This window comes from Geodermatophilus sp. SYSU D00696 (assembly GCF_054050235.1).
This window is the reverse complement of the sequence record NZ_JBJGYY010000002.1, coordinates 1-57,671: the sequence shown is the minus strand read 5'-3', so window position 1 is coordinate 57,671 and position 57,671 is coordinate 1. Positions and strand designations below refer to the sequence as shown.

Annotated in this window: 46 protein-coding genes and 2 tRNA genes (1 of these 48 running past the window's edge); 10 read left to right on the top strand and 38 right to left on the bottom strand. The window is 73.1% G+C overall.

Annotated features, from left to right (window positions below; translation table 11 throughout):
* Positions 1 to 1,314 carry the 3' portion of a VWA domain-containing protein gene (locus ACI79O_RS01900; protein WP_456891478.1) on the top strand. The gene continues 327 nt to the left of window position 1, outside the view, so 1,314 of the gene's 1,641 nt are visible here — the last part of the coding sequence; its start codon lies beyond the left edge, outside the window; it ends in the stop codon at positions 1,312 to 1,314.
* 28 nt (positions 1,315 to 1,342) lie between these two features.
* Here the strand turns inward: ACI79O_RS01900 and ACI79O_RS01895 are convergent, their stop codons facing one another.
* Positions 1,343 to 2,869, bottom strand: coding sequence for a flagellin N-terminal helical domain-containing protein (locus ACI79O_RS01895; protein ID WP_456913225.1), 1,527 nt, complete (start codon positions 2,867 to 2,869; stop codon positions 1,343 to 1,345).
* 301 nt (positions 2,870 to 3,170) lie between these two features.
* On the opposite strand from ACI79O_RS01895, the gene ACI79O_RS01890 reads away from it, so the two are divergent.
* The gene (locus tag ACI79O_RS01890; RefSeq protein ID WP_456913224.1) at positions 3,171 to 5,828 is read left to right on the top strand and encodes a S8 family serine peptidase; all 2,658 of its coding nucleotides are present in this window, start codon (positions 3,171 to 3,173) and stop codon (positions 5,826 to 5,828) included.
* A gap of 3 nt (positions 5,829 to 5,831) precedes the next feature.
* Here the strand turns inward: ACI79O_RS01890 and ACI79O_RS01885 are convergent, their stop codons facing one another.
* The 9 genes from ACI79O_RS01885 to ACI79O_RS01845 form a co-directional block, all read right to left on the bottom strand.
* On the bottom strand, positions 5,832 to 6,794 hold the full coding sequence (locus tag ACI79O_RS01885) for a glycosyltransferase family 9 protein (RefSeq protein ID WP_456913223.1): 963 nt from the start codon (positions 6,792 to 6,794) through the stop codon (positions 5,832 to 5,834).
* Between the two features lie 50 nt (positions 6,795 to 6,844).
* Positions 6,845 to 8,221, bottom strand: coding sequence for a D-glycero-beta-D-manno-heptose 1-phosphate adenylyltransferase (rfaE2, locus tag ACI79O_RS01880; RefSeq protein WP_456913222.1), 1,377 nt, complete (start codon positions 8,219 to 8,221; stop codon positions 6,845 to 6,847).
* Entirely contained in the window at positions 8,218 to 8,883 is a 666-nt protein-coding gene (locus tag ACI79O_RS01875; protein WP_456913221.1) for a D-sedoheptulose-7-phosphate isomerase, read from the bottom strand. The genes rfaE2 and ACI79O_RS01875 overlap by 4 nt, the downstream gene beginning before the upstream one ends.
* Positions 8,884 to 8,903: 20 nt before the next feature.
* A complete protein-coding gene (locus ACI79O_RS01870) occupies positions 8,904 to 10,148 on the bottom strand; it encodes a glycosyltransferase (RefSeq protein ID WP_456913220.1) in 1,245 nt (414 codons plus the stop codon).
* Entirely contained in the window at positions 10,145 to 11,125 is a 981-nt protein-coding gene (locus ACI79O_RS01865) for a glycosyltransferase (protein ID WP_456913219.1), read from the bottom strand. Before ACI79O_RS01865 ends, ACI79O_RS01870 begins: the two co-directional genes overlap by 4 nt.
* Positions 11,122 to 12,132, bottom strand: coding sequence for a glycosyltransferase family 9 protein (locus tag ACI79O_RS01860; protein ID WP_456913218.1), 1,011 nt, complete (start codon positions 12,130 to 12,132; stop codon positions 11,122 to 11,124). The genes ACI79O_RS01865 and ACI79O_RS01860 overlap by 4 nt, the downstream gene beginning before the upstream one ends.
* On the bottom strand, positions 12,129 to 13,619 hold the full coding sequence (locus tag ACI79O_RS01855; protein WP_456891461.1) for an HAD-IIIA family hydrolase: 1,491 nt from the start codon (positions 13,617 to 13,619) through the stop codon (positions 12,129 to 12,131). The genes ACI79O_RS01860 and ACI79O_RS01855 overlap by 4 nt, the downstream gene beginning before the upstream one ends.
* A 192-nt stretch (positions 13,620 to 13,811) precedes the next feature.
* Positions 13,812 to 14,309 carry a MarR family winged helix-turn-helix transcriptional regulator gene (locus ACI79O_RS01850; RefSeq protein ID WP_456891459.1) on the bottom strand — a complete coding sequence of 166 codons (498 nt, stop codon included), beginning with the start codon at positions 14,307 to 14,309 and terminating at the stop codon, positions 13,812 to 13,814.
* A 25-nt stretch (positions 14,310 to 14,334) separates the two neighbouring features.
* A complete protein-coding gene (locus ACI79O_RS01845) occupies positions 14,335 to 15,429 on the bottom strand; it encodes a hypothetical protein (protein ID WP_456913217.1) in 1,095 nt (364 codons plus the stop codon).
* A gap of 190 nt (positions 15,430 to 15,619) precedes the next feature.
* On the opposite strand from ACI79O_RS01845, the gene ACI79O_RS01840 reads away from it, so the two are divergent.
* Entirely contained in the window at positions 15,620 to 16,936 is a 1,317-nt protein-coding gene (locus ACI79O_RS01840; protein WP_456913216.1) for an alpha-hydroxy-acid oxidizing protein, read from the top strand.
* Positions 16,937 to 17,164: 228 nt separating this feature from the next.
* On the opposite strand, the gene ACI79O_RS01835 is transcribed toward ACI79O_RS01840, so the two are convergent.
* From ACI79O_RS01835 to ACI79O_RS01820, 4 genes are all read right to left on the bottom strand, one after another.
* On the bottom strand, positions 17,165 to 19,396 hold the full coding sequence (locus ACI79O_RS01835; protein WP_456913215.1) for an MMPL family transporter: 2,232 nt from the start codon (positions 19,394 to 19,396) through the stop codon (positions 17,165 to 17,167).
* Positions 19,397 to 19,720: 324 nt separating this feature from the next.
* Positions 19,721 to 19,793, bottom strand: a tRNA-Arg gene (locus tag ACI79O_RS01830).
* 21 nt (positions 19,794 to 19,814) lie between these two features.
* A tRNA-Ser gene (locus ACI79O_RS01825) sits at positions 19,815 to 19,903 on the bottom strand.
* Between the two features lie 95 nt (positions 19,904 to 19,998).
* Complete coding sequence (locus tag ACI79O_RS01820) at positions 19,999 to 21,201, bottom strand: MFS transporter (protein WP_456892314.1); 1,203 nt, start codon at positions 21,199 to 21,201, stop codon at positions 19,999 to 20,001.
* Positions 21,202 to 21,320: 119 nt separating this feature from the next.
* Between ACI79O_RS01820 and ACI79O_RS01815 the strand changes: the two genes are divergently transcribed.
* From ACI79O_RS01815 to ACI79O_RS01805, 3 genes are all read left to right on the top strand, one after another.
* Positions 21,321 to 21,854 carry a CGNR zinc finger domain-containing protein gene (locus ACI79O_RS01815; RefSeq protein ID WP_456892312.1) on the top strand — a complete coding sequence of 178 codons (534 nt, stop codon included), beginning with the start codon at positions 21,321 to 21,323 and terminating at the stop codon, positions 21,852 to 21,854.
* Between the two features lie 368 nt (positions 21,855 to 22,222).
* Positions 22,223 to 22,771: a DoxX family protein gene (locus tag ACI79O_RS01810; protein ID WP_456875260.1), complete on the top strand. Its 549-nt coding sequence runs from the start codon at positions 22,223 to 22,225 to the stop codon at positions 22,769 to 22,771.
* On the top strand, positions 22,768 to 23,820 hold the full coding sequence (locus ACI79O_RS01805) for a PHP domain-containing protein (RefSeq protein WP_456913341.1): 1,053 nt from the start codon (positions 22,768 to 22,770) through the stop codon (positions 23,818 to 23,820). Before ACI79O_RS01810 ends, ACI79O_RS01805 begins: the two co-directional genes overlap by 4 nt.
* On the opposite strand, the gene ACI79O_RS01800 is transcribed toward ACI79O_RS01805, so the two are convergent.
* The 6 genes from ACI79O_RS01800 to rfbB form a co-directional block, all read right to left on the bottom strand.
* Positions 23,817 to 24,863, bottom strand: a complete 1,047-nt coding sequence (locus ACI79O_RS01800) for an alpha-hydroxy acid oxidase (RefSeq protein ID WP_456913214.1) — start codon at positions 24,861 to 24,863, stop codon at positions 23,817 to 23,819. The two genes, ACI79O_RS01805 and ACI79O_RS01800, sit on opposite strands and share 4 nt — an antisense overlap.
* A gap of 9 nt (positions 24,864 to 24,872) precedes the next feature.
* Positions 24,873 to 25,727: a hypothetical protein gene (locus ACI79O_RS01795; protein WP_456913213.1), complete on the bottom strand. Its 855-nt coding sequence runs from the start codon at positions 25,725 to 25,727 to the stop codon at positions 24,873 to 24,875.
* Between the two features lie 389 nt (positions 25,728 to 26,116).
* Positions 26,117 to 26,311 carry a hypothetical protein gene (locus ACI79O_RS01790; RefSeq protein ID WP_456892306.1) on the bottom strand — a complete coding sequence of 65 codons (195 nt, stop codon included), beginning with the start codon at positions 26,309 to 26,311 and terminating at the stop codon, positions 26,117 to 26,119.
* Positions 26,312 to 26,469: 158 nt separating this feature from the next.
* Positions 26,470 to 27,789, bottom strand: coding sequence for a UDP-glucose dehydrogenase family protein (locus tag ACI79O_RS01785; RefSeq protein ID WP_456892304.1), 1,320 nt, complete (start codon positions 27,787 to 27,789; stop codon positions 26,470 to 26,472).
* 210 nt (positions 27,790 to 27,999) lie between these two features.
* Positions 28,000 to 28,845, bottom strand: coding sequence for an SDR family oxidoreductase (locus tag ACI79O_RS01780; protein WP_456892303.1), 846 nt, complete (start codon positions 28,843 to 28,845; stop codon positions 28,000 to 28,002).
* The gene (gene rfbB / locus ACI79O_RS01775; protein WP_456892302.1) at positions 28,842 to 29,837 is read right to left on the bottom strand and encodes a dTDP-glucose 4,6-dehydratase; all 996 of its coding nucleotides are present in this window, start codon (positions 29,835 to 29,837) and stop codon (positions 28,842 to 28,844) included. Before rfbB ends, ACI79O_RS01780 begins: the two co-directional genes overlap by 4 nt.
* A 349-nt stretch (positions 29,838 to 30,186) precedes the next feature.
* Between rfbB and ACI79O_RS01770 the strand changes: the two genes are divergently transcribed.
* On the top strand, positions 30,187 to 31,155 hold the full coding sequence (locus tag ACI79O_RS01770) for an LCP family protein (RefSeq protein WP_456892301.1): 969 nt from the start codon (positions 30,187 to 30,189) through the stop codon (positions 31,153 to 31,155).
* Between the two features lie 333 nt (positions 31,156 to 31,488).
* Here ACI79O_RS01770 and ACI79O_RS01765 read toward each other — a convergent pair whose 3' ends face one another.
* Complete coding sequence (locus ACI79O_RS01765) at positions 31,489 to 32,850, bottom strand: sugar transferase (protein ID WP_456892300.1); 1,362 nt, start codon at positions 32,848 to 32,850, stop codon at positions 31,489 to 31,491.
* Between the two features lie 502 nt (positions 32,851 to 33,352).
* On the opposite strand from ACI79O_RS01765, the gene ACI79O_RS01760 reads away from it, so the two are divergent.
* Positions 33,353 to 34,828 carry a sugar transferase gene (locus ACI79O_RS01760; protein ID WP_456892299.1) on the top strand — a complete coding sequence of 492 codons (1,476 nt, stop codon included), beginning with the start codon at positions 33,353 to 33,355 and terminating at the stop codon, positions 34,826 to 34,828.
* Positions 34,829 to 34,832: 4 nt separating this feature from the next.
* On the opposite strand, the gene ACI79O_RS01755 is transcribed toward ACI79O_RS01760, so the two are convergent.
* The 11 genes from ACI79O_RS01755 to ACI79O_RS01705 all read right to left on the bottom strand — a co-directional run bounded on the left by ACI79O_RS01755 (position 34,833) and on the right by ACI79O_RS01705 (position 46,944).
* A complete protein-coding gene (locus ACI79O_RS01755) occupies positions 34,833 to 35,570 on the bottom strand; it encodes an SGNH/GDSL hydrolase family protein (protein ID WP_456913212.1) in 738 nt (245 codons plus the stop codon).
* 209 nt (positions 35,571 to 35,779) lie between these two features.
* Positions 35,780 to 36,448, bottom strand: a complete 669-nt coding sequence (locus ACI79O_RS01750) for an arsenate reductase/protein-tyrosine-phosphatase family protein (RefSeq protein WP_456913211.1) — start codon at positions 36,446 to 36,448, stop codon at positions 35,780 to 35,782.
* A gap of 170 nt (positions 36,449 to 36,618) precedes the next feature.
* Positions 36,619 to 38,016, bottom strand: coding sequence for a polysaccharide biosynthesis tyrosine autokinase (locus ACI79O_RS01745; RefSeq protein ID WP_456913210.1), 1,398 nt, complete (start codon positions 38,014 to 38,016; stop codon positions 36,619 to 36,621).
* Between the two features lie 125 nt (positions 38,017 to 38,141).
* Positions 38,142 to 38,864, bottom strand: a complete 723-nt coding sequence (locus tag ACI79O_RS01740) for a class I SAM-dependent DNA methyltransferase (protein WP_456913209.1) — start codon at positions 38,862 to 38,864, stop codon at positions 38,142 to 38,144.
* A gap of 23 nt (positions 38,865 to 38,887) precedes the next feature.
* On the bottom strand, positions 38,888 to 39,928 hold the full coding sequence (locus ACI79O_RS01735; RefSeq protein WP_456913340.1) for a GNAT family N-acetyltransferase: 1,041 nt from the start codon (positions 39,926 to 39,928) through the stop codon (positions 38,888 to 38,890).
* Positions 39,928 to 40,863 (bottom strand): glycosyltransferase, encoded by a 936-nt coding sequence (locus tag ACI79O_RS01730; RefSeq protein ID WP_456913208.1) that lies wholly within the window; start codon positions 40,861 to 40,863, stop codon positions 39,928 to 39,930. Before ACI79O_RS01730 ends, ACI79O_RS01735 begins: the two co-directional genes overlap by 1 nt.
* Before the next feature lie 35 nt (positions 40,864 to 40,898).
* A complete protein-coding gene (locus ACI79O_RS01725; RefSeq protein ID WP_456913206.1) occupies positions 40,899 to 42,047 on the bottom strand; it encodes an aminotransferase class I/II-fold pyridoxal phosphate-dependent enzyme in 1,149 nt (382 codons plus the stop codon).
* Positions 42,048 to 42,184: 137 nt separating this feature from the next.
* The gene (locus ACI79O_RS01720) at positions 42,185 to 43,114 is read right to left on the bottom strand and encodes a GNAT family N-acetyltransferase (RefSeq protein ID WP_456913205.1); all 930 of its coding nucleotides are present in this window, start codon (positions 43,112 to 43,114) and stop codon (positions 42,185 to 42,187) included.
* A complete protein-coding gene (locus tag ACI79O_RS01715) occupies positions 43,111 to 44,427 on the bottom strand; it encodes an ABC transporter ATP-binding protein (RefSeq protein WP_456913204.1) in 1,317 nt (438 codons plus the stop codon). Before ACI79O_RS01715 ends, ACI79O_RS01720 begins: the two co-directional genes overlap by 4 nt.
* Positions 44,417 to 45,256, bottom strand: coding sequence for an ABC transporter permease (locus ACI79O_RS01710; RefSeq protein WP_456913202.1), 840 nt, complete (start codon positions 45,254 to 45,256; stop codon positions 44,417 to 44,419). The genes ACI79O_RS01715 and ACI79O_RS01710 overlap by 11 nt, the downstream gene beginning before the upstream one ends.
* 188 nt (positions 45,257 to 45,444) lie before the next feature.
* The gene (locus ACI79O_RS01705) at positions 45,445 to 46,944 is read right to left on the bottom strand and encodes a hypothetical protein (RefSeq protein WP_456913201.1); all 1,500 of its coding nucleotides are present in this window, start codon (positions 46,942 to 46,944) and stop codon (positions 45,445 to 45,447) included.
* 58 nt (positions 46,945 to 47,002) lie between these two features.
* On the opposite strand from ACI79O_RS01705, the gene ACI79O_RS01700 reads away from it, so the two are divergent.
* Both ACI79O_RS01700 and ACI79O_RS01695 read left to right on the top strand, forming a co-directional pair.
* A complete protein-coding gene (locus tag ACI79O_RS01700) occupies positions 47,003 to 48,526 on the top strand; it encodes a hypothetical protein (RefSeq protein ID WP_456913200.1) in 1,524 nt (507 codons plus the stop codon).
* The gene (locus tag ACI79O_RS01695; protein WP_456913199.1) at positions 48,523 to 49,440 is read left to right on the top strand and encodes a glycosyltransferase; all 918 of its coding nucleotides are present in this window, start codon (positions 48,523 to 48,525) and stop codon (positions 49,438 to 49,440) included. The genes ACI79O_RS01700 and ACI79O_RS01695 overlap by 4 nt, the downstream gene beginning before the upstream one ends.
* On the opposite strand, the gene ACI79O_RS01690 is transcribed toward ACI79O_RS01695, so the two are convergent.
* From ACI79O_RS01690 to ACI79O_RS01665, 6 genes are all read right to left on the bottom strand, one after another.
* Positions 49,368 to 50,387, bottom strand: coding sequence for a glycosyltransferase (locus ACI79O_RS01690; protein ID WP_456913198.1), 1,020 nt, complete (start codon positions 50,385 to 50,387; stop codon positions 49,368 to 49,370). The two genes, ACI79O_RS01695 and ACI79O_RS01690, sit on opposite strands and share 73 nt — an antisense overlap.
* Positions 50,388 to 50,521: 134 nt before the next feature.
* Positions 50,522 to 52,060, bottom strand: coding sequence for an oligosaccharide flippase family protein (locus ACI79O_RS01685; RefSeq protein WP_456913197.1), 1,539 nt, complete (start codon positions 52,058 to 52,060; stop codon positions 50,522 to 50,524).
* A 605-nt stretch (positions 52,061 to 52,665) separates the two neighbouring features.
* A complete protein-coding gene (locus tag ACI79O_RS01680; RefSeq protein WP_456913196.1) occupies positions 52,666 to 53,421 on the bottom strand; it encodes a WecB/TagA/CpsF family glycosyltransferase in 756 nt (251 codons plus the stop codon).
* Complete coding sequence (locus ACI79O_RS01675; RefSeq protein WP_456913195.1) at positions 53,414 to 54,415, bottom strand: glycosyltransferase family 4 protein; 1,002 nt, start codon at positions 54,413 to 54,415, stop codon at positions 53,414 to 53,416. The genes ACI79O_RS01680 and ACI79O_RS01675 overlap by 8 nt, the downstream gene beginning before the upstream one ends.
* Positions 54,408 to 55,343 (bottom strand): glycosyltransferase family 2 protein, encoded by a 936-nt coding sequence (locus ACI79O_RS01670; protein WP_456913194.1) that lies wholly within the window; start codon positions 55,341 to 55,343, stop codon positions 54,408 to 54,410. Before ACI79O_RS01670 ends, ACI79O_RS01675 begins: the two co-directional genes overlap by 8 nt.
* A 1,089-nt stretch (positions 55,344 to 56,432) precedes the next feature.
* Positions 56,433 to 57,092: a hypothetical protein gene (locus ACI79O_RS01665; RefSeq protein ID WP_456913192.1), complete on the bottom strand. Its 660-nt coding sequence runs from the start codon at positions 57,090 to 57,092 to the stop codon at positions 56,433 to 56,435.
* Positions 57,093 to 57,671 lie beyond the last annotated feature (579 nt).

Below are 57,671 nucleotides of genomic sequence, written 5' to 3'. Positions count from 1 at the left end.
TGGGTGCCCGACAGCTCGCTGTGGACCGTCCGCGCCGGGGACGCCGACCTCGACGCGTCCGGCTCGATGGCCACCTCCCCCGTGGTCCTGGGCACCAGCCGCGCCGCCGCCGACGAGCTCGGCTGGAGTGCGCAGGCCCCGGACTGGCGGGCGGCCCTCAGCGGCGCGCGGCCGGTCGCCGTGCCCGACCTGGCCGCCAGCGCCGAGGGCGTCGCCGCGCTCGCCGCCGTCCAGACCTCGCTGGGTGGCGGCGAGGAGGCCGACAACGCCGTGGTGCAGGCCGTCCTCGCCGCCCGCCGTGGCCCGGCCATCGCCCCGGCCGACGCGCTCGCCGCCGCGGCCGCCGACGACGTCGAGGCCCCCCTCGTGCCGGTCAGCGAGCAGGAGGTCATCACGGTCAACCGGGAGACGCCGGAGTCCGCGCTCGTCGCGGTCTACCCGGCCGAGGGCTCCCCGCAGCTGGACTACCCGGTGCTGCGCGTGGGTGCCCCGGCCGACGAGGAGCGTGCCGCCGTCGACGCCGTCGTGCGGACGCTGACCTCCGGGGCGGCGCGCACCGCCGTCCTGGACGCCGGGTTCCGCGACGCCGAGGGGACCCCGCCGAGCGAGCCCGGCCCGGGGGTGCAGGAAGAGGCGCCGGAGGTCCTCGAGGTCGACCCGGAGCGGGTGCAGACCCTGCTGACCGAGCTCAGCCGGCTCGCGGCGCCCTCGCGGCTGCTCACGGTCATCGACGTGTCCGCCTCGATGGAGGCCCCCGCCGGTGACGGCACCCGCGCCACCCTCGCCCGCGACGCCGCCCGGAGCGCGCTGACGCTCATCCCGGGGTCGTCGTCGATCGGGCTGTGGGTGTTCGCGCACCAGCTGGAGGGCGAGCAGGACTGGGTGGAGCTCGCGCCCATCCGCACGCTCAGCGACGAGGTCGACGGCACGACCCAGCGCGAGCTGCTCGACCGGGAGCTCGACACCATCCCCGACCGGCTCGACCCCGGTGGCACGGGCCTGTACGACACCACGCTGGACGCGTTCCGCGCGGCTCAGCAGCAGTACGACCCCGAGGCCGTCAGCAGCGTCGTGATCGTCACCGACGGCACCAACGAGGACTCGGCGGGCATCGACCTCGACACGCTGCTGCGGACCCTGGGCGAGGAGGCCGACCCGCAGCGCCCGGTCAAGGTCATCGGCATCGCGCTCGGCCCGGACGCCGACGTCGCCGCGCTCGAGCAGATCGCGCAGGCCACCGGCGGCGCGGCCTACAACGCCGTCGACCCCAACGACCTGCAGGACGTCCTCTTCGACGCGCTGCGCCAGCGCTGACCGGCCGCCGCCGCGCGGCCTCGGCCGGTCAGCGCAGCAGCTCGAGGACGACGTTCGCGGACCGGGTGGCCTGGGCCAGCACCGCCGTCCCTGCCTGCGCCACGAGCTGGCTGCGCACGAGGGCGGTCGCCTCCGCGGCCGTGTCGGCGTCGCGGATCCGTGACCCGGACGCGATCGCGTTCTCGATGGCGACGCCGAGCCGGTCGATCCGGTGCGAGAGGCGGTTGTCGACGGCGCCCAGTTCGGCGCGCAACGACGAGACCCGGCCGATGGCGCGGTCGAGCGCCCGAAGGGTCCCTGCGGTCCCGGCGTCGCCACGGTAGGACGGGGTGACCGCGGCCGCGTCCGCTGCGGTCGAGGCCGGGCCGGGGGTCTCCCCGGTGAACACCAGATCCGAGACCGTCGCGACGAACGGCGTGGACCCGGTGCCGAGAGCGGCCACCGCGGCCGCGTTGAGCCGGTCGACGCGGTCCTGCACCGTCACGGCGCCCGTGTAGTCGACCGACCCCAGGTCGAACGACCGCCCGCCGTAGCCCACGGTGCCGACGAGGGCGTCGAAGCCGTCCGCGTACGCGTCCGCCGAGACGTGGTCGCCGGCCAGGACCAGCCGCCCGGGAGCCGCGGTGCCACGGGCGGCGGGGTCGGCGGCGTCGACCGTGGCGGGGACCGGCCCGGTGTACCGCGGGGTCAGCCCGGCGGCGTCGGCCGGCAGCGAGGCCGGGCCCGGGGTGGCTCCGGTGAGGACCAGGCCCGCGGTGGTCGGGGTGAACGGGCCGGCGCCGAGAGTGGCCGTCACCGCGGCGTCCAGCCGGTCGAGGTGGTCCTGCGCGGTCACCGCTCCGGTGCGGTCGACCGACGCGAGGTCGAGCACCCGTCCGTCGTACTCCACGGTCCCGGTCAGTGCGGCGAGAGCGGCGGCCGAGGTGGAGTCCACGGCGAGGGTCAGCCGCCCGGGCGCGGGCGTGCTCGGTTCGACGGCGACGGCCGGCGTGAGCGTGTGCGGGAGACCGAGCCCGCCGGTCAGGTCGACCCGCGACAGCCCGAGGCCGGCCGTGTCCACCGCCCGGCCGGACACGGCGATGACGACGCGGAGGGTGTCGCCGGCGTCGGCGCCGACCTGCAGCAGCCGGTCGTAGGTGCCGTCCAGGAGCCGGATGCCGCCGAACGCAGTCGTGTCGGCGATGTCGTCGAGTTCTGTCCTGAGCTGCTCGAACTCGGTGCGGACGGCGTCCGCCGCCGACGCGTCGGCGGCACCGGCGTTCCCGGCCTGGACCGCCAGGTCGCGCATCCGCCGCAGGATGGCCTGGATCCCGTCGAGCGCGCCGTCCGCGGTGCGGACGACGCCGATGCCGTCCTGGGCGTTGCGGACCGCGACGGCCGTGCCGCGGGACCGGGCACGCAGGCCCTCGGCGACGGCCAGCCCCGTCGCGTCGTCGGCCGCTCCGGCGATCCGGACCCCTGAGGACAGCCGCCGCAGCGACGTCGTCACCGATCGGTCCGACCACTCCAGGGCGGCGTGGGCGTGGAGCGCCGCCACGTGGGTGGCGATCCTCATCCCCGCGCCTCCGTCGTGTCCGCGGTCCGGCTGCGCCCGTGCGCAGGGACCCCTCCCGTCACTTCGGCACCGCCCGAGCAGCCCTTGACCCGAGAACGGATCGTCCGGGAACGCCCCCCCCTCGGGGGGATCTCCCGGTCCCTCGGGTGCAGGCGACAGCCGCAGGCGCCGACGTCCGGCACGGGCCCGCGCCGGGCCGTCGAGCTTCCGAGGGGACGGGACACACATGCACACGGGGTCAGGACACGCCAGGGGCGTCAGGTCCGGGCCGGCCTCCCGGGGGAAGCGGGCGATCTGCGCGGTGCTCGGCATCGCGCTCGGTTTCGGCGGAGCGGCGGCGATCGACACCGCGCTGGCCGGCCCGGCGATCTCGGAGGCGAGCGACTTCGGTCCGGCCGGCGACGGGCGCACGCGCCTGCTCGTCGACGCCCCCGCGGGCATCGACGCCACGACGCTCGCGGCGCTGGAGGACCTGCCCGCGGTCGACACCGCGCAGCTGCTCTTCGACGGCTCGGCGTTGGTCGCCGGATTCGACATCACCCCCGACACCATCCGGGCGGCGCTGCCCGACGCGCAGGTCGAGGTCTCGGTGTCCGGCGAGATCGCCGCCGACCCGATCAGCGACCCGATGTGGGCGTCCTACGGCTGGAACCTGTCCAACACCGGCAGCAACTCCTACGGCCAGACCGGCGTCGCCGGCGCCGACGTCGCCGCGCCCACCGGCTGGCGGGCGGGCACGGGCCGCGGCGTGACGGTCGCGGTCATCGACACCGGCGTGATGACCGACCACCCGGACCTGGCCGGCGCCTTCTGGCGGAACACCGACGAGGTCTGCGGCAGCCCGGCGGACAACGACGGCAACGGCAAGCCCGGCGACTGCGCCGGGTGGAACTACTACGCCAACAGTGCGAACGTCGTCGATGCCGACAACGCGCACGGCACCAACGTCGCCGGGGTGCTCGGCGCCCGCGCCGGCAACGGTGAGGGTTCGGCCGGCGTCGCCCCCGACGTGACGATCATGCCGCTGGTCATCGGCCGCGGCTCGGGGGTCGACCTGCTGCTGGGCGCGGAGGCGATCCGCTACGCCGCCGACAACGGCGCCGACGTCGTCAACGCCTCCTGGGGCGGCCCGGGCGCCGCCCAGCAGCTGGCCGACGCCATCGACTACGCGGTGAGCAAGGGCGTGGTCGTGGTGGCCGCCGCTGGCAACGACGCCGCCAACCGCGACACCTCCATGTTCTACCCGGCCAGCCTCAACCGGCCAGGCATGGTCACCGTCGGCAGCAGCACCGCCGCGGACACCGCGAGCAGCTCCTCGGCGTACGGCGCCGGCACGGTCGACCTGTTCGCCCCGGGCAACCTGGTCCTCGCGCCGTGGAACGACGGCAGTTACAAGCTGGTCTCCGGCACCTCGATCGCCGCCCCGAACGTCGCCGGCGCCTTCGCCCTGTACCGGGCGCAGGACCGGTCGGCGGGCGCCACCGCGCTGGTCGACCGGCTGCTCGGTGACCTGCAGCCGCGGGCGGCGTTCACCGGCAGGTCGGTCACCGGCGGCCGGCTGTCGTTGACCGAGCTCGGCCAGACCGCCGCCGGGGTGTCCTACACCTTCACCGGGATGAGCGCGGACCCGGGCACGGTCACCCCGACCATCGTCACCAGCGGCAGCGCCCCCGCCGGGGCGTACGCCGTCCGGCTGCGCCTGGGCATGGAGCACGAGGGTCAGCTGTACGCGCTCACCCAGCAGCAGGTCACCGTCGGCGGGGTCACCGCGACCACCGACGACACCGGCGCGGTCACCGTCGACCTGGGCAGCCGCCCCGGCCCGTCGGCGACGGTCACCCCGAGCATGGAGCTGGCCCAGGGCCGGTACGTGCTCACCGCCCAGCTGGTCCTCGACGGAGCCGACGTCGGCACGGCGTACGCCGCGCCGCTGCTGGTCGGTGTGACGTACCAGGCGCCCGATACAGGCTCACAGCCCGGCAACCCGCCGCCGTCGCCCGGTGGCAGCACTCCCCCGGCTCCGGGCGGCTCCACACCGCCGTTCACCACCCAGCCCGGCACCAGCACGCCGGGCACGCCGGCACCCGGCGGCTCGACGCCGCCGTCGGCCACGCAGCCCGGCACCAGCACGCCGGGCGGCACCCCGGCACCGGGCGGCTCGACCCCGCCGGGCAGTACTCCCCCGGCTCCGGGAAGCCCGACCCCGCCGTCGGCCACGCAGCCGGGCACCAGCACGCCGGGCACCAGCACGCCGGGCACCAGCACGCCGGGCACGCCGGCACCCGGCGGCTCGACGCCGCCGTCGACCTCCCAGCCCGGCACCAGCACGCCGGGCGGCTCCCCGGCGCCCGGCGGTAGCCAGCCCGGCACCCCGGCGCCCGGCGGCAGCACGCCGCCGAGCTCGCCGGTGCCGGGTGGGTCGACCCCGGCGCCCGGCGGCAGCTCGCCGGAGCCGGGCGGGCAGCAGACCTACCCCGGCGTGGGCCCGTTCGGCCTGACCTCGATCAACCCGACCCGGGTGAGCACCGCCGGTGGCACGGGCGTGACCATCACCGGCCGGGCGGTCCCGGCCGGGGCGCGGGTCCGCGTCGGGTCCAGCGCCCAGGCCACGGTGACCGCGGTGTCGGTCACCAGCGTCACGTTCACCACGCCCGCTCGGGCGGCCGGCACCTACGACGTGTACGTGTTCGCCCCCGACGGCACCTCCTCGGTGCTCGCCGGCGGTCTCACCTACCTCGACGGCACGGGGGGCGTCTCGCCGACCCCGACGCCCGCCCCCGGCACGCCACAGCCCGGCACCCAGCAGCCGGGCGCCGGCGGTGGCACCCGACCGCCGGGCGACGGTTCGGTCACCGGGCCGCGGGGTGAGCGGCTGGTGTCCTCGGCGCTGTTCACCGCGCTGGGCCCCTCGATCTGGCGCCTCGACTGCTCCAGGGCCTGTTCGGGACTGGCCGTCTGACGGTCAGCGGGCGAGCGGCCCCGTCGTGCACGGCACGGCGGGGCCGCTCCCGTCGTGTCCGAGCAGGCCGTCCAGGGCCGCGGTCACCTCGTCGACGGTGATCCGCGCCAGCGCCGGGTCGAGCTCGGTTCCCCAGGGGTCGCCGGTGCCGTCCCCGTGCCAGAGCACGACGTGCTGCGGCCGCGGCGGCGGCCCCCACAGCGCCGGCGACACCGGCCCGAACAGCACGACCGACGGACGGCGGTACGCCGTCGCCAGGTGCGCCACCCCGGTGTCTCCGCTGACCACCACCCGGGCGGCGGCGACGGTGGCGGCGAGCTCGAGGGTCGAGGTGCGCCCGGCGAGCACGGCCTCGTCGGGCAGGCCCGCGCCGCGCACCACGACGGCGGCCAGGTCGCGCTCGGCCGGGCCGCCGGTGACCCGCACGTCGTGCCCGGCGTCGGCCAGCCACCGGGCGACGGCGGCGAACCGCTCGGCCGGCCAGCGGCGGCCGGGGAAGGCGGCGCCGGGGTGCACCAGCGCCGCCCCGGTCACCGGCGGGGGCACGGCGGGGACGGCGAGGCCGAGCGCGTCGGGGTCGGCGGGGACCCCCAGCCCCTCGGAGACCAGGCGACACCAGCGGGCGACCTCGTGCTCGTCGGCATACCAGGCCGGGCCGGGGTAGCCGGGGCTGGCGAAGGTCAGCAGCCGCGCCGGGCGCAGGCCGGCGACGACGACGTGCGACGCCGGGCCCTTGCCGTGCAGGTCGACGGCCAGCTCCGGCGGCGGCCCGGCCCAGTTCAGCGGCTCGAGCTCGCGCGCGGGCAGCACCTCGTCGACGGCGTCGACCAGCCCGGCCAGCGGTGCCAGCGCGGACGTCGTCGCCAGGACCAGCCGGTGGCCGGGCACCGCGGCGCGCACGGCCCGGATGGCCGGGACCCCGGTCAGCAGGTCCCCGAGCCCCAGCGGCCGCAGCACGACCGCCACCGGCCGCCCGTCCCGTGCACTTCCGCGGAAGTGTACGGGAGGAGGACCACTCACACCCGGGAGCGTTCGACCAGGGCGGTGGTCGAGTGGCCGTCGAGGTAGGGCAGGACGACGGCCTGCCCGCCCCACTGCCGGAGCACCGCTGCCTCGGGCAGATCCGCCCCGGCGTAGTCGCCGCCCTTGGCCCAGACGTCGGGCCGCAGCCGGTCGAGCACCTCGGCGGGGGTGTCCTCGTCGAAGACCACGACGGCGTCGACGAACTCCAGGGCCTCGAGCACCCGCGCCCGGTCGGCGGCGGTGACCAGCGGCCGGGACGGGCCCTTGAGCCGGCGCACCGAGTCGTCGGAGTTGATGCACACGACCAGGCAGTCGCCGAGACCGCGGGCGGCGCGCAGCGTCGCGACGTGCCCGGGGTGCAGCAGGTCGAAGCAACCGCCGGTGGCGACCACGGTGCCGCCGGTCGCGCGCACCCGGGCCAGCAGCGCCGAGACGCCGTCGTCCGCGGCGACGTTCGGTTCGCGGGTCGCCGGGGTGTCCCACGCCGACGCCCCGCCCGCGGCGACGAAGCGCCCGGCGAAGGCGACCGCCGCGGCCACCGCCTCCCCGGTCACCGCGCCGTCGGCCAGCGCCAGCGCGGCCGCGGCGGCGAAGGAGTCGCCGGCGCCGCAGGGGTCACCGCCGGTCACCGGCACGGCGGGCACGACCATGGGCGCGCCCTCGCCGTAGGACAGCAGCGCGCCGCGGGCACCGAGGGTGACCGCGACCGCGCCCACCCCCCAGTGCCGGATCAGCGCCTCGGCCCGCGCGCCGACCGCGGCCAGCCCGTCGCCGCCGGGCGTCGTGCCCGCGGCCGCGGCGACCCGCGCGGCCTCCGCGGCGTTGGGCGTGACCAGCCGCACGGAGGGCACCGGGTCGGCGCCGCGCGGGTGCGGGTCCCAGACCACCGGCCCGCGCGCCTCCGCCAGCGCGGCCCGGACGGCGGGGTCGGCCGTGGTGCCGCGGCCGTAGTCGGCGACGAGGACGGCGGCGGCGCCGCGGATGACCTCGACGGCCTCCGCGGGCAGCTCGCCGAGGATGGCCGCGGGCGCTCCGCTGTCCAGCCGCACCACCGAGTGGTCGCCCACCCGCACCCGCTGCTTGACGGCGGTGCCGCCGGCGGCCGGGACCGCGACCAGCCGCACCCGCCCGGCCAGCAGCGCCCGCAGCCGCGCCGCGCCCTCGTCGTCGTCGATCGGCGCGACCAGCACGACCTCGCGCCCGGTGGCCTGCGCCGCGACGACCGCGGCCAGCGCGGCACCGCCGGGGCGCTCACGGATCTCCACGTCCTCGACCACGGGGACCGGCGCGTCGGGGGTCAGCCGCGACGCGGTGCCGACCAGGTCGACGTCGAGCAGCGCGTCGCCGACGACCACCAGCGGCCGGGTCACCGCGCCACCCCGAGCCGGGACTGCGGCACCCGGGCGGGCTCGGCGAGCACCGCGGCGTCGAAGGCCGCGCACAGCAGGTGCAGCGCGACCAGGTGGCACTCCTGCACGGTCGCCGTCCACGGGGAGTCGATGCACACCGCCTCGTCGGAGGCGGCCGCGAGCGGGTTGGGCGCCGGGCCGGTGATCGACAGGACGGTGATGCCGCACTCCCGGGCCCGCCGGGCCGCGGCGACGGCGTTGGGCGAGCGGCCCGACGTCGACAGCAGCACCAGGACGTCGCCGGCGCGGCCGTGCGCCTCCACCTGGCGGGCGAACAGCTCGTCGGCCGGGTAGTCGTTGGCGATGGCGGTCAGCGACGAGGTCTCCGCCGTCAGGCAGATCGCCGAGAACGGCGGCCGGTCGGCGCGGTAGCGGCCCACCAGCTCGGCGGTGAGGTGCTGCGCCTGCGCGGCGCTGCCGCCGTTCCCCGCCGCCAGCAGCCGCCCGCGCGACTCGCCGCACAGCACGTCGGCCAGCAGCCGCCCCCACCGGTCGAGGGTGTCGACCGAGGCGTCGAGGCTGCGCATGGCCGCGTGCAGCGACGCGACGTGGTCGCGGCCGGTCAGGTGCGTGCACGAGTCGGGCGAGACGACCTCGCCGGCCGAGTGGGGAGCGACACTCACGGGGCGACCTCCAGGGGCGCTCATCGGACGGCCTCGACGGGACGCCGGGTGGACAGGACCTGCCGGTAGACGGCCTCGGTGTCGGCGGCCACGCGGGCCCACCGGTAGCGGGCGCGGGCCCGCCGGACCCCGGCCGACCCGTAGGCGGCGCGCCGGGCGTCGTCGGCCAGCAGCGCGGCGAGCACCTCGCCGAGGCGGGCCGGGTCGCGGGGCGGCACCAGGTCGCCGGTGACGCCGTCGGCGACGGAGTCCTGCAGCCCGCCGACGGCGGTGGCGACCACCGGCCGGCCGCAGGCCATCGCCTCGAGCGGGGTGATGCCGAACGGCTCGTACCAGGGCACCGCCAGGACGACGTCGGCCGAGCGGACCCACGCGGGCACGTCGGCGCGGGCCACCGACCCGGCGAAGCACAGCCGGTCGGCGACCCCCACCTCGGCGGCGACCGCGCGCAGCCGGCGGACCTCGGGGTCGGCGTCGACCGCGCCGGCCGGCGGCCCGCCCACGACCACCAGCTCGGCGCCGGGGACGGCGGCCAGCGCGCGGACGGCGTCCTCCTGGCCCTTGCGCTCCACCAGCCGGCCCAGCACCAGCAGCCGCGGCCGGCCCGAGCGGGGCGCGACCGGGCCGCGCGGGGTGAACTCCGTGGTGTCGACGCCGCAGGGCACGATCGACACGCGGTCGCGGGACAGGCCCAGGCGGCGCAGCTCGAAGACCTCGTCGCTGCAGGTGGCCACCACGTGGCCCACCGCCCGGCACAGGCTCCGCTCGAGCTCGACCCGCTGCGCCGGTGAGGTGTCGGCGTCGCCCTGGTGCCGGCGCTTGACCGAGCCCAGGGCGTGGAAGGTCTGCAGCACCGGCACCGGGGTGAGCAGGCTGCCGGCGGCCTCGACGCAGGCCAGCCCGCTCATCCAGAAGTGCGCGTGCACGACGTCCGGCGGCGCGACCGACCAGCGGGCGCGCAGCCCGGCGGCCAGCGCCGGCATGTGGCCGAGCAGGTCGTCCTTGGGCAGCACCGCGGCCGGCCCCGCGGTGAGGTGGCTGACCACGTAGCCGTCGGTGGTGGGCACCTCGTCGGGCAGGCCGGGGTCGTCGCGGCGGGTGTGCACGGTGACCTCGTGGCCGCGTGCGGCCAGGCCCGCGGCGAGCGCCGCGACGTGCACGTTCTGCCCGCCGGCGTCCACCCCGCCGATGGCGGCCAGCGGCGAGGCGTGCTCGCTGACCAGGTCGATGCGCAGCGGGCCGCCGGCGGTCCGGAGCGTCCTCATCGGGTGACCTCCTCGAGGAGCGCATCCCAATCACGGAGAAAGCGAGGGAGCCCGTACCGCTCCAGCGCGGCGGCGCGCGCCGCCTTGCCGGCCAGCCGGGCGGCGTCCTCGTCGTGCAGGTACGTGGCGACGGCGTCCCAGAGCACCTCGGGCCGGGTGGAGAGCACCCCGGCGCCGGCGGGGACCGCCTCGACGACCTCGGTGGTGGCCAGCGCGACCACCGGCATGCCCAGGTGCATCGCCTCGAGCAGCGACAGCCCCAGCGACGTCCACCGCACGGGGTGCACGTACACGCGGCGACGGGCCAGCTCGGCGTGCATCGCGGCCTGCGGCGGGTCGTCGTGCAGGGTCACCCGCGCGGGGTCGAGCCCGTGCCGCTCGTGCAGGCCGGCCAGGCCCATGCCGAACACGTCGACCGGCGCCACCGCGGCGAGCCCGGGCAGCAGGTCGGCGCCCACCGTGCGGCCCCGGCGCACCGGCTCGTTGGTGACGACGGCGGCCCGCGCCAGCTCGCCGGTCCAGCGCTCGCCCGGGTCGACGATGCCGTGCTCGATCACCGTCGTCGGGGCCCGGCCGTTGTCGTAGAAGAGCCGGTTGAAGTGGGTGACGTGCGCGATCGGGACGTCGTCGCGGTCGGCCAGCGGGTGCCGGGTGTGGGGCACCGGGCCGTCGCCGGGCTCGAGACCGGGCGCGTTGTGCTCGAGGAACACCGCGGGCAGGTCGCGCCCGGGCTCGCGGCCCAGCCACTCCCGGACCAATTCCAGGTCGCGCACCCGCTGCAGCACCACGACGTCGACGTGCTCGTCGCGCAGCTGCCGAGGGGTCACCTCGCGCGCCGAGGCCGGCCAGTCCCAGGTGCGGGCGCGGCCGAGCCCGTCGGGGCCCCGGTCCGGGACCACCGGCAGCAGGTACTCGTGCGGGCCCTGGACGAACGCCGTCGTCCACGAGCCGTGCACGTGCCAGAGCAGGACCTTCACGCGGCGATCACCTTCTCCACGGCGGCGACGACGTCGGCGGCGGTCACCGAGGTCAGGCAGGGGTGGCCCGGGACCGGGCAGACGCGGGCACGGGTGTCGCGGCAGGGGGCGTCCTGGTCGCCCAGCAGCACGGTGGGGACGCCGTAGGGCGCCCACCGGACCGCGGGGACGACAGGGCTGAACAGCGAGACGACCGGGGTGCCGACGGCGGCGGCCAGGTGCGCCGGCCCGGTGTTGCCCACGACGACGGCCGCGGCGCGGTCGAGGACGGCGGCCAGCTCGGCGAGGGTCAGCGCACCACCGAGGTCGACGCCGCGGGTGCCGGCGACGGCGGCGGTCAGCTCCCGCTCCCCCGGTCCGCCGGTGACCAGCACCCGGTGTCCCGCGTCGGCGAGCGCCTCGACCGCCTCGGCGCAGCGCTCCGCGGGCCAGGCGCGGGAGGGGACGGAGGCGCCGGGGTGGAGGACGACGTAGCCGGGGTCGTGGGGGTTCGGCGGGAGCGGGCGCCGGACGGCGAGGCGGCCGTCGTCGCCGGCCGGCAGCTCGAACCCGGCGGCGCGGGCGAGGGACAGGGCCCGCTCGGGTTCGGGCAGGTCGTCGTCCACCCGGTGGCGGACGTCGAGCAGGGAGCCCGGGTAGTCGACGCTGGTGGCGGAGATGCGGGGCACCCCGGCCGCGCGCAGCACCAGCGCCAGGGGCAGCGGCGACTGGTGGAACGACGTGCTGACCACCGCCTCGTCGGGGGCCAGCGCCCGCACCCGCGCGGCGAGCGCGGCGAGGTCGGCGGCGTCGACCGGCGGCGGGTCGCCGAGGATCCACGGGCAGGCCCAGGTCCAGACCTCGTCGACGTCGGGCAGCAGCGCGGCGGCCTCGGCCCCGGCCGGGCCGGCCAGGAAGACCACCCGCTCGGCGCCCGCGGCCACGGCGCGGACCAGCGGACCCTGCAGGAGGACGTCGCCGGCGTTGTCGAGCCGGGCGACGAGGACGGTGCCCCGGCGGCGGCTCACCACCGGCCGGCCAGGACGTCGTCGACGGCGGCGGTGAGCGTCGCTGCGCGGTGCGGCGCGGCGTCGACCTCCTGCCTCCGCGTGACCGGCGTGGGCACCAGGACGGCGCGGGCGCCCGCGGCCGCGGCGGCCTCGACGTCGGCGCCGATGTCGCCGACCACCACGGTGCGCGCGGGCTCGACGCCGAGCTCGGCGCAGGCGGCCTTCACCATGCCCGGCGCGGGCTTGCGGCAGCTGCAGCCGTCGTCGGGGCCGTGCGGGCAGACCTGCACGGTCCCGAACGGGCCGAGCAGCTCGTCGAGCCGGGCCATGCAGGCGTCGACCTGCTCGCGGGTGATGATCCCGCGGGCCACGCCGGACTGGTTGCTCACGACCCCGACCTGCACGCCGCGGGCCCGCAGCCGGTCGAGTGCCTCGCGGGCGCCGTCGACCGGGCGGACCCAGGCGGGGTCGCCGTTGTAGGGGAAGTCGTGCACGAGCGTGCCGTCGCGGTCGAAGAGCACGAGGTCGGGCAGGCCGCGCCAGGGCGTCACCCGGCGGTGCCGCACCACGCCACGCAGCCAGTGCCAGGTGGCCAGCGGCGGGATGACGGCGCTGGTGAGGGCCATGGTGCCGACCTCGGCCCGGTCGCGCGGGCCGGGGGCGATCCGCGCCCAGGCGAACTCCGCGGTGCCGCCCGCCCAGGCCAGCGCGGCGGCGAGCGCGGCGCGGGGCCGGCGGGCGGCGGCCAGGCCCACCGCGGCGAGCCCGGCCGCGGTGACGGCGAGGTGCTGCGGGCGGCGGCCCAGCGCGGCCTGCGCCCGCTCGCGCCAGCCGGGACCGTGCAGCCGGCGCATGAGGACGTCGTCGGCGTTGCCGGCCTGCACGCGGACGCTGACCCAGCGGTCGACCGGGCGGACCGGGTGGGTGATCGCGCGCTCGCCGCGGACCAACCGGGCGCCGGTGCCCATGACGCGCAGGGCCAGGTCGGAGTCCTCGCGGAAGGCGCGGGGGAAGCGCTCGTCGAACCCGCCGACGGCGGCCAGCGCGGCCCGGCGGTAGGCGAGGTCGGCGGTGATCCAGGCGCTGGTGGCCAGGCCCGCGGTGCCGCGCTCCCAGTCGGTGGGCCGCCGGTCGGCCGGCAGCGGCACCCGCACCCGGCCCTGGCTGCCGGCGACGTCGGCCGGCAGGCCCTCGAGGTCGGCGGTCAGCCGCTCGTACCAGTCGGGATCGGGGACGACGTCGTCGTCGAGGAAGGCGATCCACTCCGTGCGGGCGGTGCGCCAGCCGAGGTTACGGGCGCGGGCCGGGCCGCCGCCGCCGGTGCGCACCACCCGGACCGGCGGCAGACCGGGGCGCTCGACGGCCAGCGGGGGTCCGGCGGGCCGGTCGTCGACCACCACGAGTTCGGCCGGGCGGGGGCCGGGAGCGGCGGCCAGGGCGTCGAGCAGCACGTCGAGCGACGGCCGGCCGATGGTCGGCACGACGACGGTGCAGCTCACGGACATGATCGCGCCCTGCCCGGTCGTGCCCGTCCGCAAACACTACGGGCTTGAAGTTCCCCCGCCCGGCGCCCTCCGGCCCCGCCTGCGAGGCCCGCCCTCGTGACCCGAGTGGGCGGTCGTGGTCGGCGACACCGGCAGCCACGCCGCATCGGGCAGCACCCACTGCGCACTCGGCAGTGCGGGGTGGGGGACTCCTCAGCGGCGGATGCGGGTGGCCGCGGAGACCCGCGCCAGCGCGTCGGTGACCACGGCGGCGTCGTCACCCAGCAGGGTGAGCAGGCGAGCGACGAGCTCGTCGTGGGTGACCGCGGCGGCGCGCACCCGCTCCCGGCCGGCGTCGGTCAGCCGGGCGTGCAGCAGCCGGCGGTCCCCCGGGCGCCGCTCGCGCACGACCAGCCCCTGCTCGACCAGCCGGCCGACCGTGCTGGTGACGCCGGCCCGCGACAACCCGAGCGCCTCGGCGACCTCGCCCATCGTCACCCGCTCACCCGGTGCCTCGGCGATCCGCCGCAGCGCCTCGAACGCGGTGAGGGACAGGTCGTGCTGGCGGTGCAGCGCGGAGTCGACCCGGTGGGTGATCCGGTCGTGCACCTGGACGATCCGCAGCCAGGTCTCCGCGGCGCGCGGTGCGACCCCGGCCAGCTCTGCGGGGTGGGACGGGACGCCGGGAGCCAGCACGTCCTCGGAGCCCATCGCACCATCGTGACCGAAGTCGGCGTCAGGCGCTCCCGGTCGGGCCGGTCGGCCAGGAGGGTCCGGCCGGCCAGGACGGCGCGGACGGCTCACGACGGCGGCCGGCGCTCAGGACGAGACCGGTGGCGGTGACGACCAGCGCCAGCCCGGCGAGCACCAGGGGGACGGGCACCGGGTCCGGGTCGACCGGGCGGGCCGCGGCGGTCACGCGCAGCTCGACCACGGCGGTGACCTCGGAATCGGTGCCGACCAGCGCGAGCGTCGTCGTGCCGGCGGCGCCCGGGACGCGCACGGTGGCCTCCACCTCGCCGTCGGGACCGGCCGCGACCGAGGCCAGGACCCTGCCGCCGGCCACCTGCACGGTGACCACCTCGCCGGGCGTGAAGCCCGCCCCCATCAGGATGACCGCGTCGCCGGCGGTGACCTGCCCCGCGGAGGCCACCACCGCGCCGCCGGGCGAGACGCCGCCGTCGCCCGGGACACCGGGAGCGGGGTCCGGCGCGGGCGGGTCGGGCACCGGCAGCGGCGCCACCTCGGGGGCCGGGGCCACGTCCCCCTTCGGGACCGGGACCTGCTCGGGCGCGGAGTCCGGGGCGGGCGGCACCGCCGGGGCGCCCGCGACCGGCGGCACCTCACCGCCGCCGGGCGGGACGGCGATCGCCGCGCAGTCCTCCTCGGCGGGCCGGGTGAACACGAAGCCCTCGAGCTCGTCGACGTAGGTGGTGCCCGAGCCGTCCAGGGCGGTGAACTCCAGCCGGCTGTCGACCGTCTCACCCCAGGCCACCTCCGCCGTGCGCAGCACGGCGACCTGTCCCGGCTGCAGCTCGGCGGAGGCCTCGCCCTCGGGGGCGCGGGTGGTGGCCAGCGTGACGGCGTAGGCGACCGTCCCCGCGGTCACCTCGACCACGACGCCGCCGGGACGGCAGCTGGGCCCGTGCGTGACGCGGGAGTCGGGGCGGGCGGGGTCGTCGGCGGCCGCGGCGGGAGCGGCGAGCGCCACGGCACCGGCCAGCAGCGCGGTCAGCAGGCCCGTCGTGGCGGCCAGGCCGGAGAGCCCCGTCGCCAGGACGGGGCGGAACGCGCGCCCCGGCCTGGGCCTGGGCAGGGTCCCGACCGGCACGGTGTCCCCCTCGAGCGGTCGCGCACGCCGGCCCGGTGGATCCGGGACGGCGCCCTGCCATTGTGCGGCGCGTGACCACGTGGGGACGAACGGTCGACCGCGCGTCGCGACCTGGTGCGGCGTGTCGGCGCCCGGGCGTGTCGCTGAGGGGGGTCGGGAGCGGGTGAGCCGGGTCACTACGGTGATCGCCGTGGACTCCGCCGCCGGGACCGGCCGCCGCCGACAGAACGAGGTCTACCGCGCCGGGGTGTACGGGCGCTCCCCGCTCGTCCCGACCACCGCCCGGCCGCTGCAGCGCCGGGCCCGCGAGCGGCTGACCGCCCGGGCCTACGCCTACGTCGCAGGGGGCGCCGGCGAGGAGCACACCCAGCGGGCCAACCGCGCGGCCTTCGACCGGTGGGCCGTCGTCCCGCGGGTGCTGCGCGACGTGAGCGCGCGGGACACCTCCGTGGAGCTGTTCCGCCGGCGGATCCCCGCGCCGCTGCTGCTCGGCCCGGTCGGCGCCCTGGAGCTGGTGCACCGGGAGGCCGACCTGGCGGTGGCCCGCGCCGCGGCGTCGCTGGGCGTGCCGTTCGTCTTCTCCAACCAGGCGTCGGTGCCGATGGAGGCCTGCGCGACGGCGATGGGCGACGCGCCGCGCTGGTTCCAGCTGTACTGGTCGACCTCCGACGAGCTGGTCGAGAGCCTGGTCGCCCGCGCGGAGGCGGCCGGCTGCGAGGCGCTGGTCGTCACGCTCGACACCACGATGCTCGGCTGGCGGCCGCGCGACCTCGACCTCGGGCACCTGCCCTTCGCGCTGGGCAAGGGGATCGCGCAGTACACCTCCGACCCCGTCTTCCGGCGGCTGGTCGAGGCCCGGGTGGCCGAGGCCGGCGACGCCGCGCCCGCGCAGGCCGGTGCGGCCGCCGGGCGCGACCGCCAGCCGCGGCCGACGCTGGCGGCGGTCCTCGCGATGGTCGGCATGGCGCGCGCCTGGCCCGGCCCGCTGCGGGAGAACCTGCGCTCGCCGCTGCCGCGTGCCGCCGTCGAGACCTTCCAGGCCATCTACTCGCGCCCGTCGATCACCTGGGCCGACCTCGCCTGGCTCCGGTCCCGCACCCGGCTGCCGGTCCTGCTCAAGGGCGTGCTGCACCCCGACGACGCCCGCCGGGCGCTGGACGAGGGCGTCGACGGGATCGTGGTGAGCACCCACGGCGGGCGGCAGGTCGACCGGTCGGTCTCCGCGCTCGACGCGCTGCCCGACGTGGTCGCCGCGGTCGGCGACCGGGCGCCGGTCCTGCTCGACAGCGGCATCCGCAGCGGCGCCGACGTGCTGGTCGCCGTCGCCCTGGGGGCGCGCGCGGTGCTGCTGGGCCGGCCCTACGCGTGGGGGCTGGGCCTGGCCGGGGAGGCGGGCGTGCGGCAGGTCGTCTCCGACGTCCTCGGCGAGTTCGACCTTACCCTCGGCCTGACCGGGCACACCTCGGTCGCCGAGCTCTCGCCGGAGGCCCTCCGCCGGGTCGGCTAGGTCCGCAGGGCGCGTCGTCCCGAGCCACCCGGAGGCCCCGTCCCGACACGCCGGGCCGGGGTTGACTCCGACTGTGACGGCGCTCACAGTGGAGGTCGGGCGGGGGCCACCGGTAGACGATTGGCCCCCCACTGCTGGGGGGATCGACCCACGCGGCCAGACCGCCAGCACCGGCCCCCCGCCCCACGACGACGCCGGCCCCGGGACCTCCGGGGCCGGCGTCGTCGTTCAGTCGCGGGTGCCGGCCAGGGCGGGCTCCTCGCCGGCCGCCGGCCGCGGAACGGGCACCGCGGCCCCGGGCAGCGGCTCGTGCCGCAGGTCGGGCAGCCACCGCAGCCAGCGGGGCAGGTACCAGCTCGCCTCGCCCAGCAGCCGCATCGCCGCCGGCAGCAGCACCGCCCGGACCACGGTGGCGTCGAGCAGCACCGCCACCGCCAGCCCCAGCCCGATCTGCTTCATGCTGGTCAGCGACAGCGTCACGAAGGTCAGGAAGACGAACACCATGATCACCGCGGCGCTGGTGACCACGCCCGCCGACGAGGTGATGCCCTGCGCGACCGCCCTCCGCGTCGGCAGGCCACGGTCGTGACCCTCGCGGATCCGGCTGAGGATGAACACGTGGTAGTCCATCGACAGGCCGAAGAGGACCACGAAGAGGAACAGCGGGATCCAGTTGACGATCGCACCGGTCCGGTCGAGCCCGATCAGGCCGGCCCCCACGCCCTCCTGGAAGACCAGCACCATCGCGCCGTAGGCGGCGGCGACGCTGAGCAGGTCGAGCACGATCGCGGTGACCGCCACGGTGACCGAGCGGAACGACACCAGCAGCAGCACGAACGCCAGCACCAGCACGAACCCGAACACCCAGGGCGTGCGGTCGGCCATGAGCTCGTCGAAGGCCACCGAGTAGGCGGTGTCGCCGGTGACCACCGCGGTCACGCCGTCGAGCTCCCCCAGCGTGGCGGGGACGACGTCGTCGGCGAGGGTGGCCAGCGCGTCGCGTGAGGCCTGCTCCTCCCCGTCGCCGACCAGCGGCACGGAGACGACGGCCACCGTGGCGGCCTCGTTGGTCTCGACCCCGATCGGCTCGTTCACCTGCCCGGTGGCCAGGGCCCGCTCGCGCAGGTCGGCCAGGGCCGCCTGGACCTCGGGGGCGGTGACGTCGGGCGCCGCGACCACCACCTCCGCCGGCACCGGCCCGCCGGGGAACGCCTCGGTGATTCGGTCGAACGTCCGGATGACGGCGAGGTCCTGCGGGAGGTCCTCGACGCCCTCGCCGCGCAGGTCCATCGCCAGGGCCGGGACGGCGAGCGCGACCAGGGCGGCGCCGGCGGTCAGGGCGGCGACCAGCGGGCGGCGCAGCACGGCGCCGAGAACGGCCGGCCAGAACCGGCCCGGGCCGGCGTCGCGCCGGTGCAGGTACGGGATCCGCCCCCTCTCCACCCGGTCGCCGAGCCAGGCCATGGTGGCCGGCAGCACGGTGAGCGAGCCGAGCACCGAGATCGCGACGACGAGGATCGTGGCCGAGGCGACGCCGGTGAAGACGGAGAACCCGGTGAGGAACATCCCGGCCATCGCCACCACGACGGTGACACCCGAGACGAGCACCGAGCGGCCCGACGTGGCGGCGGCGACGTCGAGCGCGTCGACCGGACCGGCGCCCCTGGCCCGCTCCTCGCGTTCGCGCTTGAGGTAGAAGAGCGAGTAGTCGACGCCGACGGCCAGCCCGATGAGCAGCATGACGATCTGCGCGTTCTGGTCGACGTGCCAGACCTGGCTGGTGAGGCTGAGCAGCCCCAGCGCGGCGACGAACGCCGTGAGTGCGAAGACGAGCGGCACGAGCGCGGCCACCACGGCGCCGAAGGTCACCAGCAGCACGACGAGGGTGATCGGGATCGACAGCAGCTCGGCGCGCCGGAAGTCGGCGTCGAGGACCTCGCCCAGCGCGAGGTCGGCGCTGGTGTCGCCGAACTGCTCGACGCGCACGTCCTCGTGCCGGTCGGCGACGGCGGCCAGCGCGCCGGCGATCGCGGGCAGCTGCTCCGCGGCGTCCTCGCGGTCCCCGGCGACGTCGAAGGTCACCAGCGCCGAGCGGGCGTCGGCGGACACCAGCGGGGCGCCGTCGAGCGGGCTGACCACGCCGGTCACCTCGGGGGTCCGCCGGAGCGTCTCGACGACGTCGGTCAGCGCCGCGGTGGCGGCGGCCTCCCCGACCTCGGCGTCCCGCTGGACGAGGACCATCTCCGAGGCCGGTTCCTCCCAGCCGTTGTCGTCGAGGATCTGCTGCGCCCGGGCCGGCGCCCCGACGCGCTGCTCGGCCGCGGTCAGCTCCCCCTGCGGGACCAGCTGCCCCACCAGGAGGGCCAGGGCCACGAAGGCCAGCCAGCCGCCCACCGCGGCCCTGCGGTGCCGCGCGCTCCACCGCCCCACCCGGCCCGCCAGGTTGCCGGACACGTCCACGTCGGTCTCCCGCCTGCTCGTTCGACGGGCCCGACTCTGCTGGCCGGGGTCGGGCCGGCCGATCCCGCCAGCCGGGGGGGGGGGGGGGGGGGGGGGGGGGGGGGGGGGGGGGGGGGGGGGCGGGGGGGGGGGGGGGGGGGGGGGGGGGGGGGGGGGGGGGGGGGGGGGGGGGGGGCCGCCCCCCCCCCCCCCCCCCCCCCCCCCCCCCGGCGCCGCAGGGGTGCCGGCCGGTCCGGCAGTCGGATCGGGGAGCGTCGGGTCCGGACACACGACGGCCCCGCTCTCGCGAGGAGAGCGGGGCCGCAGTGCTGTCTCAACCAGACGTGCACCCGAAGGGATTCGAACCCCTAACCTTCTGATCCGTAGTCAGATGCTCTATCCGTTGAGCTACGGGTGCGGAGTGTTCAGTTGTCGTGCGCGGAGGCTCCGGGATTTGAACCCGGGATGGGGATTAACCCAAACCGCATTAGCAGTGCGGCGCCATAGACCGGACTAGGCGAAGCCTCCCGGGGTCCGAGTTCCCCCGGTACCACCGCCGAAGAGACTACCAGCGGCCTCGGCGGGGCTCCCAGCCCGGGGGTGGCCCGGGCCGGGAGCACCGGTCAGACCGCGACCCGCTGCCCCACCCGCGCCGGCGCGGGGCGGCCCGGCACCAGGGTCACCAGCACCGCCGTCGCGGCGCCGGCGACGGCCAGCAGCAGGCTGCCGGTCACCCCGGACGGACCGTCGATCAGCGCGCCGCCGAGCGCCGCACCCAGCGCCGACGCGCCGGTGGCCATCGTCGAGAGCCAGGTGAAGGCCTCGGTGGTGGCGTGCGCCGGCGCCAGCGCGCCGACCAGGGAGTTCTGCACGGTCATCGTGGGCGCGATCGCCGTCCCGCCGAGGAAGAGCAGCGCCCCGAGCACCCACGGGCTCGACGCGGCGGCCAGCGGCGCCAGGCCGATGGTGACGCCGAGCAGCAGCCACCGGTACTGGCGCGGCAGCGAGGCGCTGACGACGCGGGCGCCGAACCACAGGCCACCGGCCACCGACCCCAGCGACCACAGCGCCAGCAGCAGGCCGGACAGGCCCGGGGACCCGGCGGCGTCGGCGAAGGCGGGGATGGCCACCTCGAGCGCGCCGAAGCCGAGCATCAGCGCCGAGCCGCTGAGCAGCACCCGCGGCATGCCCGGCGTCAGCACGGTGGCGAAGGCGCTGGTGCGCTCCGCGGCCGGCACGGGCACCCAGCCGCGCATCGCCGCCGACGTCGCGATGGCCAGCGCACCGGTGACCGCCAGCGTCCCGGCGACGCCGAGCGCCCACGCGGGGCCGGCCAGCACGGCAAGGGTCGCGACGGCGGTCGGGCCGGCCACGAAGACCAGCTCGGTGGCGGTGGCGTCGAGGGCGAAGGCGGTGGTGCGGACCCGCGGGTCGACCCGCGACCACAGGGCGCGGACGGTGCCGGAGACCAGCGGCGTCCCGGCGCCGGCCGCGGCCGAGGCGGCGAGGACGGCCGGCGTCGGCGCGCCGCCGAGGACCGCGAGCACCAGCAGGGCCAGCAGGAGCGGGTAGGCGGCGCCCTGGGCCAGCAGGACCGGGCGCGGGGTGCGCCGGTCGGCCAGCCGGCCGAGGACGGGGGCCATGGCGGCCATCGCGAGACCGTAGGCAGCCGACGCGAGACCGGCGATCGCGTAGGAGCCCGTCTGCTGCTGCACCATGAGCAGCAGTGCCAGCGGGACCATCGCCGAGGGCAGCCGGCCGGCGAAGCCGGCGAGCAGCAGGACGGGGGCGGACGGCAGGCGCCAGACGGACAGGTACGAACGCACGACGGAACTCGTTTCGGCTTGCGGGGGATGAACGGAACAGTAGGGAGTCAAACGCCGTTGACTCCCTACGCAGTCCCGAGGCTAGCGAACCGGTCAGCGACCGGGCGGTAGGGAGTCATATGAACTACGACACCTACGGGTCGAATGCGGTCGAGCTGGCGATCGACCTCGCCAACGCCGACCGCGACGGCGACCCGGGCTGGGCCGGCACCTTCCTGCGCGCCCACGAGGAGTGGTTCACGCCCGCGACCGGCCTGGACCTCACCGCCGCGGAGACCCGCCGGGCGGCGGCCACCGCCGACCTCGTCCGCGCCGTCGCCGTCGCCGGGTCGCAGGAGACGGTCATCGCCCGCCTCAACGAGCTGCTCGCGCTGGCCCGGCCGCACCCGTACGCCACCGACCACGACGGCGAGCTGCACCTGCACTACGCCCGTCCCGACGCCCCCGCGCTCGAGCAGTTGACGACGACGGTGGCGATGGGCCTGTCGCAGGTGGTCGCCCAGCACGGCTGGCAGCGGCTGGGCGTGTGCTCGGCCGAGGGCTGCGACGACGTCTACGTCGACACCTCCCGCAACGCCAGCCGCCGGTACTGCTCCAACACCTGCGCCAGCCGCTCCTCGGTCGCCGCCTACCGGGCCCGGCGCAGGGTCTAGCGTCCGGCGGGGGACCCTGCTGGCGGCAGCGCGGGCGCTCTCCGTGCACCTGTGGTCGGGTCCGCAGCCGGTGACCTGCGACGGCGAGACGGGCACGGCGTCCGCGTCGTTCGCATCCGGCACGCGTGCGCCGCTGACCGTGTACTGCCACCGCACGTCCCGAGCCGCCGCTCCTGCGGTGCGGTCCGCGCTCCTGCGGTGTCGCAGCACCGCGGGAGTGCGGGCACGAGCGCAGGAGCCGCACCCCTCGGCAGGAGTCCACGCCGCGCGCGGAGGGACGGCGGTCACTAGGTTCCGTCCCGGGGTGTCCCTCCGCGCCGTGCGGGCAAGGGACACGCAGCCAGTCCCGTCGACGGAAGAGGTCCTCCATGTTGGTCCGCCGGATCGCCCGGCCCCTGCTCGCCGCGTCGTTCGTCTACGGCGGCATCGACACCCTGCGCAACCCGCAGACCCGCGTGCCAGGAGCGGCGCCGGTGGTCGACACGATCACGAAGACCGCCGACCAGCAGCTGCCGGTGCAGGTGCCGCGCGACGTCGAGCAGTGGGTACGGATCGACGCCGGCATCAAGGTGGGCGCCGGGTCCCTGCTCGCGCTGGGCAAGCTCCCCCGGCTCAGCGCGCTGGCGCTGGCCGGGAGCATCGTCCCCACCACGCTGGCCGGGCACCGTTTCTGGGAGCACGAGGACCCCGAGGAGCGCTTCGGTCAGCTGTCGAACCTGCTCAAGAACGCGGGCCTGCTCGGCGGACTGCTGATCGCCGCCGTCGACACCGAGGGCCGCCCGTCGGTCGGCTACCGCGCCCGCCGCGCGGCGAAGCGTGCCGCCGACAACACCGAGCGCACGTACGAGAAGGCTGCCCGGCGCGCCGCCAAGGCGCAGCGGAAGGCCGAGAAGAAGGCGAAGAAGGCCACCAGCTGAGCACTCCCCTCCCGCCCGCGGCCGCGCTCCGGAGGATCGCCTTCCTCCTGGAGCGCGCCCGCGAGCCCACGCACCGGGTCGCGGCGTTCCGCACCGCGGCCGCGGTCGTCGACGCGCTGCCGGAGGGCGAGCTCGACCGCCGGATCCGCACCCGGACACTGACCGACCTGCGGGGCATCGGCCCCAAGACCGGCGCCGCGATCGTGCAGGCGCACGCCGGCGAGGTCCCCGAGTACCTGGCCCGGCTCGAGGAGGCCCACGCCGAGCTCGTGCCGCTGGCCGACGACGTCGCCGAGTTCCGCAGCACCCTGCGCGGCGACCTGCACACCCACTCCGACTGGTCCGACGGCGGCAGCCCGATCCGCGAGATGGCCGAGGCGGCGATCGCCCTCGGCCACGAGTACATGGCGCTGACCGACCACTCGCCGCGGCTGACCGTCGCCAACGGGCTCACCGCCGAGCGGCTGGAGCGCCAGCTCGACGTCGTCGCCACGCTCAACGAGGAGCTGCACCCCTTCCGGATCCTCACCGGCATCGAGTGCGACATCCTCCTCGACGGCGGCCTCGACCAGACCGACGAGCTGCTCGGCCGCCTCGACGTCGTGGTCGCCAGCGTCCACTCCGACCTGCGCGCCGAGGCCGCGGCGATGACCGAGCGGATGCTCGCCGCCGTCGCCAACCCGCACACCGACGTCCTCGGCCACTGCACCGGCCGGCTGCTCATCCCGCGGGAGCAGCGGGAGGGACGGCGTCAGCGGCCGCGCCCGGAGAGCGCCTTCGACGCCGAGGCCGTGTTCGGCGCCTGCGTAGAGCACGGCACCGCCGTCGAGATCAACTCCCGGCCCGAGCGTCTCGACCCGCCGCTGCGGCTGCTCTCCCTCGCCGTCGAGCTGGGCTGCGAGTTCGCGATCGACACCGACGCCCACGCCCCCGGCCAGCTCGACTGGCAGGGCAACGGCTGCGAGCGCGCCGTCGAGACCGGCGTCGACGTCGACCGGGTGGTCAACACCTGGACCGCCGACGAGCTGCTCGAGTGGACGGCGTCCTAGCGGCGGACCACCACGACCGGGTCGAGGTCGGCCGGTGACGTCGCACCGGCCAGCGCCAGCACGTGCCGCAGGTCGGCGGTCAGCTCCTGCAGCAGCGCGGTGACGGCGGGGACTCCCCCGGCGGCCAGCGCCCACAGCACCGGCCTGCCCACGAGCACCGCGGTGGCGCCCAGCCCGAGCGCGACCAGCGCGTCGGTGCCGCTGCGGATGCCGCCGTCGACCAGCACGGGCACCCGGCCCCCGACCGCCGCGACGACGTCGGCGAGGGCGTGCGCGCTGGGCAGCGCCCGGTCGAGCTGGCGCCCGCCGTGCGCGGAGACGACCACGCCGGCGGCACCGGCCGCCACACAGCGCAGCGCCTCGTCGCCGCGCAGCACGCCCTTGACCACGACCGGCAGGCCGCCGACCTCGGCCAGCCGGGCGACGACGTCCGGCGTCATCGACGGGTCCTGCTCGGCCGACTCGCGCCCGACCGTGCCGGGGACCAGGTGCCGGGCGAGGTTGACGAGGTACTCGTCGTCGGGCACGCCGATCCGCACCCCGCCGACCCGCTGCTTGCGGCCGACGTAGGGGGTGTCGACGGTGAGCACGACGGCGCCGGCGCCGGCCGCGGCGGCCCGCCGGACCAGCGCCTCGGTGAGCCCGCGGTCGCGCATCAGGTAGGCCTGGAACCACCACGGCCCGGTCGCCGCCGCGGCGACGTCCTCGAGCGGGCGCGAGGCCCGGGTGGACACGACGGTCAGGCACCCGGCGTCGCCGGCGCCGCGCACGGTGGCGCACTCGCCGTCGGGGTGCGCGAGCGCGTGGAAGGCCATCGGGGCGACGACGAACGGCGAGGTGAGCCGGGCGCCGAGCACGGTGGTGGCCACGTCGACCCGCGAGACGTCGCGCAGCACGCGCGGGCGCAGCCGGAAGTCGCGCCAGGCGGCCTCGGCCTCCCCGGCGGTGACCTCGTCGCCGGAACCGGCCTCGTAGTACTCCCAGGCGTCGGGCCGCAGCGCGGCGCGCGCCTGCTCCCGGAGGTCGGCGAGCAGCGCGAGCACGCGCGGAGCCTAGGGCCGGCCGCCCTCCTGCACGGTGGGCGTGCGCACGGCCGGCGCCTCGAGCGACAGCGCGTCGTCCTGGCGGCGCAGCCACGCGGCGGGCAGCACCAGGCGCGGCGCGACACCCACGAGGACGGCGACGAGCACGGCGACGCCGGCCAGCGCCTCGCCGGACTCCTCCACGAAGGTCGCCATCGCCGTCCACTGGCCCCCGACGAGCCCGGGGACCGCCGACAGGCCGACCGCGGCGACCGCGTAGAGGCCGAGGGTGCTCAGCACCCGGCGCCGGTCACGGCGCTCGGCGCGGCTGAGGAAGGCGAGCACGGCCAGGACGGCGACCGCGCCCAGGGCGCTGATCGCGACCGCCCCGGCGGGCGAGGTCAGCGACGTCAGCTCGGCCATGACCGTCATGTGCACGGTGCTCCCAGCCTTGACCACCGCGATGCCGGCGGCCACCGCGCCGACGGCGAGCCACCAGGTGCGCCGGCCGGGGTTGCGCGCCGCGCCGGCGACGGCGGCGAGCGCGGCCGCGGCGAAGAGCGCGGCGACGTACACCCGCGGCAGGGACCAGGGGGCGTCCATCGACAGCGTCTGCGCGAGGGGACCGGTACTGCCGTCCAGGCGCAGGGCGTACCCGACCGTCTCGAGCGCGACGGCGAGGAAGGCGAGCGCGATCCCGACCGGCGGGAGCGGCACCCGGCGGCGCACGGGGCGGGCGGCGGACGCCCCGGGGGTCAGCGGCCGGGAGACGCCGGTGCCCCGCGACCGCTCGTCGGCCAGCCGGATGCCCCGGCCCAGGACGACGCCGAAGACGACGGCGACGACCACCCACGCGGCGACCCCGCCGACGATCCACGTCCACACGTGCCTGTCATCGGCAGGAACCGGCCCGGACGTGACCGTCCGGTCACACCACCGGGTCAGGCGGGGCGGACGGGACCACCCGGACGGGTGGGGCGACGAGCGGCGCCCGGGTCACCACCCCCGGCGAGGGATCGGACCGCTGCGCCCCCGGGACTCCGTCCGGTCCGCCCACGCTGGGGCCCTTCCTGTTGCGCCCGTCGTGGCGGGCCTCCTGGCCGAGGACGGCGCGGAGGGTGTCTGCGGAGGCGATCACCCGGCCCGGGTCGCCGGCGCTGGGCGTACCGACGGGCTCGGTCCACGCCCGCTCCGTCACCTCGGCGACGCTGGAGCAGCGCAGGTCGGCGTGGCGGAGACTGGCCGCGGCCGCGACCTACTCGGTCATCCGGGGGCTAGGCCCAACTCACCGCGCCCCTCGTCGAGGCCGGCACCGGGCCCGGCGTCGTCGGGGTGCGCCCGTCGTCCGGGGACGCGGTCTCGACCCGGTCCGCCATGCGGATGCTCCTGCCGAGCAACACGCCGAGCCCGACGGCGACGACCGCCCACACGAGCAGCCCACCCACGATCCACAGCCACACGCCGTCCACGGAGGCAGTCCATCGCACGGACGGGACCGCGCCGTCCCAGCGCCGGTGTGACTGGGACGTGCGGAGTCACCGGGACGACCGGGCCGGATGAGGCAGCCCGGCGCACCCCAGGGGTCTCGGACGGCACTCCGGTCGCCCTGCGGCGCGTCCGTGGTGCCTCAGCCGGCGCGGCGGCCCAGCGCGCGGTAGGTCCAGCCCGCGGCGGTCCAGGCCTCGCGGTCGAGGGCGTTGCGGCCGTCGAGAACCCGCTTCTGGCGCACCACCCGGCCGAAGTCGACGGGGTCGAGGTCGCGGTACTGCTTCCACTCGGTGAGCACCAGGACGGCGTCGGCCCGCTCGGCGGCCTCCTCCGGCGTCGCGGCGAAGTCCAGGTGCGGCCACTCGCGGCGGCTGTTGTCGACGGCAGCGGGGTCGGTCACGCACACCACGGCGCCCTGCAGCTGCAACTGCGCGGCGACGTTGAGGGCCGGGGAGTCGCGGATGTCGTCGGAGTCGGGCTTGAACGCCGCCCCCAGGACGGCCACCCGCTTGCCCAGCAGCGAGCCGTCGAGCACCTCGCGGGCCAGCTCGACCATCCGGATCCGACGGCGCATGTTGATGTTGTCGACCTCGCGCAGGAACGTCAGCGCCTGGTCGGCACCCAGCTCACCGGCGCGGGCCATGAACGCGCGGATGTCCTTGGGCAGGCAGCCGCCGCCGAAGCCGAGGCCGGCGTTGAGGAACCGCCGCCCGATCCGCTCGTCGTAGCCGATCGCGTCGGCCAGCTGCTTGACGTCGGCGCCGGTGGCCTCGCACAGCTCGGCCATGGCGTTGATGAAGGAGATCTTGGTGGCGAGGAAGGAGTTGGCGGCGGTCTTGACCATCTCGGCGGTGGCGTAGTCGGTGGTCACCTTGGGCGTCCCGCGCGCCACGATCGGCGCGTAGACCTCGTCGAGCAGCCGTTCGGCGAGGGCGCCGTCGCCGTCGGCGGGCAGCCCGTAGACCAGCCGGTCGGGGTGCAGCGTGTCCCGGACGGCGAACCCCTCCCGGAGGAACTCCGGGTTCCACGCCACCAGGGCGCCGGGCACCTTGCCGCCCACGAGCTCCGCCAGCTGCGCCGCCGTCCCCACCGGGACGGTCGACTTCCCGGCCACCAGCTCACCGGGCTCGAGGACCCCGAGCAGCGACTCCACGGCCGCCTCGACGTAGCGCAGGTCCGCGGCGTACTCGCCGTGCTTCTGCGGGGTCCCGACGCAGACGAAGTGCACCTGCGCACCGGCCGCAACGGCGACGTCGGTGCTGAAGGACAGGCGCCCTGAGGCCAGCGAGTGCTGCAGCAGCTCCTCGAAGCCGGGTTCGTAGAACGGGGACCGGCCGGCGCGCAGCGCGGCGACCTTGCGCTGGTCGACGTCGACCCCGACCACCTCGTGGCCCAACTCCACCATCGACGCCGCGTGGACGGCACCCAGGTACCCACACCCGATGACCGAGATGCGCACCGACGTCTCCCTCCCGCCGAGTCGACACTTAGGCACCGAAGTGCACCACGCCGGCGCGGTGGCCGCGCGCGGAGTCGCTGGCCGGGTGACCCCGTAGGGGCCAGCCGGACGACACCACCCCGGCAGGCGTGGACGCTCGAGCCGCTGGAGGCGTCCTGCCACGGACACGCCGTGCGTGGTGCCCGGCCGGAGTGCCGGGCGGAACACCTCTCAGCGGGGCAGCGAGGGCAGGTACGCGTCGAGGGCGGTTCGCCAGTCGCGCGGCCGGAAGCCGGTGGACTCGAGCCGGGCGAGGTCGAGGACGCTGTTGAGCGGCCGGGGCGCGGCACCGGGCTTGTCGGCGAGGTACTCGGCGGTGCCGACCCGGCGGACGTCGCGGGGATCACGCCCGCGGGCGGCGAAGACGATCTCGGCGACGTCGGCCCAGGAGGCCGGCGCTCCGGCGCAGGTGACGTTGTAGGTGCCGGAGGCCCCGGCCTCGAGGAGGTGGCTGACGGCGGCGGCCAGGTCCTCGGCGAAGGTGAGCCGGCCGACCTGGTCGTCGACGACGGCGGGGCTGACGCCCCGGTCGGCGAGGGCGGCCATGGTGCGCACGAAGTTGCGCCCCTCCCCCACGACCCACGTGGTGCGCACCAGCAGGTGCCGGTCGAGCGCGGTGACGAACCGGTCGCCGTCGGCCTTGCTCCGCCCGTAGACGCTCAACGGGCGGACGGGGGCGTCCTCGGGGATCGGCCCGCGCACCTCGCCGTCGAACACGTACTCGCTGGAGAAGTGCACGAGCGTGGCCCCGCGGTCGCGTGCGACCCGGGCGAGGGCGCCCACGCCGTCGACGTTGACCGCCCGCACCAGGGGCAGCTCGGCGGGGTCCTCCGCCGTGTCGACCTGCGTGTACGCGGCGGCGTTGAGCAACAGGTCGACCCCGGTCCAGTCGTGCGCGGCGACGGCGGCCGGGTCGGCGAGGTCCAGCGCCGTCCGGTCGAGCGCCCGGGCGTCGGGGAACCGGCGGGCCAGCGCGCGGCCGACCTGCCCCCGCGCACCGAGGACGACGGCGGTCACTGCCCGCGTGCGGCGTAGGCCGCCTCGACCCGGTCCTTCAGCGGCCGCCACCAGTCCTCGTTGTCCTGATACCAGGCGATGGTGGCGGCCAGCCCCTCGCGGAAGTCGGTGTAGCGGGGCCGCCAGCCCAGCTCCTCGCGCAGCTTGGTCGCGTCGATGGCGTAGCGCAGGTCGTGCCCGGCGCGGTCGGTGACCGAGTCGAACGCGTCGGCGGGCTGGCCCATCAGCTCGAGGATCGTGGCCAGCACCGTGCGGTTGTCCACCTCGCCGTCGGCACCGATGAGGTAGGTGTGGCCGGTCCGGCCGCGCTCGAGGACGTCGTGCACCGCGGTGTTGTGGTCCTCGACGTGGATCCAGTCGCGCACGTTCTGCCCGGCGCCGTAGAGCCGCGGGCGCCGGCCGTCCAGCACGTTGGTGATCTGCCGCGGGATGAACTTCTCGACGTGCTGGTACGGGCCGTAGTTGTTCGAGCAGTTGGAGATGGTCGCCCGCACGCCGTAGGAGCGCACCCACGCGCGCACCAGGAGGTCCGAGGCGGCCTTCGTCGATGAGTAGGGGCTCGACGGGTTGTACGGCGTCTCCGGGGTGAACCGGTGCGGGTCGTCGAGCTCGAGGTCGCCGTAGACCTCGTCGGTGGAGACGTGGTGGTACCGGACGTCGTGCCGGCGCACGGCCTCCAGCAGCGTGTAGGTGCCGACGACGTTGGTCTGCAGGAACGGCGCCGGGTCGGCCAGCGAGTTGTCGTTGTGGCTCTCCGCGGCGAAGTGGACGACGGCGTCGCTGCCGCGGACCAGGTCGGCGACGAGCGCGGCGTCGGTGACCGACCCGTGCACGAAGGTGATCGCGTCACGCACGCCGGCCAGCGAGGCCTCGTTACCCGCGTAGGTGAGCGCGTCGAGCACCGTGACCTCGTGCTCCGGGTGCTCCCGCACGGTCTGGTGCACGAAGTTGGCTCCGATGAACCCGGCACCGCCGGTCACGAGCAGGCGCACGCGCCCTCCCCCTGTTCCTCCTCGGGCTGCCACGCTGGGCGGCCAGTCCGTCCTCCGGGGCAGTATCCGCGCGGTCCGATCCGCGGTACCGCGTGGGTGATGCCTCAGGAGAGCATCCGCGAGGTCCGACACACTCCGCATCACCACCCCTGCCGTCTCACCCCGGCGAGGCAGGAGGTTGGGCAGGTCCGCGCCCTGCGCCTAGCCTCGTCGGCGACCGATCGTCACGGGGGTCCGGATGAGCGACGAGCCACGAGACAGGTCGACGTTGCTCGTCGACGAACCGGCTACCCCTGCGCGGCCACAGGGCCGGCGGCGCGGTCTGCGCCGGTTCCTCACCGTGCTCGGCGTGCTGCTGGTCGTCCTGGTGGCAGTGGTCGGCGGGGGCCTGTGGTACCTCACCGATCGCTACGCCGGGAACATCGACCGGGTCGGCGACGTGTTCGCCGGCCTCGAGGAGGACGCGCGACCTGCGCCGGCCACGCCCGCCGAGAGCGCCGCCGCCGAGCCGGTCACCTTCCTGCTCGTGGGCACCGACAGCCGCGGCTCCGCGGACGAGGGCATCGCCGAGGGCGGCCGCTCGGACGCGATCATGATCGCGCGGTTCTCGGGCGACCGGCGGCACGCCCAGCTGGTCTCCATCCCGCGCGACTCGTGGGTCGAGATCCCCGGCCACGGGATGGGCAAGATCAACGCGGCCTACGCCTACGGCGGCCCGTCGCTGCTGATCCAGACCGTCGAGCAGGTGACCGGCGTCCGCATCGACCACTACGTGGCCATCGACTTCGAGGGGATCATCCAGGTCACCGACGACCTGGGCGGGGTCGACGTCGTGGTGGCGGAGACCACCAGCAACGGCCCGTACACGTTCCCGGCCGGGGTCAACCACCTCGACGGCGACCAGGCCCGCTGGTACCTCGGTCAGCGCTACGGCCTGGAGGGTGGCGACTTCGACCGGGTGCGCCGCCAGCAGCAGTTCATCGAGGCCGTGTTCAGCCAGCTGTTCAGCTCCGGGACCCTGACCGATCCCGGCCGACTCGATGCCGCGCTGCTCGCGGTGACCCGTGCGGTCGCCGTCGACGACACCCTGGGCAACGCCGACCTGCTCTCACTGGCCTACTCGCTGCGCGACCTGCGCCCGGAGGACGTCGCCTCGTTCACCGCCCCGGTGCTGGGCACCGGCACCGAGGGCTCGGCCAGCGTCGTCTACCTCGACGAGGTCACCGGCGAGCGGATGTGGGGCTACCTGCGCAACGACTCGCTGTCGCAGAACGCCGACGAGTTCGCTCAGCAGGCCCTGCCCGACGTCCCCCGCTGACCAGCCGTGCCAACCGTGCCCTTGGCCCCAGCCGCTGGCACCACAACAGACCGGCCGCCCCGATGTCAGACTGGGGCCGTGAGCAGCCGCCGCGCCCCGGGACGTCGTCACAGGGGACGGCGGTCGTGGGCCTGGCACCTGCACCGCTTCCGGTGGGTGGCTGACGACCCCTTCAGCGGGTCGAGCCTGTACGCGTGCCGTTGCGGTCAGGTGCGCCCGGGGCTCTGAGCGCTCGGCCGGTGGCACTCCGGTGGCGACGAGCGGCGACGGTCGGCGGAGCGGGCGCCCCTTGAGATCGAGGGGCGTCCGCCGGACGGTCCACGACCGCTCCGGTCAGTAGGCACCGGAGCCACGCAGAACGGCTCCGACGGTCTTCCACAGGATCATCGCGTCGAAGGCCAGCGACCAGTTCTCGACGTAGCGCACGTCCATGCGCACCGAGTCGTCCCAGGAGAGGTCCGAGCGGCCGCTGACCTGCCAGAGGCCCGTGAGGCCCGGCTTGACGAGGAACCGGCGGTGCATGTCGTGGCCGTACCTGTCGACCTCATGCCGGAGGGGCGGTCGGGGGCCGACCAGCGACATGTCCCCGCGGAGCACGTTGATCAACTGCGGGAGCTCGTCGATCGAGTAGCGCCGGAGCACACGGCCGACCCGGGTGACGCGAGGGTCGACCTTCTTCTTGAACAGCACGCCGTTGCCGTCGGTCTCAGCAGCGAGGGCGTCGACCATGCGATCCGCGTCGACCACCATGCTCCGGAACTTGAACATCCGGAACGGCTTGCCGTCGCGGCCCACGCGCTCCTGCCGGAAGAAGACCGGACCGCGGCTCGTCGTCGTGATGGTGACCGCCACGCCGACGAGCAGCGGGAGGAGCAGCAGGAGGCCGAGCGCGGCGCTGGTGCGGTCGAACGCCTCCTTGGCCAGCCGACGCACGCCCTTGAGCTCTGGGCGCTCCATGTGCAGCAGCGGCAGGCCGCTGACCGGCCGGATGCGCACGCGCGACCCGACGAGTTCCGTGACCGCCGGCGCCAGCAGCAGCTCCGACGGCGTGTCCTCGAGTTCCCAACCCAGTCGACGCAACGCCGACCCGTCGAGCTCAGGGCAGGGCAGCACGGCGACCGTGTCGACCTCGTACTCACGGACCACCGCGGCCACCTCGTGGAGGCCACCGAGCACCGGGAGCCCGTTGAAGGCGTCGACGAGCGGGTCGTGTCCGGCCGGCAGGCAGCAGCCGATGACCTTCAGCCCGTGCTGGGCCTCGCGGTCGATCTGCTCGTCGAGTGCCGCCACGGCGCTCCGGTGCCCCACCAGCAGGGTCGTCTGCTGGTACCTGCCGCGGCCGCGCTCCCGGCGCAGCCACTGCCGGTGGGCCACGCGCGCGCCGAGCGTCAGGACAGCGGCGAGGGGCAGGGCCACGACGACGAAGCCCCGGGCGACGTCGAGGTCCAGCCCCCAGCACACCGTCGCGACTCCGGCGAGCAGGAGGACCGCAGCGTCGAAGACACGACGGAACTCGTCGGGTCCGACCCAGAGGAACCGCTCCTCGTAAGCCCGGCCGACGAGCATCGCGAGGACCCACACGAACGGCAGCGCGAGGGCGAACCAGACCGAGGCGTGCGTGACCTCGTTCTGGTTCGAGCCGAAGCGGATGAGGTAGCCGGCGCCTCCTGCCACCGCAGCCGAGAGAGCGTCCATGACGAGCGTGCGGCGCACGTAGGCGCGACGCCACGCACGTCGGGCGACGGTTCCATCCCCCCGCAGGCGGCTGGCGAACGGAGACCAACCGGCCCCGACCGATCCGGTCGCAGGACGGACGGTTCCGTCACGGACATCGAGCAGGGACATGGCCGACCCCCGTACAGCACTGGCCTTCGCTGACCGACAGACGATAGGCGTCGGCCCGCACCATGGGGAGGGTATCGGTCGGAACCGGCTCCCCACAGCGCCGTGAGACGGAGATCACGAGGCAACCGGCTGGCCACGAACCCTGTGGTCAGGCCCACACGGCCCCTCATCGTTCGCCACAGTGAGGTCGTCGTGCCCCGCTGTGACGTCCGGGCACTCGGAGTGGTGTCGCCGGGGGCTCCGTGGCCCAATGACACGGCGCGGACGTGCAGCCTCTGGTGTCCGCCGTCCACGGGGTGAACGGGGAGTGAGCATGTCGGCTACCAGCGTGCACGGCTCGAGACGGACGTCCGTGACGTCGCCGTCCACTGACGGGTGGGACCTCTTCGCCCCCGGCATCCGCGGCGAGGGCACCATCGCCCGACGCGCCTGGCGGCGGAACTACGTCCGACGGACGGTGGCCCTGGATGCTGTGTGCGCCGTACTCGCCGGTCTCGTCGGCTACTGGCTGTGGTTCGAGGTGATCGCCGCACTCGGTCCACGGCCACCCCTGTGGGAGGCGTTGCTCGTCCCGGTCGTGTGGCTGCCGGCGATGTCGGTCGCCCGGACGTACGAGGAACGGTTCCTCTGGATCGGCGTCGAGGAGTACCGCAGGGTCCTCGCCGCGGCCGTGGTCGTGCTCGCGGTCGTCGGGACGGTCTCCTGGGCCCTCCGGCTGGAGGTGGCACGCGGGTTCGTCGTCCTCACCCTCCCTCTGGCCGCCCTCCTGACACTGGCCAGCCGCCTCGTGCACCGGCACTGGCTCCGCCACGAGCGCCAGCGTGGGCAGTACCTGCAGACGACGATCCTGGTCGGTCCGCGTGCCGCCGTCGCGGCGCTCGACGAGCAACTGCAGCGGTCGCCGCACCAGGGATACCGGGTCATCGGCTGCTGCCTGCCGGCCGGGGAGCAGGCGACCGGGGCTGATGCGTTCAACGGCCTGCCCGTCCTCGGCGACGTGGCCGAGGTCGCCGACGTCGTGAACCGGTTCGAGGTCGACACGGTCGCCGTCCTCCCCGGACCCGACCTGCACGGCTCCGTGCTCCGGCGGCTCGGGTGGGAACTGGAGGACACCGACGCCGAGCTCCTGCTGGCCCCCGCGGTCACCGACGTGGTGGGTCCCCGGGTGCACATCCGCCCGGTCGCGGGCCTGCCGTTGCTGCACATGGAGCGCCCCGAGCTCACCGGGGTCCGCCGGTTCACGAAGGAGGTCGTCGACCGCAGCGCGGCCGCCGTGGGACTGCTGGTCCTCGCGCCCGTACTGCTGGCGGTCGCCGTGGCGGTGCGCGTCAGCAGCCCGGGACCGGTGTTCTTCCGTCAGGAGCGGGTCGGGCGGTGCGGCGAGACCTTCACGATGCTCAAGTTCCGCAGCATGGTGCAGGACGCACCTCGACTCGTGGAGCTGCTGGCCGCGGCCGACGAGGGCAACGGGGTCCTCTTCAAGATGAGGGACGACCCGCGGGTCACCCGGGTCGGGAGGACGCTGCGTCGCTACTCCATCGACGAACTCCCCCAGCTGATCAACGTGCTCCGCGGGGACATGTCACTGGTGGGTCCCCGTCCGCCGTTGGCCAGGGAGGTCGAGCAGTACGGGACGGACATGCGGCGGCGTTTCCTGGTGAAGCCCGGGCTGACCGGCCTCTGGCAGGTCAGCGGGCGGTCCGACCTGTCGTGGGACGACTCGGTCCGCATCGACGTCCGGTACGTGGAGAACTGGTCCCTGGCCCTCGACCTGATGATCCTGTGGAAGACCGTCGGCGCGGTCGTGCGCGGCTCCGGCGCCTACTGACGGCTCACCCGCCCGAGGTGGCCCCTGCCCCCGCCGCCTCGTCGAGCGCTCCCTCGACCACCGGTTGCACGAGGCCGGCGAGTGCCGCCTGCCCCTCGTCGGTCAGGTGGACGTCGTCCTCGCCGACCGATCCGGCGTCCTCGGCGAGCCAGCCCTCGGTCAGGGGGTCGACGAACGGCACCGAAGCGGCCTCCGCCGCGGCACGGACGACGTCGCGGTTGTTGCGGACCCCCGCCGGCGGGTCACCACCTGGCCACACGGGCCCGATGACCACCAGTGCCGCATCGGGGGCCTCGTCCCTGACCGTGGCGATGCTCTCCTCAGCGGCCGCGGACACCTGGTCCGAGATCCCCGACGCATCGAAGCGACTGCCGAACAGGACGACGAGGTCGACATCGGAGAGGTCGGCCTCGGCGACGAGGTCGGTCAGCGTCGACTCCTGCGCCGTGGTGGAGACGTAGCCGGAGTCGCCGGTGGTGACGGACTCGATCTCGGCGTCGGGCAGGCGCTCGTCCAACAACGCAGGCCACGCGACCGCATCCTGACCGGTACCGCCCGTGTCGCTGTCACCGATCACGAGGACCCGTGCGCGGTCTGCCGTTTCGTCGGACGGCGTGGCGGACGCGGATTCGGACGGCGTGGGGCTCGGCCCGCTCTCGCCCGTGGTCGCCGGTGCCGCGGTGCCGCTCGAGGCCGGAGCGGCGCGGTCCAGTGCGACCGGCAGCAGCGCGATGGTCGCCACGAGGCCGGCGACCATCGTGATCCACGCCCACGCCGGCGGCTCGTTCCACCAGTGGGTCCCCCGTGCCATGGCGGGAAGGTACCCAGCGCGACGGACCGACGCCCACAGACGCCACCGGTCAGCCGGCGCGGCAGCGGAGAGCCTGGTCCGCCCTCTGACGAGCGCGGTCGCCCGTCAACGGCACCCTCGGGAGCCCGGCACCACGTCGGTCACTCGGCCGGGACGCGGCCGCGGACCACGTCGGGGCGCGCGCTGGGCACCACGGTCGGCCCTTCCTGCGCGGGGGAGGCGAGGCGTTCGAGTACGCGGATGAGTGCGACCGCGATCGCCTCCCCGACGTCCTGGTGGACCTCGACGGGCTGCCCGATCGGGTCCTCGACGTCGTCCTCCGGACCGCTGCGCCACCGCGAGCGGGCAGACGCCAGGTGCTGCACCAGGCGGCGAGCCCGCTCCACGACATCCGCGCTGGCCACGTCGACGTCCTCGCCGATGACGTCGAGCAGGCCTGCGGCCTCCCGGAGCGTGTAGGTCCGGGACAGCGCCCGCGGAGCAGCGCGCAGGACATCGCGTCGGTGCTGCCGGGTCATCGTCAGTGTCAGATCGGCACCGTCTGCCATGGCGCCGACGAACTGGCGGGCGTGGAAGCCGGAGGGGTCTCCACCGAGTCCACGCAGGACGAGCGCGCTGTCGGGGTGCATCGCCGCCCCCGAGACGGCTTGGGTGCCTGCGCTGACCAGCCGGATCCGATCGGCCGTTCCGTCACCCAGGGACTCCAGGTACGCGCGCCCCAGGCGCTCCCCCAACGCCGACCGACAGATGTTGCCCGTGCACACGAGCAGGACGGTGAAGGTCGGCTCGACGGTCGGGTGAGGGGACACCCGATCATTCTCCGGGTCGAGAGGGGTCGACAGCCATCACGGCTCGACCGCAGCGGACGCCTCCCGACGTCCGTGGGGGCGGGAGCGGACCGACCGACCGTCAGGCAACGAGGACCCCGGGGACCAGCCGTGACGGTGATCAGTGCCCTGCCAGGACCGGGTGGGTGCGGTCACCCGTGGCGGGGGCTGTTGTCACGCGGCCCCCGGTGCTTCGCTGCCGTCCCGTACGTGTGCATGTAGCCGTAGTCCGAGACGAGGCCGGGGGTGGGCGGGACGATGTTGAGGATCACGCCCAGCTTGGTCGCCCGTACCCGGTCGAGCGCCGCCGCAGCCTGCTGCACCTGCTCCTTGCGGGTGGTTCCGTGGCGCACCGAGAGCAGGACACCGTCCATGTGCACCGCCAGGCCGGAAGAGTCGGCTACCGGCAACAGCGGTGGGGCGTCGAACAGTACGTATTCGCTCTTCCCACGCAGCTTGTCCACGAGAGCGGCCATCTGGCTGGAGGCGAGCAGCTCTCCCGGGTTCGGCGGAGTGGGCCCTGCGGCCACCACGGAGAGCGGTTCCTCCCCGTACTGCTGTATGACGTCGTCGAGGTCGGCGCTGCCGGCCAGGACGTTCGTCAGGCCGACGTCTCCCACGAGACCCAGGTACTCGGTGACCTTGGGCCGGCGGAGGTCCGCCTCCACGATGGTGACCGAGTGACCCGCGTCGGTCAGGGCCAGTGCCAGGTTGACCACCGCTGTGGTCTTCCCCTCCGCTGGGAGTGCGCTGGAGACCATGATGACCTTGGGTGGCTCGTCCACCTTGAGGAACCGGAGGTTGGTGCGCAGCTGGCGGTAGTCCTCGGCGGTCCGGTTCGTGCTCTGCCGGTCGAAGACGTGCCGCTTGTTGAGCGTCTCGTCACGGAAGACGACGCCGATCACCGGAGCGCCGACCAGTTCCGCGGCCTGTTCCGTGTCCTTGACGGAACGGTCCAACCGGGTCCGCAGCAGGGCCAGGGCGACGCCGATCAACAGACCCACCAGGGCCCCCAGCACCGTGTCGCGCCACGTCTTCGGGGACGTCGGGGACTCCGCGACCTCGGGACGGTCCGTGACCGTGACCCGCACCGGTGAGGCAGCGCCGTCATCGGGTGTCTCGAGTTCGGCCACCAGGCCGGGGAACTCGGCTCCCACGGCCTCCGCGATGTCCCGGGCCTGCGCCGGGGACGGGTCCTCGACCGCGACGTCGATCAACACCGTGTCCGCCACGGCTGTCGCGGTGATCCGGTCGCTCATCTCGGTGGGCGTGTCCTCGACCCCGAGGCGCTCGACGACACGGGCAGCCAGTTCCTCTCCGGTCAGGAGCTCGGCATACGATCCGACGCGCTGCTGCGAGAACTGACCTCCCTGGAAGACATCCGAGGTGGAGCGCGAGTCGGTGGTGGAGACGAACAGCTGGGTGTACGACGTGTACAGCGGCGTCTGCAGGAGGCTGGCCCCCAGCGCCGCGGCCGCCCCTACCACCAGCCCGATGACGGGGAGCCACCAGGCGGCACGAACCGCAGCGAGCACTTGGCGGAGGTCCATGTACGTCCGTTCGTCTTCTGCACCCGTGGTCCCCGAGGGACGCCCCGGGCATTCGGACGATAGGTCATCCCCACGGGGTTGACGATCCGCGGCGGCGGAGGCCTACCTCGGAACGGTGATCCCGATCAGCCCTCGGCGCCGCCGTCGTGACCCGGCGCTCGCCCGACGTAGAGGCCACGGTTCAGTGGGCCCTTCGGGTCGAACGACACCGCGAGGCCGGCGTCGTGCATGGCCGCCTCGTGCTGGTCCCTGGTGAAGAGCCCGATGCGGTGCTGCTCGACGGTGTGCTCCACGCCGTCAGGAGTCCCGACGAGGTAGTGGATGTCGAGCACCGAGACATCCCCTTCCCGCTTGCTCGCGTACATCCAACAGATCTTGAGCTCGTCGCTCTGGAAGTGGTTGGCCGTGATGGTGTCGGTCCAGTAGCGGTCCGGCTCGAACCAGGGCTCCACCAGCAGCAGGCCGCCCGGTGCCACATGGCGCGCCATGGTGGCGACGGCCTGCCGCATCCGGTCGGCCGACTGTACGTAGCCGATCGCGCTGAACAGACAGGTGACGACGTCGAAGTGCCGGGGCAACTGGAAGTCGACCATGTCAGCCTCGTGGAGAGGCACTCCGGGACAGCGTTCCCGGGCGGCAGCGAGCAGTTGTCCGTCGATGTCGAGGCCCTCGACGTCGTAGGAGTCGCGGAAGTACTGGAGGTGCTGCCCGGTGCCACATCCGACGTCCAGCAACGTGGTCGCGTGGGGCGCCTGCGAGCGGATCACGTCCCGCAGACGTTCCGTTGCCGCCCGGTAGTCCACGAAGTGGTACAGCGCGTCGTAGAAGGGGGCCGACTTGGTGAACACGGGTCCTCCGGGACTGGTGGGCGTCAGGGGGTCAGGGTGCGGTCGGCGGGCTGGTCCGTGGCCAGCGCGTCCGGTGCCCGGTACGCGGGGAAGAACCCGGCCCGGTCGGCGGGGTCCTTGCCGGCGGCTCGACAGAGGGCCGCGTACGCCTCCGGCCGGTAGACCTCCTTGAGTGCTCCCAACGGGAGGCGCCGGGCGCCGAACCGCTCCTTGAAGTCAGCGATGCCATCGCCCCGGCGCACGCCTCCGCCCAGGTTGAGCCGGGGGATGCCCATCTCGCTGAGCGCCTCGACCGCGGACCAGATGAGGACGGCGGAGTAGGACCTCCCCTCCGGCCGCGAGATGCCGAACAGGTATTCCGCACAGTGTGGCGTGTGGGCGAACACGCTCACGGCAGCGATCGCACCGTCCGGCTCCTCCACCCCGAGCACGAGGACGTTATCGAGCCCGAGCAGGCTCTCCCAGGTGAGCGCGGAGAAGGCGTAGACGGCGCTCGCGCCGCGCTCGGACAGGAAGCTGCCGACGTTGTCGAGGAACCACCGGGTCAGGCGCTCGCGGTCGTCGATCACCCGGGCCGGCCCATCGGCGAATGCCCGCAACTGGCGGCGCCGGTTCGTCGAGAGCGCTGTGTGCAGCGCCTCGACGCCACGGTCCAGATCGAGGACGTAGACGTCGTTGTGCTCGGTGTACTCCCCCGACCGACGGACCACGCTCGGCGTCAGTTCGGGGTTCAACCCCAGATACCCGCAGACGTACCCGCGGTCCCGTGCGAACACCGACCAGTCGTCCAGCACGTCGAAGTCGAGGCCGACACCGACCACGCCGCCGAACCCGTACGGAGTGACGACGTCCACCGTCCCCCCGTCACCTCGCTCCGAGATCGCACACACGGCGCGCGAGGTCCCGCGCGCCCAGGTCCACAGGTAGGTCGGCCAGCCCGTCGTGAAGTACATGGCACGACAACTGGCCCAGGTGTGCGCGAAGGCGTGCGGAATGCCTGCAAGCGTCTCCTCCCACGCGTTCCGGTTCTCGAGCGGGATCAACTCCTGCCGCGACGAGGGCATCAGGACCACCTGGTCGAGTGTCGAGGCGTCGACAACCGCATCGACAGCCAGAGGGCGAGGCGGAACCGTTCGCCGTGCCCGCGCCCCAACCGTCGCGGATCCGGGGGCCATGTCCGAAAGCTCTCGGCGAGACGACGTCGAGCCGCCTCGCGGTCGCCCCGCCGGAGGTGCTCGCGAGCCAGTCGGGCGAGGACGACCGCCAGCCGGCGCCGACGCCTCCAGTCATCCTCGGGCGGGACCACCTCGTGCATGCCCTGCAAGAACTCCACGTCCAACTCGAAGCGCCGCAGAGCGGTAATGCCCGAGTACATTCCACCGTCGTGCAATCGGTAGACACCCATAACTTCGGGCAGGTAGTGCAACTCCCCGTGCTGGGCGGCGAGGAAGTACAGGGGTAGATCGCCCCACGGAAGGTCGAAGTACCACGGCGGCAGGGGATCGATCGCCTCCCGCCGGAACACCGGGGCACAAGCGGCCACCGGGTTGTAGTCGAAGAGTTGACCGGTCTCGAGTCGTAGGGGCTGGGACAGCGGGGTGTAGAGCGTGTCGGGCACGTTGCCGCCGTCGGCCCGTCGCACGGCGTTGTGGAAGACCATGGAGCACTCGGGATGCCGGTCGAGGTGGTCGACCTGCAGGAGGAGCTTGTCGGGACTGGTCCAGTAGTCGTCGCCATCTAACCCGGCGAGGTACCGGCCGCGGGAGTGCCTCACCAGTTCTCCGTAGAGCACCTTGCCCTCACCCCCCATGTTGTGCTCGGGGAAGACGGGCGTTACAAGATCCGGGTACCGTCGCGCGTATTCGTTGATGACCGACCGCGTGCCGTCGGTCGAGCAGTCGTCCCCGATGAGGACCTCGAACGTGACGCCACGCTGTTCGAGGACCGCGTCCAGCGCCTGAGCGATGTAGCGCGCGTGGTTGTAGCTCGTGATGAGCACGCTGACGAGGATGTCGGACGCCTCAGCGGAGGACGTCATCCGGCGCCGCCGGACACGTTCGTCCGCTCGTCCCGTCGACGTCCCTGGTCGCCAGGCGCGGCCGCCAAGCGCCGAGTCAGCGCTTCTCCGGCGCCCTGGGCCCGCCGGATGATCCCGGTGATGACGGCGATGTCGTCGGTGGTCACGCTGGTCCCGGTCGGCAACGTGAGGACCCGCGCGACCAATCGGTCCGTCTCGGGGAACGTCCTCCCTGCACTGCACGCGGACGCGTACGGCTCCGACCGGTGGCAACCGGGATGGAAGTAGCGGCGGGCGAGGACGTTCTCGGCCCACAGGACGCGCTGCAGGTCATCCCGTGACAGTCCGGCCGAATCGTCGACTTCGATGACGACGTACTGGCGGGTGGTGGACTCCTCGTCGTCGTACGGCGCGAGAGTGACGCCCGCCAGACCGTCCAGCCCCACCCGGTATGCCTCCCAGTTGCGGTGGTTGATGGCGACGAACCGGCTCCTCGACTCCAGGGAGGTCAGGCCCATGGCCGCAGAGACCTCCGTCATCTTGCCGTTGGTGCCGAGACTGTCGACCCGGTCGTAATCGGCGAACCCGAAGTTGCGCATGAGCCGAGCGCGGGCGGCCACCTCGTCGTCGTCGGTCACCAGCGCCCCGCCCTCGAAGGCGTTGACGTACTTGGTGGCGTGGAAGCTGAACACCTCCGCCCTCCCGAAGCCGCCGATCATGCGACCACGGTGGGAGCACCCGAACGCGTGGGCGGCGTCGAACAGCAGCGCCAGTCCGTGGCGATCGGCGATGTCGGTCAACGCCTCGACGTCGCACGGCCGTCCCCAGAGGTGCACGCCGAGGATCCCCGTGGTCCGCGGGGTGATCAGGGCCTCGATCTCGGCCGGGTCGATGTTGTGTGTACGGGGGTCGACGTCGCAGAACACCGGGGTGATGCCCTGCCACTGCAGCGCGTGCGCCGTCCCGACGAAGGTGAAGGGAGTCGTGATCACCTCGCCCTCGAGTCCGACCGCGCGGATCGCGATCTCCAGAGCGAGGGTGCCGTTGCAGGTCGCCACACAGTGCCGGACACCCACGATGGACGCGATCGCTTCCTCGAACTCCGCGACCAGGGGACCGTTGTTGGTGAGCCACCCGCGGTCGAGGATTCCCTCCATCCGCCGCATGAAGGCCTTCCGGTCCCCGAGGTTCGGACCTCCGACGTGTCGCGGCTGCGAGAAGGCCGGCGCCCCTCCCAGGATGGCCAGGTCCGCCTCTGGTGCTCGACGGTCGTCCTCCGCACGGACGGAACCCATGCTGCGCATCAACCCTTCGTCGTCAACTGACCGGTGAGATCGGCGTCGGACGCCCGATAGGCCGGAAACCAGGTCGTGCGCGCCTCTTTGTCCGCACTCAGCCTGGCGTAGGCGCCCGGATCGAGGATCCTGCCGCAGAGATACGCCGGACGGTCACCGTTGGCCCAGCCGCCCTTGAATCGCGAGAGACCGTCCTCGGCGGCGCCCGCGCCGGCCACCCCGCCGAGGTCGACGAGCCCGATGCCCTGCTCCTGCGCGTGCTGGAGCGCGAGGGCGAAGACCGCGTAGGAGGCGCTGACCTCGTATCCGGCCGGCGCTGATGCACCCAGGTGGTAGTAGGCGTGGCGGTCGTCGGCCAGCCACAGCGCCATGCTGACTGTCCGTCCCCCTCGCTCAGCGCGGACGGCAAACATCCCGGGCGTCGACAGTTGTCGTCGGAAGGACTCCCGCGAGAATGCCCGGATCCCGACGAGTCCGTGCCGATCCACCAGACGGCCGTACAGCTCCACCCAGTCGTCGAGGAAGAGTAGGGGGTCGGCCAGGACCTCGACCTCGACCGCTCCCGCCGCGCGACGGAGATGGCGCCGGTGGTGGGCCGGCAGCCGGGCCGGCGCCTCCAGGTCTCGTGTGAGGTGTCGCTTGAACTGGACCAGGCGATCGGGGAAGGCCTCGCGCAATCGCTCCGGGTCCGGGGAGGTCAGCGGGTCGGCTACCACGACCAGGCTGACGGCGTCGTCGATGTCCTCGAGATCGGCAGGCAGAGATGCCCAGTCGACGCAGCTGAACAGCGGGTAGGGCCCCATGAGATCGCGGTGCCCGGTCACGGCAACCGGGCGCTCGAGCAGCCAGCCATCGCTTCGTCGCAGGTGCACCGGGTCACCGAACTCGGCGAGTGACGCCGCATAGACCTGATCGGCATAGGCGGGTCGGCCTGTCACGAGACGTCCTCCACGGCGGGACCACTGTCCAGCAGGTGCTCGGTCTCCCAGGCCAGCTGTGGCCGGACGGCCCCCTCCCAGCGGCCGAACCATCCCTCACGACCCGCCGCGTCGTCGCGGACGTCGAAGACCAGCAGGTCGTCGACCTCGAAGATCACATAGCTCCCGTTCTCGACGACCATGAGCTGGATGCTGTGCATGCCGTCGTTCAGGAGGTTCGCGGGTATGTGGCACGTGTCCCGGAAGAGACCTCGAGGGAACGGCCGCCCCTGCCACACCCGCTCCAGATAGGGGAGGGCATTGAAGACCCGTGTTCCCTGCTCGTTGTAGACGTGCAGACTGAGGTTGAGCCGAGCACCGGGACGCAGGTTCCAGTACTCGATCTCGATCGCGATGGGAGTCCGCACGTCGATGACGTCGGTGTTGGAACCGTCGCTCGGGCGCACTGCGGCGCGGTGGAGTCGGACGGCGTCGTTGCCGGGAGCCGTCTCGGGATGGGGCCACGACTGCTCGCTCATCGCAGAGAAGGACGTCGACAGGTACGAGGAGACCACCTCGGCAGTCGGACCGTCGGCCACGCACCGGCCGCCCTCGAGCCAGATCGACCGGCGACACAGGGCCTCGACCGCTGCCATGTTGTGACTCACGAAGAGGACCGTGCGGCCACCACGGGCCGCGTCGTCCATCTTGCCCATGCACTTCTTCTGGAACTCGGCGTCACCGACCGCCAGGACCTCGTCCACCACGAGGATCTCGGTCTCGAGGAAGGCTGCGACTGCGAAGGCGAGCCGTGCCCGCATGCCGCTGGAGTACCGCTTGACCGGGGTGTCGACGAAGCGTTGGACACCGGCGAACTCGACGATGTCCTCGAGCTTCCGCTGGATCTCCCGACGACGCATGCCCAGGATCGCTCCGTTCAGGAGCACGTTCTCCCGGCCGGTCAACTCGGGGTGGAAGCCGGTGCCGACCTCGAGGAGGGCCCCCACTCGCCCCGACACGACCGCCTCACCCTCGGTCGGTTCGGTGATGCGGGAGAGGATCTTGAGCAGGGTGCTCTTCCCGGCGCCGTTGCGTCCGATGACGCCGAGCACCTCACCCTTGTGCAGGTCGAAGCTGACGTCGCGCAGCGCCCAGAACGTGCGCTCATCCTGTAGTGGGCGGTCATCCGACGTCTTGCTCAGTCTCGTCAACGACGAGCGGACCGCCCGCGACACGACATCGCGAAGAGCCAGGTACGGCTCCCTCTCCCCCAACCGGTACCTCTTCCCCAGGCCGGTCACCCGGAGCGCCAGGTCCTCCTCGCTAGACGGCATCGGCGAAGGACCTCTCCACACGACGGAAGTAGACGAGCCCTCCGGCGAAAATCATGGCCACCGCGGCGATGGACACGAACAGCGCTGGGCCGGGCGCCTCGTCGCCGAGCAGGGCCCACCGGAAACCGTCGATCACGCCCGCCATCGGGTTCAACCCGTACAGCAGGCGCCAGGGCTCCGGCACCAGGGACGAGGGGTAGGCGACCGGGCTGGCGAAGAGCCAGATCTGCACGATGAAGGAGAGCGTGTAGCGCACGTCGCGATAGCGGACGTTGAGCGCGGACAGCCAGAGCGAGACGGCGAGGGCGGTGGCCGCGGCGAAGAGCAGGAACAGCGGCAGGGTGAGGATCGCGACCGTCGGCACGATGCCGTAGAAGAGGATCAGCCCGACGAGGACGACGAAGGCGATCATGACGTCGACCAGGCCGGCGAGGACCGCTGCGGTGGGGACGACCAGACGCGGGAAGTAGACCTTGGTGAGGACTGCCTCCTGCTCCACGAGGCTGTTGCTGCCCTGCACGACGGCGTTGGCGAAGAAGGTCCACGGGACCAGCGCGGTGTACGCGAAGACCGGGTACGGCACGTCACCCGACGGGATGTTGGCCAACACACCGAAGAAGACGGTGAACACCGCCATCGTGGCGACCGGCTGGAGGACCGCCCACGCCGCTCCCAAGGCCGTCTGCTTGTAGCGGACCTTGACGTCTCGCCAGGTCAGGAAGTACAGGAGGTCCCGAGCGAGCCACAGCTCTGACCAGCCGATCCGGACCCGTCCTCGTGACGGCCCGATGATCGTCGACCGGAGAGCAGCAGGTTCAGCTGAGCTCACGTGGCGGACTCCCTGACGTCACGCGGTGGGAACATCCGCACCTTCCTGTCCTCCCTCCTCGACCCACTCAACCGCCGACCGGGAGCCCGCTGAGTCAACAATGGAACCAGCCGGGTCGCCAGCCCTTCCGATCGACGTCCCCCCAAGGGACGGGTCGGGTCTGCCACGTTCGCGGCGGCGTCGGCGGGTCAGTACTCGATGCCTGCGTTCCCCGACGAGTGGCTCCGAGAGATCGTCACCGAGCCGTCGACGAAGTCAGGAGCCCGGAAGTTCGCCCGCCCGAAGTCGTTGTTCTCGTACGCCACGAGCGCACCGTCACCGCCGCCACCCTGGGCGGTCACGGCGAGCCGGCTCCCGAAGGACCCCTCGACCGAGCTGTTGCGGAGCACGAACCGGCCGACCGTCGAATCGGTCCTGACGAGGGGGACGGCCACATCCAGGGTGTCATCGACGTCGACGATGACGTCCCCGTCGATGACCATCATGTCGGGGGCGCCGTCTCTGACCCAGTACAGGCTCTGCACGTCCTGGCCGCCGAGGGAGCCGAACCGGTAGCTGTTGCGGGTCAGCATGACGATCGCGCCCGGTTGGGACTGGTAGGCGAGGATCCCGATGGGCTGGTCCGTGGGGTTGTCCCCCGACCAGTCGACCGTGCAGTTGCTGATCCGCAGGCTGCCCAGCTGGGGCTTCACCGAGTTGTTGTTGTAGACGACGAACGGGATCGCCCGACCGCTGGCGTTGTTGGCGGTGTACCGGATCGTGCACCCGTCGACGTCGATGCTCCGGGCGCCGGTCAGGTAGCAGCTCGTGTTGTACAGCACCACGTCCCGCACGGTGACGCTGTCGAAGGGCACCGCACCACGGGGCTCGATGTCGATGAAGCCGTCTGCGGTGTGGGCCGGTTGATCGCCGGCGAAGGCGCGGCCGTGGGAGACGTGGACGGTGGTCCCCGGCCGCGGTTCGGTGGCGACTGCGGAGACGACCGCCCCGGTCTGCCCGGTGAACCGCGAGTCGAAGTCGAAGTCGATGAGGGAGAACCGGCCGGCGTCGGGAACGTAGAGAGAGCCGTCCACCACAGCCGGTTCGGAAGGGCTGCTCACCCAACGGATGCGACGTGCAGCGAAGTCACGGGGCATGGCATAGGTGAGCTTCGGGGAGCAGTCCCGGACGGTCACGTCCTCCAACCGCAAGCCGGCGCAATCCCGGAACACCGAGAACAGGTTGGCACCGGGAGCCGTGATGACCAGATCGCGGCACGTCAGATCACTGAGACCGTTGATCGCCGACAGTTCCGCACCCCAGGGGCCGGCGTAGGCAAAGTGGAGGGTGGCGCCGTGCCCCGTGATCTGACCGGAGAAGCCGTTGGCACTGAGCACATCCGGCTGCTCCAGGCGGTACACGACTCCGGCCTGCAGATGGACCTCCCGATTGCCGACACAGACGGCCCCCAAGGAGGCGGAATCATCGCCACCGGAGGGAGGAGGCGCATCGACGGCAATCCCGCCACTACCCTTCGGGACTGCCTCCGTTGCAGCACCGGTCTGCCCGGAAACGGCGAGAACGCCCAGTCCTCCCACGATCCCACCCACGCCAGCGGTTCCGCCGATCCGGAAGAGCCGACGACGACTGAGCGAGGAACCGGGGGGTGAGGACTCCTCCACCGGCCGCCCGGAGACGCGCTCGACCATCCCGTCATCATGCCGTCGCTGCGATGAAAGCGGAGGCCGCGCCGTAGGGTTCGTGTCCGTGGAGAGCGCACACCGCTGGAGTCGGCTTGCTACGGCTCCGTGGGTGACGGCGGCAATGGTTTCGGCGGGCATATGCGGCGCTCTGGTGTCCGTCGCGCCGCTCGTGGGCGGCGCCCTGTTGGGGACAGTCGGACTCGTCGGCTGGCTCGGACTGTGCCAACGACGTCCGGAGATCGCCTTCGCCGTGGTCGTCGCCTTCGTGGTCTTCAGCTCTCACCTGTTCGCGGTGGCGTACAATTTCGGGGTCCCCGGATCGCTGATCAGGGTCGCGATCCTCACCAAGGACGTCTTGGCCTGGCTCCTGCTCGCCGTCCTCGCGACCCGGGCCGTCAGCGAGAAGCGCCCTGCTTGGCCCCTGGTGGCCGTCGGTACCTACGTCGCCATCTGCGGCGCCTTCTGGTTCCTGACACCTTCACCGGCGCCGCTCCCGGTCGAGGTCCAGTCGATCCGCAACGCCTTGATCCCGGCACTCGCCCTCGGGTCCGTAGCCCTGCTCACGGTCCGGGAGCGGCGTCGCGTCAGCGTTCTCTGTGTCCGAATGGTTGCCGTGGCCGCAGCCTACGCGCTGTTCGAACTGACGTTGCCCCGTACCTTCTTGACCCAGGTGATCGGCATCGGCCCGTACTGGGCTGAGGTGAAAGACCAGCCTCTGTTCCTCGACCCCGAGACGCAGCTACCTTGGAACTTCGCCATCACGGCCGGCTTTCCTCGATTGACGGGAACCTTCGGCGATCCCCTCTCAGCGGGGGAGGTCCTGGGAGCCGCCTTGATCTTGGCGGTGGCTTACCGGTCGGCACTTCGCCGGGTGAACCTGACGATCTTCGTGATCTCAGCGGCACTGCTCCTGAGCTTCACCCGAAACGGTTGGCTCCTCGCGGCGATGGGCCTGAGCGTGTTCGTGATCCTCCGGTACGGGGTCGGGCGAGCGCTCATCGGCGCAATCGCCACCGTGGCGGTCACCTTCGGGGCGATCCAGGTGGTCAGCCCGTTGAGGACCTACCTCAGCGGGATCCTGAGCGGAGATGACGCGTCGACTCTCGCCCACCAGGAGGCTCTCCAGTACAGCCTCAGTCTGAACTTTCCACTCCTAGGACTCGGCTGGGGGACGGGTGGTTCTGGGGCCTACAACACCTACGCTGCCGCTGTCACGTCCGAGAACTCCTACGTCGTCATCCTCACGCAAGTGGGTTGGTCGGGTTTCAGCCTCCTCGTTCTCCTCGCGGTACTGCTCGCCGGCATGTCCGTCCGGCGTCAGACGTTCGTCGCTGCCGGGGTAGCGGTTCTGCTGGCTCAGGTCGTCACCGGGCTGGTGAGCGAGAACCTCCTGACCTTCAACGGGGGCTTCCTGCCCTTTGCAACGGCTGGCCTCGTTGCCGCCGCCCCTCGGTTCACTTCGGCGCTGCCGCGGAGCAATCAGCTGACCGACGCTCCGGCGACGCTCGCGAAGGCGCGACCTCCCCGATCGGACGCCACGACAGAGGACGGCGCTCACTGCCCCCCAACGTCGACGAGGCTGACGTGAGTCCGGACACCAGCGTCATCGTCCGGTCCCGCAACAAGGCCAAGACGATCGAGGCGACCTTCCAAGCCCTACGAGCCCAGTCCCGGCCGGTGGAGATCGTCGTCGTCGACTCCGGCAGCACGGACGGCACGGTCGAGATCGCGAAGAAGTGGGCGGACGTGTTGATCGAGATCGCCCCGGAGTCGTTCTCCTACGGCCGCGCGTTGAACGTGGGGGCGGATGCGGCATCTGGCGCCATCCACTTTGCTCTGTCCGCCCACTGTAGACCGACGACGAACACGTGGGTCGAGGACAGCCTCAGCTTCTACCAAGACGAACGGGTTGTCGGTACCTGCGAAGCCTTCCGAACCCCGGCCGGTGAACCGATTCAGGGCGTCTATCTGCCGCCCCTCGATGAGGCGCGGAGTCAGCCTGCCTGGGGCTTCTCCAACCATGCCTCCTCGTGGCGAGCTGACACCTGGCGCACCTTCAGGTTCCGCGAGGACCTGCCGGCCTGCGAGGACAAGGAATGGTCGTGGCGGGTCCTTGCCGCCGGCCATCACATCGCCTTCTCACCTCAGCTGTTCGTGCCTTCGGGGCACCGTCGAAGTCAGGGCCTCGTCCTGCTGCGCCGTCGAGTGACACGTGAAGCCCTAGCCATGGTGAGCCTGGGAGTCGCTCGCCCCCCGACCCTGAGCGAGGCCGTCGCGGCATGGTGGGGCTCCTTCTCCGCGGGAAGTGATCGCTCCGTGTGGATTCGTCGGCTCAGTCCCTATCGCTTCGCCGAGCTGGCCGGTGCCTGGGCCGGCGCTCGGCAAGCATCACTGCTGGGCGACGGTTCACCGACGGGAGGTGAAGGGTCTCAGGGCGACCCGTCGACGGGCTCGACTGACGTCCCGCCGTACCTGCCCTGGACGCAGGCCCCGCGACGCTGACGCACTCGGGCAAGGCAATCCCGCGCCCCGCGGAGGGTCCGATCCGCCGCCCGGAAGACAGGCAGTGGGAGGTAGCTGAGGAGGTGTAGGCCGGTCGCGAGAACCCAGCGCTCCCTCCGCCGGAGCCCTCGGGCCCGACGGAGGTCAGTCCGAGCCTCACTGGGCGCGCCGACTCGCAGGTGTCCTGCTGCACGCGCCACCAGTGACCCGGCCACGCGGTGCACGCGCTGACGTTCGTGTGCCGGGTCGAGGAAGGAGTATGCACTGAAGACGGTGATCACTGCCGTCTGTAGAGGGATCCAGTTCATGCTCGTCTGGCCCTCGTGGATGCGGTACCGCACCAGCGGTTCGGCGAGGTGGTACACCCTCCACCCGCCCAGCACGCAGTCGACGTACATGGTCAGGTCGCCGGCCACTACGTCAGGCCACGGCCGCTTGTTGTCATCGAGGGCAGCCCTCCGGAAGACAGACGCCGAAGGGATCAGGGCCACGAACTCCCGTCGCAGGAAGGCGCTGAGCGGGTCGGCCTGCAGGCCGACCGCCATGCCCGACCGGCGACGACCCATGGGACGACCGCTGGCGTCCATCTCGGCCATGTCGACGAGAACGAGACCGATCCGATCGTCCGAGGCCAGGATCTCGAGAGCGGCGGACAGGTAGCCAGGGGCCCAGACATCGTCGTCATGGAGGAAGGCGATGACCTCCCCGGTCGCGTGGTCGAGCGCCCGGCAGTGGTTGCCGGACAGCCCGAGCCGCTCGGAGTTCGGCAGGTACCGGATCCTCGGATCCTGTCGGGACCTGACGAGAGGCTCCAGATCACCGCCACTGTCGTCGGTGATGATGATCTCGAGGTCACCGATCGACTGGGACAGGACGCTGTCCAGCGCCTCGAGGAAGAACTGACTAGGTCGCGAAGCGGGCATACAGACCGAGACCCGGGTCGCCACCGGTCTCACCTCGACCTCGCCACCTGCGCGCGCGACCTCGGACGGTCGCCGTCTCGGCGCATCTCTCGGTTCCGCCGCAGCCGCGAGCACGGCTGCGGGGGGTGGGGAATGCTGCGGAGGACCTTCCAGCAACGCTACCCCTTCTCGGTCCAACGACGGTTGCCGATGACTTGGCCCCTTTCGCGGAGGGACGCCAGCAGTGGCCGCCAATACGTGAGATCGGACAGTACGAGCAGAGTCGCTCCCACCACTCCTGTCACGCCGAGTGCGGCAAGTTGTCCGACCACCGGATACCGCTGCGCGGCCACCCAAGATGCGACAGCGAGGCAGATTGAACACACTGCAGCGGCAAGTACGGCCATGCGCCCCAGCAGACGTTTCGTGTCGTCGGAGACGTGAATCGATCGGCCACGATGGAACAACACGAGGAAGAGCAACGAAGCCGCCACCGTACTGATCCCCGTAGCGACGACTACGCCCAGTGCACCCATCAACAGGCCCAGCCAGATGCTGAGACCCACGTTGAGTGCCGTCTGGACCAGTCCGTAGGCCACCTCCAGACCTGGCTCACCGATGGTCCGGAGATAGACGGTGCCCGGGCCCGTGAGGACGTTGACGGCATGCCCGATGACCAGGGCGAAGAGCATGACGACCGCACCCTCCGGCACTTCGCCCAGCCACACCTGGAGGAACAGCGGAGCCAAGCCGAGGAGCAGGGCCGCCGGCGGCAGGGTGAGCCGGATGATGTGGACGAGACTTCTGTTGATCTGTCCTGTCACGTCGCCCGATGCCGCTTCCGTCGTCACGGCCGCCATCCGCGGACTCAATGCCACCAGGTACTGCGCCGGGATCACGCGCACCAGGCGAGCCATCGTGTTCGCGGCCTCGAACGGAGCAATGGAGCTGGTTGACGCCACAGCGGTGATGAGCAGCTTGTCCGTCTGGGAGTTCAGGAAGCCGTTCCAGCCGTTCAACTGCATCCAGGCGGAGAACCGGAGCATGGCTCTCAGTGAGAGCCTCTCCCGGCTCCCTCCCCGGCCTTCGGCATACTGCCTCCTGACGGCTGCCCGACTCACGTAGACGGCCGTCTGGCAGACGGCTACGACTGCTGTGGCCCAGAGGATCCCCTCGGCGTCCCCGCCCCCGAGGGCAACCGCGGTCGTCGCTACGAGGACGCCCAACTGGCCCGCCAACTGCCAGGAACCCACGAAGCGGAAGTCCAGCAGCGCAACGAGCGCGAAGCGACCGACGGTCAACAGCAGGTAGCACGACATCAGTGCCCAGGTCGCCCACACAACGCTCGTCGGCGACGACGGACCCACGTAGCGGGATCCGACCAGCGACCCCAGTGTGGGAGCGAACACCAGGCAGACCAGCCCGCCAGCGGCAATCAGCACCGACGCGAAGAGGATGGAGTAGCCGTAGGCCACCCGCGCACGCCGTGCATCGCCCTCCGCCATCGCGACCGTCATGAAGCGGGTCGTGGCTGCACCAAGACCGAAGTCGAGCGTCGCTACGGCGGTACCGAGCCCATACGCCAGCGCCCAGAGCCCGAAGTCGGCTGAGGACAACGTCCGGTAGAGGATCGGCGTCTGCAGCAAGCCGAGGAACAGACCGCCCAACGTCCCGACCGACAACCACGCCGTCTGTCGCCCCAGAGTGGTGGAACTCATGACCCGGCGCCCGTCAGTGACGACGAGTAGGTGTCTGTCCACAGGGAGGCGCCAACCTCGCGGCTCGTTCGGTCGGCCCGTGCCTGTGTACTGACATCCCCGGTGCGGGTCGAGTCCCCACCGATCAGTCCAGCCTCGCTCGGCCATCGGCGATCCCTCACGAAGACCCCGAACGGTGGGAGCGTGCGACCGCAGGCCTCCTCGGACGGGCGGGGATCCACGGGCTCTGCCGAGACGCGCTCCGCCCTAGCGCCGTCGGGCGCATCGTGTCACCGTCGACGGCAGCCCGCCTCGCCTCGGATGTCTCCCGGTGTACGCCCGGGAACACGCGACAGTGCTTCCCGTAGGGCCGACCGAGCGGTCGACGTCTGGACGACCCAGTCGTCCTGCCTCGGGGTCGACTGCGTTGGCCCGGGCGTCGACCAGGTCTCGGAGCGGAAGGGCATCGACGTCTCGGCGGATCCGGAGTCCGATGAGGCCGTCAGCACGACTCGCGACGGGAACCGGGAGACCTGTTCCCGTCGACCTCCTGATCACGCCGGCGAAGGCATCGGCGTTGCCGTCCACAGTCCAAAGCCGAATGGCGACACAGCAGCCAGGCACGATTAGTGGCCCCTCAGCTGAGAGATCAGGGACCGCACGAACGCAGCGGTGGGGATCACGTACCTGGGAAGGATGCGCTGAGGATCCAGCGCCATCCGCCAGAAGGCCTCCAGGCCGAGCCTGCTGATGATTGCCGGTGCCCGCTTCTGGTCGCCGCTCAGAAAATCGATGGACCCGCCGAGGCACAGCATGACCCCAGCGGTCAGGCGGCGAGCCAGGAGCGTTGCCAGGAACTCCTGGCGCGGCGTGCCATGAGCCAACACGATGATGTCCGCCCGTGCCGCACGGATGTCATCCGCGAGCGTCTCGGCCAGAGCTTCCGTCACGGTGGGGTGGAAGGCTTGATCGATGACGGTCATCTCGAGGTCAGGGTGAGCCGAACGGCATCGACGCACCGCCCTCTCCGGGTTTCGTCCGCCGATGACCCCCACGCGGAGTCCGGTCGCCGCCGCGCCGGCGATGACGTCCTTGAGCAGGTCGCTACCCGTCACCCGCGGGACTATCCGTCCCGTGGCACAGCTGGCCACGACCGCCAAGGGCCATCCGTCGGCCAGCACCAGATCTGCTCGCTCACAAGCCCGACGGAACTCGGGATGTCGCTCCCACAGGGGGAACATGGAGAAGTTGGGAGTGACCACGAGGCGGACACCCGCACTCGACGACGCCCACTGCAGGATGCGCGCGGTTGCTTCCTGCGGAGTGGCCACGACGATGTCGAAGTACCCCACCCGTTGCCGGCGGAGGTGCCCGTCAGACATGGATCCTCGCGCTGGCATATGCGGCTTGAGCCTTCCGCGCGGTGTCCTCCCAACTCCTCGCCCGCGCTGCGCTCACCACGGCGTCGGGCGCGAGACCTACGTCGACTGCTCGATGGAGCCCGCTCGCGATGCTCTGGGGATCCAAGGGATCCACGAAGATCCCCGAGTCGCCGGAGACCTCGCGCAGGACTGGGATGTCGGAGCAAACGACGGCGGTTCCCTGGGCGAGGGACTCCACCACGGGGAGCCCGAACCCCTCGTACAGGGACACCAACACCGTCGCGGTCGCGCCGGCGTACAAGCTCGCGAGTGCTGCGTCGTCGACGCCGGAGATCAAGGAGGCGCCGGGGGGCAGATCACCCCAGGCCTGACGGCCGACGAGCAGCAGGTCATGGCTTTCTTGCAGACCAGACAAGCGGAAAGCCTGTAGCAGACGGTCGATGTTCTTGCGCGGCTCGATGGAGGCGACCGACAGGAAGTACGGTCGACCTCGCAGAGGAGGCCCTCCCCCCTCGTGCACAGGCAGACTCGACGCAAGGGGCGCGACGAAGAGCCGATCATCGGGCACCTCGAAGTAGGACTGGATCTCCTGCGCAGCAGAATGACTGATGGCCAGCACCGTGCAGCGCTGGACGGCGCTCTCGGCCCACCGCCGGTAAACGGTTCGCCCGAGCCGGGAGGCCGTCTCCGGGTACTTCCACCACGTCAGGTCCATGAGCGTGTAGACGAGTCCCCTCCCGAGTCGTCGACTGACCACGGGAGGCGGTGGAAAGGTGGGATAGTGGACCGGGACCCCCGCGCCCCGTCGCACGACGATTGACGGCTGCACGACGTTGACCGCGGGTAGCACGACCTCACCGCGGATGCGCGGACCCACGTAGTCCACTATGGACATGCGTCCATCGAGCGCCTGACGCAAGCTCCGGCTGTACCGTTCCCAGCCCGACCGCCGGTTGCCGACGGCCGAGCGTGCGTCGAAGACGAGGTCAACCACGGGGGGCACGAGGGCCTCCCACCGCTGCCGCCGGATCTCGTTGCAGTCGACGGACCGCCGCGATCCCGGCCACCAGGCCGTGGAGCGAACGCCTCAACTTCTTCATCCGGTGCTGCTTACTCCTGACCAAGGGGCGCCCGAGCAGGCGGAGAGTCTCGACGAAGCCAGCGCCGACCAGCATCGTGGCAAGCCCTCGCTGAGCCGTCGTCCAGCTCACGATGAGCCGGTTTCGTTGCGCATAGTAGAAGAACATGTCCGATCTGTCGTCCACTGATCCACCCTGCTTGTGCCACAGCCGGGCCTCCCCGACCACGAGCATCGGAATCCCCATCTGCTGGGCTCTGATACTCAGGTCGACGTCCTCCCAGTAGAGGAACAGATCCTCGCGAAAGCCGCCGAGTCGCTCGAACGTGTGTACGCGCGTCATGACCGCAGTTCCGGTGAGAAAGCTGACCGTCAGGTCCGTCGCGGCAAGTACGTCGAGCGACTGCCGGAATCCGAAGTGATGGGACCGCCCCCGACGGACGTCGAGGGAACCCCCGGCGAACCAGATGTACTCATCCGGAGGGAGTCCCGAAGTGATCACCGGGGAGATCATGGCGTCAGGATGCTCGCCCAAGGCCATCTGCAGTCGTTGCAGACAACCCTCCTGAACCTCCACGTCCGGGTTCAGGATCCAGACGCTGTCACAGCCGAGGCTCTTCGCCAGTCTCACGCCCTGGTTGACGCCGGCGCCGAAACCCCCATTTCGCGGGGAGTGGTGGACCGTCACGCGATGGTCGTCGTGCTGCAGGGTCGCGAGAACACGGGCTTCGAGTTCACATTCCGGGTCGTTGTTGACGACCACGATGTGAGGCACCTGTGGAGTCGGGGGAATGGAGGCGACGCAGGTTCGGACGAGTTCCGCAGACCTGTAGCTCACGATCACGATGCCCAGGCGGGACACTGAACCTCACTTCTCCGGTCGGGCAACGCAACCTGTAGAGCATCCCAGACGACCAGATCCCCCGCCCGTCGTGGTGGTGACCCCATCGAGCAGACAGGTAATCGGCCGTTCTCCGCAGGACCTTCGACATGACGAAGGCATTCGACCCGCCGTGTTCGACATGGCCAGGCCCGAGCGGAGGCCGAGCTGCCTCATCTCCCTAGAGGCCATCACCACTGAGTGAACTCGGGGGGTGACGGGGCGCGAGGGGGGAGCACAGTCCCCTCTACGACCTCGAGCCGTCTGCTGTGCCGCTGCGTGTCACAGGGTCCGGATCAGCGAGCAGGGATCACCCTCGACGACCGTCGTCGATCTGGCACGAGGTCGTCGTCGCACAGTGGTGACCTTCCGGATGCTGACTCCGTCCTGGGGCGCAGGGCTCCCAGGTCCCGATGCCACCGACGACGGCCCTCAGGCAGCGGGGCGCCGCCGGTGGTGGGACGACCGTCGTCGCGTTGCGTCGGGACCGCCGGCTGGGGTCGCCCGGGGCGATCCTGGGGCTACCCGCCTCGACTGTGGACCGCAGCCTTGTCCTTCACCGGCTGCCGCGGCGGCGCGGCTCGATCGGCCCCAGCGGTGCGCCGCTGTGTGCGGGCCGGCCCGGGACGAGCAAGGCTCCGCGATGTGACGATGCTCGGCTCCATCCCTCGACGGAGGCTGGTGGCCCCACGGCAGCGTCTCGACGCAGAGCCTGCCCCTCGGAGGACATCTCAGGTCCGCCGCGTCGTCGTCGATGACCTCCTGGAACGGAACACTTGAAGGTGGGGAACTCCCCGGACACCCTCAACCTCCGGCGCGCGACAGCGACACGACCCCCACGTATGCAGGAGCTCCGAGGGGGCAGTCGCGTCCTGCCGGTCCCGTCGCCGCCCATCCGTGCGCGCAGGTCAGCACCTCGCCCCAACCAGTGCGCCTACCCCGTGATGGCCGTAGAGGGTCAGTCCTGGCACACCCACCCCTGGGAGACCACTGGCCTGCTCACGGATGTACGTCCGGTGAGCTGGCCGTGGCCAGCTCACCGGACGACGCGGCCTAGGAGCTGGACCAGACCGTGGTGCCGTCGGCGGCCAGCACCGCCAGCACTCCGTCATCGCCGAGCACGACGCGTGATGCGGTCGATCCGGCTGTGTCCGACTGCCACAGCACCGCACCGGATCTCGACACCAACACCAGGTTGCCGTCGGCGCGCAGCTCCAGTCGTGCCTGCGAGTTGCCGCCGGTCGCGGTGTTCCAGATCAGGACGTCGTTCGCGTCGACGACCACGAGGTCCCCGTCTGGTCGCACGGTCGCCCGATAGACGGCGTTGGACGACACCAGGGACTGCCCGGTCACCAGCGGGGTCCCCGTCACGAGCTCGGTGACCGTGCTCGACCACACGACACTGCCGTCGTCGGCCAGCACCGTGAGTACCCCGTCGTCCTGCAGCACCGTCCTTGCGCCGACCGATCCGGCCGCGGTGACCGACTCCCACAGGACATCGCCGATTCCCGAGACCACGGCCAGACTCCCGTCGGTACGCATCTCGAGCTCGGCCCCCGGATTGCCGACGGTCCCGGTCTCCCAGAGCAGTTCCTGATCCGTACCGATGGCCACGACGTTCCCGTCCGACTGCACGTCGAGCCGGTGGCCTCCGCTCGGGGAGACCAGCGATCCACTGCTGCCGAGAGGCGCCCCCGGAAGCAGTTCGCGCACCGGACTGGGTTGCGTCGCCGGAGCAGGCTCCTCACTCGTCGGAGCCGAGCCCGTCGCCGGAGCAGGCTCCTCACTCGCCGGAGCCGAGCCCGTCGCCGGAGCAGGCTCTGTGGTCGGAGCAGGCTCCTCACTCGCCGGAGCCGAGCCCGTCGCCGGAGCAGGCTCTGTGGTCGGAGCAGGCTCCTCACTCGCCGGAGCCGAGCCCGTCGCCGGAGCAGGCTCCTCACTCGCCGGAGCCGAGCCCGTCGCCGGAGCCGAGCCCGTCGCCGGAGCAGGCTCCTCACTCGCCGGAGCCGAGCCCGTCGCCGGAGCAGGCTCTGTGGTCGGAGCAGGCTCTGTCGTCGGAGCCGAACTCGTCGCGGCAGGCTGAGCCACCGGAGCCGGCTGAGCAAGTAGAGCAGCCGCGTCCGCCTGCGTGCTGGCCGCCAGCGTCGTGTCACTGGACCAGACCACGGTGCCCTCGGCGGTCTGCACGCTCAGTACCCCGTCGTCGCCGAGCACCGCCCGCACCCCGCCGGACCCGGCGGTGTTCGACTGCCAGGCCACCGCACCGGCCTCCGACACCACCGCCAGGTTCCC

Excerpts from the sequence above, each read along its gene's own strand:
- ACI79O_RS01810 (WP_456875260.1), top strand. The coding sequence starts at position 22,223 with ATGTTGGTCCGCCGGATCGCCCGGCCCCTGCTCGCCGCGTCGTTCGTC.
- ACI79O_RS01705 (WP_456913201.1), bottom strand. The coding sequence starts at position 46,944 with ATGGTCGAGCGCGTCTCCGGGCGGCCGGTGGAGGAGTCCTCACCCCCC.
- ACI79O_RS01680 (WP_456913196.1), bottom strand. The coding sequence starts at position 53,421 with ATGTCTGACGGGCACCTCCGCCGGCAACGGGTGGGGTACTTCGACATC.
- ACI79O_RS01855 (WP_456891461.1), bottom strand. The coding sequence starts at position 13,619 with ATGTCCGTGAGCTGCACCGTCGTCGTGCCGACCATCGGCCGGCCGTCG.
- ACI79O_RS01765 (WP_456892300.1), bottom strand. The coding sequence starts at position 32,850 with ATGGACGCTCTCTCGGCTGCGGTGGCAGGAGGCGCCGGCTACCTCATC.
- ACI79O_RS01725 (WP_456913206.1), bottom strand. The coding sequence starts at position 42,047 with ATGCGGCGGATGGAGGGAATCCTCGACCGCGGGTGGCTCACCAACAAC.
- ACI79O_RS01895 (WP_456913225.1), bottom strand. The coding sequence starts at position 2,869 with ATGAGGATCGCCACCCACGTGGCGGCGCTCCACGCCCACGCCGCCCTG.
- ACI79O_RS01745 (WP_456913210.1), bottom strand. The coding sequence starts at position 38,016 with ATGGACCTCCGCCAAGTGCTCGCTGCGGTTCGTGCCGCCTGGTGGCTC.
- ACI79O_RS01850 (WP_456891459.1), bottom strand. The coding sequence starts at position 14,309 with ATGGGCTCCGAGGACGTGCTGGCTCCCGGCGTCCCGTCCCACCCCGCA.
- ACI79O_RS01685 (WP_456913197.1), bottom strand. The coding sequence starts at position 52,060 with ATGAGTTCCACCACTCTGGGGCGACAGACGGCGTGGTTGTCGGTCGGG.
- ACI79O_RS01815 (WP_456892312.1), top strand. The coding sequence starts at position 21,321 with ATGAACTACGACACCTACGGGTCGAATGCGGTCGAGCTGGCGATCGAC.
- ACI79O_RS01735 (WP_456913340.1), bottom strand. The coding sequence starts at position 39,928 with ATGCCCTCGTCGCGGCAGGAGTTGATCCCGCTCGAGAACCGGAACGCG.
- ACI79O_RS01715 (WP_456913204.1), bottom strand. The coding sequence starts at position 44,427 with ATGCCGTCTAGCGAGGAGGACCTGGCGCTCCGGGTGACCGGCCTGGGG.
- ACI79O_RS01870 (WP_456913220.1), bottom strand. The coding sequence starts at position 10,148 with ATGAGGACGCTCCGGACCGCCGGCGGCCCGCTGCGCATCGACCTGGTC.